Genomic DNA, 55652 nt, shown 5'->3' with positions numbered 1-55652 from the left:
TCGGCCGCGCGCATTTCGGCGGCGGACGCCACATCAGCGGCCATCGCGCCGTCGCGGCGCAAAATTTCAGATCCGGCGCGCCGGGCTCCCGTGCGTTTGCCCGCTCGATGCGCCACACGGCGGCGCTGCACAGCCCCGGCATGCGCACCCGGATCGCCGCCGGCGCGGCGCTGGCGGGATGGCACTACGGCCGCAGCGGCAGCGGATGGTGGCGGCACGGTAACGGCGGATACGGATGGGTCGGACCGCTGTTCTGGCCGTTCGCCTATTTCGACATCTATGACTATGCGATCTGGGGCAACGGCGTCGGCGCGCCGTTCTGGGGCTACGGTTACGGCGACATCTATGCCGGCTTGTTTGCGCCCTACGGCTACGACGACCTCGCATTCTATCTGCCGCCACGCGCTTCGCCCGGCGGCCCCGGCGCCGCCATGGACCGGCTGGCCCAGATGTGCGGCGACGACAGCCGCGATATTGCCGGCCTCCCGATCGATCTGATCCAGCAGGCGATCGAGCCGACCGAGACGCAACGCGCCGCGCTCGACGATCTCGCCAGCGTTTCGGTCACGGCCGCGCGGAACATCAAGGCAGCCTGCCCGGACAAGATTGCGTTGACCGCGCCAAGCCGGCTGGCATCGATGCAGCAGCGGATCGAGGCGATGATCGCGGCGGTGGCCATGGTGCGGCCGGCGCTGGATAAATTCTACGGCCTGCTCAACGACGAGCAGAAGGCGCGGCTCAACGCGCTCGGCGAGGACCAGCAGCGGCAAGCCACCGCGAGAAGGAGCAACCGGTCGCTGGTCTGGAGCTGCGACGCCGCGCAGCCTGCCGCGCCGCAATGGCCGGCCGAGGAGATCGATGCGAGGCTGCGCCCGACCGACGCGCAACGTGCGCGCCTCGTCGCGCTGCAGGACGCCGGCGCCAGGGCGGCGGAGACGCTCAAGACCTCGTGCCCGGCCGGGGACACGGTCACGCCGCCGGCGCGCCTTGCGGCTGCCGGCCAACGGCTCGATACCATGCTGCAGGCGATCAAGCAGGTGCGGTCGGCGCTTGACGATTTCTGGGGAACGCTGAGCGACGAGCAGAAGGCGCAATTCGAGGCGATCGGCCCGCGGCGCACGGCGGATCAGGCCGACACCAGGCGGCGGCATTCCCGCAAGTACGGATTTTGACCGGCCATAGCGTCTTCGAGCGAAGTGGGTACCGGTTCGCGTCAGGAAAACGCGTCAAAAAGTCTGTTGGCAGCTTCCGAACGTGACGCTCAGCCCCGATAAAGCCCCTTGTCGCGCGCCTGGCGGATCGCGAGCGCCGCCATCAGGTCGAGCATCGGCGTCGGCAGATCAGCGGCGCGGGCGAACGCCGCCGGCGCACGCACCAGCACGTCGATCTCCATGGCGCGGCCGAGTTCGTAATCCTGCAGGATCGACGGCTTGTGGTCGGGCGCCGGCCCGCTTCGCGTCAGCCGCTTGACGCCGGGAAAGCAGCTTTGCGCGACGGCGTTGGCTTCTTCGAGCAGGCGCGGAATGACCTCCTGCAGCGCCGGGTCGTCCCGCACGCCCCGCGCGGTCAGTCCGGTCAAGAGGCACAGCACCGACATCGACATGTTGGTCAGGAGCTTGGTCCAGATCGTCTCCCGGATCCGCACCACCGGCGCCGAGGTAATCGAAGCGCCTTCGAGCGCGGCGCGGAGGTGAGCGATGCGCTCGCTGCTGCGGTCGTCGCATTCGCCGATCAGGAGCATGTTGCGCTCGGGCGAGAGATTGGCCACCACGCCGGGCGTGATCACCTCGTTCGACGAGAAGATCACCCCGCCGATGATCCGCTCTCTTGCGACCGCCGACCGCAATTGGGCTCCGGGATCGAGAAAACCGAGATCGGGCGGCGGCGGATGATCGGCCGACAGTCCGATGTCGTACCACCAGGGAATGCCGTTCTGGGCGAACACCACGGCGGTGTCGTCGCGCAGCAGCGGCTTGAGGCCGGTCGCGAGCGCACCGATGCCGGTCGCCTTCAGCGTCGAGATCACGACATCCTGCGGCCCCAGCGCGGCGGGATCGTCGGAGGCGTTCACTCCTGCCTTGAATTCGGCGTCGCCGACCCGCAACGTCAGGCCGTTGGCCTTCACCGCCCCAAGATGCGACCCGCGCATCACGCAGGATACGTCGTGCCCTGCCAGCGCCAGCCGCACCGCAAAATGGCTGCCGACGGCGCCCGCGCCGAAAATGCAGATACGCATGGGGGAGGGTGTTCCTGCTGGAGGGGTCGAAGAGGTCGCAGGCAGTTTCCACAAGCTGGCTCCGCAGTGCAACCGGTGATGCGGGCCTTGACGAGATGGCTAAAATTCCGCACCCGGAGCATGATACTCACGGATCATCCGGAAACTCCGCCTTGCCCTCCAAATCCATCACCGAACCCGCCCGTCAAATTCCGCTATACGGCGAATATGAAGTCGCCGTGCTCGGCGGCGGGCCCGCGGGCATCGCGGCCGCCGTCGCTGCGGCGCGCGCGGGGCGGCGCACGCTGTTGATCGAGCGCTATGGCTTTCTCGGCGGCATGGGGACGGCGGCGGGCGTGACCAATTTCTGCGGGCTGCACGCCAATGTTTTCGGCGAGATGCACCGGGTGGTGCAGGGCGTCGCCTCCGAACTGCTGACGCGAATCGACCGGCTCGGCGGGCTCAATGCGCCGCATCTGATCCTCGGCAAGATCCTGGCGCAGGCCTACGACACCGCGGCCTACAAGATCGCGGCCGACGATCTGCTCGCCGCCCACAAGGTCGACATTCTCTTTCACGCACTCGGTGCCGGCGTTGTCATGCCGGACGACAAGCGCATCAATGCGTTGATGGTGGAAACGAAAGCCGGGCGTCAGGCGATCGTTGCGGACATCTTCATCGACTGTTCCGGCGACGGAGATCTCGCCGCCTGGGCCGGTGCCGCGTTCGAGGTCGGCGACAACGCCGGCAGCATGCTCTATCCCTCGATGATGTTCCGCCTCAACGGCATCGACCCCGAAAAAGCCGGCGACGCCTGGCGGACGATTCCGGCGCTGATGGAAGCGGCCGAAGCCGCCGGCACGCATCGTTTTCCGCGCAAGGCCGCGATCGTGCGGCCGCAGCGGTCACAAATCGAATGGCGGGTGAATTTCACCCAGCTTTCGCGCGACGACGGCAGCGCGATCAGCGGGCTCGAACCCGACGACCTCACCCGCGGCGAGATCGACGGCCGCCGCCAGGCGATCCAGGCATTCGAGTTCCTGCGCACGGTGCCGGGGTTCGAGAAATCCTACATCGTCGACCTGCCGCCACAGCTCGGCATCCGCGAAACCCGCCGCGTGGTCGGCGGCTACATGCTGTCGGGCGAGGATGTGCTCGGTTGCGCCTCGTTCGGCGACAGTATCGGCGTCAACGGCTGGCCGATGGAATCCCATGTCGCCGGCGACGTGGTGTTCAGGTTTCCGCCGATCCCGGAATCGCGCGGCTTCAACGAATTGCCCTATCGCATGCTGGTTCCCGCCGGCATCGACAATCTCCTGATCGCCGGGCGCTGCGCCTCGATGACCCATGACGGCCAGTCGGCGGCGCGGGTCTCCGGCGCCTGCTTTGCGATGGGCGAGGCCGCGGGGTCCGCCGCGGCGCTGGCGCTGTCAGGCAACACGATTCCGCGCGACATTGCGGTGGAAAAGCTGCAACAACAACTGAAGCAACAGGGCGCGTTTATCGGGCAGGACCAGCGCGTGCCCGAAGGGCTATAATAAAGACGGAGGAAACCGGATGATAAGGTTGGCGTGGCTCGCATTGGCGGGCCTAGTGGCTTTGGCGGCGGGCGGGATCGCGCGGGCGGACGAGCCCTTGAAGGCGAAGATCGGCGTGTTGCGGCTGTCGTCGTCGGCGCCGGTGTTCATCGCGCAGGACAAGGGCTACTTCAAAGAGGCCGGGCTAGATATCGAGCTGAAGTTCTTCGACGCCGCGCAGCCGATCGCGGTCGCGACTACCTCGGGCGATGTCGATTTCGGCATCACCGCGTTCACCGCTGGTCTCTACAACCTCGCCGGCAAGGGCACGCTGAAAGTGATCGGCGGCATGAGCCGCGAGAGGGCCGGCTATCCCCTGATCGGCTATTTCGCCAGCAACAACGCCTATGCGAGCGGCCTGAAGACGCCGAAGGATCTCGCCGGCAAACGCATCGCGGTGACCCAGACCGGGTCGAGCTTTCACTATTCGCTCGGCCTGCTCGCCGACAAATACGGCTTCAAGCTTGCGGATGTGAAGGTGCTGCCGCTGCAGTCGCTGTCGAATGCCGCCGCCGCCCTGAAAGGCGAGACCGTCGACGCCGCGCTGCTGCCGGTCTCGACCGCGCGCAAGCTGATCGACGACGGCGGCGCGAAACTGCTGGGCTGGGTCGGCGACGAGACGCCGTGGCAGCTCGGCGCCGTGTTTGCGTCGACCAAGACCGCGGCCAACAAGCCGCTGGTCACCAAACTCCTCGCTGCGCTGGCTCGCGCCGACCGCGAATATCACGACGTGATCCTGGCCTCGATCAAGGACGGCAAGGCTTCGATCAACGACAAGACCAGGCCGCTGCTGGAGATCATCGCCAAATACACCAATTTGCCGGTCGAGCAGGTGGTCGGCAACTGCGCCTATATCGATCCCGACGGCAAGCTCGACGTCAGGAATGTCGCCAACCAGATCGAATGGCTACAGGAACAGGGTTTCGTCGACAAGGGATTTGGCGTCGACGCGATTATTGCCAGGGAATATGTGAAGGCGGATTGATGGGAGAACCTTCAACAGTCGTCCGCTTCTTCTCCCTCATCCTGAGGAGGCCGCAGCGCGGCCGTCTCGAAGGATGATGGGCCCGGCTGGTGGCCGTCATCCTTCGAGACGCGCTTCGCGCTCCTCAGGATGAGGATTTGGGAGTGAGTATCCGAATGCACCTGATCGCCGACCATATCAGCCATCGCTTCGGCGCGCTCGAGGTGCTCGACGACGTGTCGTTCACGGTACGCTCGGGCGAGGTGGTGGCGATCGTCGGTCCGTCCGGCTGCGGCAAGAGCACGCTGCTGTCGATCCTCGGCGGGTTGCTGCAGCCGAGCGCGGGCGTAGCGGAATGGCGCGGCGCGCCGCCGCCGGACAGCCGCAATCCGCTGACCTTCGTGTTCCAGGATTTCGCGCTGCTGCCGTGGTGCACGGTGGCTGAGAATGTCGAATTCCCGTTGCTGCATACCGCCCTGACCCCGAGCGATCGCCGCGCTGTTGTCGACGACGCCCTGCACCGCACCGGCCTGTCGGACTTTCGCGGCACCTATCCGAAGCAATTGTCCGGCGGCATGCGCCAGCGCGTCGGCATCGCCCGGGCGCTGGCGGTGAGACCCGCGATCCTGTTGATGGACGAGCCGCTGTCGGCGCTGGATTCGCAGACCCGCGAATTGCTGATGGAGGATTTCGTCGGACTGCTCGCCGACGGCGCGATGGGCGCGGTCTATGTCACGCACAATCTCGAGGAGGCGGTGCGGATCGCCGACCGTATCGTGGTGCTGTCGCGGCGGCCCGGCCGCATCCGCGAGGTCGTCAGCATCCCGATGACGCGCGGCGAGCGCGGCGAGATCCATGCCCGCGAACGGCTGCTGGCGCTGCAGAGCGAGCTGTGGTCGAAGATTCGCGAACAGGCGATCGACGCCGAGCGCGAGGTGCAGCATGCTTGAGCGCGCGCCGCCGAAAGATCCGCCGCAAACCGGTCTCGATACCGAGTCGCGGCCGGTCGGGTTTCGCGGCGCCGGCTTTGCGCCGAAGGCAGGCCGCACCTCCGGCTGGATCGCGCTCGCGCTGGTACTGGCGCTTTGGCAGCTGGCCGGCAGCGCCGGATGGATCAATCCGCTGTTCCTGCCGCCGCCGTCGGCGATTGCGCTGGCGATCTGGAAGCTCGCGATCTCGGGCGCGCTTTGGCAGCATGTCTCGGTGTCGGTGATGCGGATCGGTTCCGGCTGGATCCTCGGCACCGCCGCCGGCGTCCTGGTCGGCTTCGCGATCGGGCTTTCCAGCGTCGCGCGCGGCGTCGGCATCACCTTTATCTCGGCGCTGTTCCCGATTCCGAAGATCGCGCTGCTGCCGCTGCTGATCCTGTGGCTCGGCATCGGTGAAGAGCCGAAGGTCGCGACCATCGCGCTCGGGGTATTCTTTTCCACCGCGATCTCGGTCTATAGCGGCGTCGATGCGGTGCCGCGCAACCTGATCCGGATGGCGCAGAGCTTCAACGTGCCGTTCGCTTCCATCGTGCGGCGGGTGATCTGGCCCGGCGCGCTGCCGTCGATCCTCGCCGGCTTCCGCATTTCGGCTTCGGTGGCGCTACTGCTGGTGGTCAGCGCCGAAATGATCGGCGCCCAGTTCGGCATCGGCGCCTTCGTGCTGCAGGCCGGCAACCTGATGCAGACCGATCAACTGCTGGCCGGCGTCGTCATCCTGTCGCTGTTCGGGCTCGCGGTGGGGAAGCTGATCAACCTCCTGGAGACGCGGCTGTTGCACTGGCGCTAGCTGGCGCACCAATTCCAGCCCCTTGAGCGGCCTCGCCGCGGACACGCCCATGCGGTTCGCTCCGGCTGCTCCGGACGAGCAGGACTGCGCAGACGACATAGAAGCAGGTGCCCAGCGCATATGTCATTCCGATGCCGAATTCTATCGACAAGGCCATGCCCAGCACCGACGCAAACATCGAGGTAATCCCGTTGGCACTCCAGAAGAACGGAAGAAGCTCCGCGTGACGACGCCAGATGCTTAGCCCGAGCGGGAACATCATCCCCATGCAGAACGCCGGCGGCGCGAGGAGCAGTACGGACAACAAGATGCGCATGTCGGTAGCTTCCGATCGCGCCCATGTGGTGAATAGCGGAGTCAATAGCCCCGCCAGCACGAGCGTTGTCACGAGGCCGACAACCCTGGTGACGACCGCGCTCGATCGAAGGGCATGGGCACCGACCGTGGCGCTGCCGATCCCGCTGAAGAGAAGGATCGTGAACAGTACCACGCCCAGTCCGTAGACGGGATGTCCAAGGAAGACCATCAGCCGCTGCATCTGCGATATCTCAATCAGCATGAAGCCCATGCCGATCGCGCAGAAATACGCCACGGGTGGCGTCAGCGTCGACAGCGGCATCCGCTTTGCGAGGCGGACAAACGGAATGGCGATGTAGTACCCGCAGGCGCAAAGCGCGATCAGGAGCAGCAGCAGGGTCATGCTGATCGCCGCGCTGTTATTGGTGCGAGCCGATGAGAGCACGTCGGCAAGATTTCCGAAGCTCGTCGTATAGAAGAAGAACGGATTGTCGTCCGTTGAAGGAATGATGTTTTCCGGCAGTGACGCGAAGAATGCCGCGTCGGCCTTGCCGGACAGCAGCGTCGATGTGACGGTGTCGAAATTGACATCCGGCCCCAGGAGTATCTTGAAGTCCTGGGCCAGAAGCCTTGTGCGCGCAGCTTGCCACTGGGCCTTGGTGAAGGCGTCAGGACGGGTAATCACCGTTACGATGTTGTCGACGTTCAGTGCGATAACATGGTTTGCCAGTGCGGCTGCGGGCACACCCTGACGCTGGAGCGCACTCGCCGCGATCGCCACGAGGCGATAAAACTCACCGCGGTGATGGTCCGGCTCGTACCAGCGCGATACTGACAATAGCCCGCCAGGCTTCAGCGCGCGGTAGAAGTCATCCCATGCCTCCACGGTATAGAGACGGTTTTCCGTGAGCGTCAGTCCGCCGGCAGCCGTTGCGGCCCAGGTGTCGATCAGCGAAATCTGGACAAGGTCGTATCGATCGGGCGAATGGTTGATGTAGCTGCGGGCTTCGGCATTGACCAACGATACGCCGGGCTGGCGATCGAGATGGCCGGAGAAATCGGCAAACTTGTCAGTGAGGACTTCGAAGATCGCGGGGTTGATCTCAATTCCACGTATGTGCTTGGCGCCGAAGAAGAGCCCGGAAAGAATGTCACGACCGCCGCCCACGCCCACCACAGCGACGTCGTCAGGCGACTGCACCAGGTAGGCGGCATTGACGACGTCATCCTTCAAGTAGGATAGCTTGCCGAGATCGCCGTCGTGCCGGGTGATGACCGTGGCCGCATCGGCGTCGATATCGAGGTGGTACTGGTCTATCTTCGTCTCCGGCGTGTGGGCGAGGCCCCAGCCGAACGGAGTGCTCTCGCCAAGCGCCGTCACCCTCACGCGTGAGTAGGTATTCCAGCGCTCGAACAGCGTTCCCATCTGCTGAGAGCCCTTCGCCCAGAAGACGCCCAGATGGTCTTTGCCGGAAACGGCCAGACTGGTGTGCACAGTGGCGGCGGCAGCCAGCGTAAGTGCGACGGCGCCGCTCAGGCGCAGGCTGCGGATGTCGCCGCTGTCCCGCACCACTATCCAGCCCGCGCCAGCGGCAAAGGCTCCGATCCATAGTGTGGCGCTCACAGGATCGACGATGAGCAATACGAAGATGACTCCGAGGCATCCGAGCGCCGCCCCTGAAAGGTCGGCCGCATAAAGCCATCCGCCGCCGTATGGCAGGCGAGTCAACAAAAGCGTTATGCAGACACCGCTTTCGGTAAAAGGCATCACGAAGGCGAACGTCGCGACCGCGAGGGCCGCAGGTACGTATCCCCCGGGGATCACGAGCGGCACGCACAGGAAGGCGATCATTGCGCCGACGCCGGAAATTGCAAACCATGAGGCGTGGCGGGCGAATTCCACTCCCACCCGTTCGGGAGCATAGCGGGCAGGTTTGTTGTAGACCTCCATCGCCCCGCGCGTAAGTCCAAGCATGGCGAGTGAAATGGCAGCAAATGCAAAATGGTAATACAGCATGACGCTGAAGAAACGAGTTACCAGTATCTGGTAGGACAGGGTGGCGGAGGCCAATATAAAAATTGCGAAATAGTGGCGGCTCGAGATTTTGGAGAATGCTTGCAAAACGCCGCCCTCAATCAGGTCTTGACGTCCCCCGCGGATGCCGAATGAACCTTCCTTACAACCCGTTGGTCACCGCAACGGGCATGAACGCGCGATCAAGCGAGATCCTCATGGTTTCCCCCAAATGAATTATTTCTTGTCATGCCCGGACAAAAAGCGCGAAGCGCGTCTTCGCGCTGGATGTCCTAAGCATCCACGTTCTTTATGACGGTTACAAGTAATAGTTGGATGGCCGGGTCATCTAGCGCGAAGACGCGCTTTGCGCTTTGATCCGGCCATGACGGTTACGCGTTGCCGCGGTCCTCGCGGAACAAATCCAGCTTCTGCTGCACTGGGCGATCCGAGAAACTGAACAGCACGGAATCGACGTCGGCCTCGTGGGTGACCCACTGCCAGCTCGGCACCACGAACAAATCGCGCGGGCCCCATTCGAAGGTCTGCTCGCCGATCCGGGAGCGGCCCTTGCCCTCGATCGCCGCGAACACGGTGGCGTCGGTCGAGCGATAGCGCGCCGTCTTGAATCCCTTCGGCAACAGCTGGATGAAGGTGCCGATGGTCGGCATCGCGAAATCGCCGGTCTCGGGATTGGAGAATTTCAGCTTCAGCCCGTGGCAGGCGTCCCACTCATTGCGCGCCTTGGCCTGTTCCAGCGCCTCGCGCGTATGGGCGTAGGGATAGTTGAAGATCGGCGAGGTCTTGGATTTGCGCTTCTCGTCGACCGGCAGCAGGTTATGGCCGTAGCGGCCGAAGCTGTCGTTCGGGGGACGGGTGATCTTCTGCTGGTCTTCCTTGGAGTCTTCCGCAAAGGACGCGTCGAAGAACTGCACCATCGGGATGTCGAGCCCGTCGAGCCAGAACATCGGATCGCTGGTCTCGTTGGAATGATCGTGCCAGGTCATCGCCGGGGTGATGACGAAATCGCCCGGCTCCATCGCAGTGCGCTCGCCGTCGACCGAAGTATAGGCGCCGTGGCCTTCGAGCACGAAACGCAGCGCTGACTGGCTGTGCCGGTGCGACGGCGCGATGTCGCCCGGGATCACCATCTGGACGCCGGCAAACAACGAGGTCGTGACTTTCGACTGCCCGCGCAGCCCCGGATTTTCCAGCACCAGCACCCGCCGCGTGGCTTCCTTGGCGGTGATCAACTTGCCGGCTTCGGTCATGTAGTCGCGGATGGCGTCGAATTTCCACAGATGCGGCCGGCAGGCGCTCTTCGGCTCCGGCGTGATCAGGTCGCCCATCACGTTCCACAACGCCGAGAGATTTTCGCCGTCGATCTTCTTGTAGAACGCCTCGCGTTCCGGCGTCTTCAGCACGGGCTCCATGACCAGCCTCCCTTGAGGGTTATCGTTGGCTTCAATGATTGACAGTATACTTACAATATGACTATCGTCAATCAGGTAACGACGACCAACAAGAGATTTGAGGGGGAGGCTGGTCATGAAGCTGCACGGCTATTTCCGCAGCAGCGCGTCCTACCGGGTCAGAATCGCGTTGAATCTGAAGGGTCTGCGTGCCGATCAGCTCTCCCATCACCTGCGCAAGGGCGAACAGCGCGATCCCGCTTTTCTCGCCCTCAACCCGCAAGGGCTGGTCCCGGCGCTGCAGGACGACAAGGGCGCGGTGCTGACCCAGTCGCTCGCCATCATCGAATGGCTGGACGAAACCCATCCCGAGCCGCCGCTGCTGCCTGATGATCCGCTGCGCCGCGCCAAGGTTCGCGCCTTCGCGCAGGCCGTGGCCTGCGATATCCACCCGGTGCAGAATCTGAAAGTGCTGGCGCGATTGCGCGAACTCGGCCTGCCCGAGGAGCAGGTGACGGGCTGGGCGGCCTGGGCCAACCGCGAGGGCCTTGCCGCTTGCGAGGCCCTGATCGCGAGCGAGCCCGGTCCATTCTGTTTTGGCGACACGCCGACCATCGCCGATCTCTGCCTGGTGCCGCAGCTGTTCAACGCGCGGCGCTTCGGTGTCGATGTTTCGGTCTATCCGCGGCTGCTCAGGGCCGAAGCGGCGGCACAGGCCATGAAGGCGTTTACCGACGCCGCACCGGACAGGCAGCCCGATGCCGAGTAAGCCAACGTCGGTGACGATGGACGCGGTCTACGATGCGCCCGGCTATCTGTTCCGCCGGATGCAGCAGATCGCGGTGTCGATCTTCGTCGAGGAGTGCCGGGCCTACGACCTGACGCCGGTGCAATTTGCCGCATTGGTCGCGATCCACACCCATCCCGGCATCGACGCCACGCGGCTGTCCGCCGTGATCGCATTCGACCGCTCCACGCTCGGCAATGTGATCGAGCGGCTGGAGAGCAAGGGCCATATCGAGCGCAAGCCCTCGCCCGGCGACAAGCGAATAAAGCTGCTCTATCTGACCAGGGAAGGCGCGGCCTTGCTGCGCGATATCATGCCGTCGGTCGATCGGGCGCAGGCGCGGATGCTGCAGCCGCTGAAGCCCGCCGACCGCAAGACCCTGCTGGCGCTGTTGACGCAACTGGTCGATCTCAGCAACGAGGCCTCGCGCGTGCCGCTGCGCGCCGAAGACGCGCTCGAACATCTCGGGAAGGCAGGCTGATGACGGTAAGCAAACGGCCCGTCCTGATCGCGGGCGGCGGCATCGGCGGCCTCGCCGCCGCACTCGGGCTGGCGCAGAAAGGCATTGCCTCGATCCTGCTGGAAAAGGCCTCGGCGCTCGGCGAGATCGGCGCCGGCATCCAGCTCGGGCCCAACGCGTTCCACGCCTTCGACTATCTCGGCGTCGGCGAGGCCGCGCGCGGCATGGCGGTTTATATCGACAAGCTGCGGCTGATGGATGCGCTGACCGCCGAGGAGATCACCCACATCGATCTCGGCGAAGCCTTCCGCACCCGGTTCGGCAACCCCTACGGCGTCGTGCATCGCGGCGACCTGCACGGCGTGTTCCTGAAGGCGTGCCGGGACCACCCGCTGATCGAGCTGCGCGTCTCCAGCGAAGTGATGGGTTACGATCAGGACGGCTCCTCGGTGACGGCGCATCTGGCTTCCGGCGAACGCATCACGGGATCGTTGCTGATCGGCGCCGACGGGCTGTGGTCCAACATCCGCAAGCAGGTCGCCGCCGACGGACCGCCGCGGGTTTCAGGCCATTCCACCTATCGCTCGGTGATTCCGACCGAAGAGATGCCGGAAGACCTGCGCTGGAACGCGGCGACGCTGTGGGCCGGGCCGAAGTGTCACATCGTGCATTACCCGCTGTCGGGCTGGAAGGTGTTCAATCTCGTCGTCACCTATCACAACGAAGCGCCGGCGCCGGTCGCAGGTCAGGCCGTATCCCATGACGAAGTGATGCGGGGCTTTGCGCATGTGCATCAGCGGGCGCAAAACATCATCCGTCACGGCCGGAACTGGAAGCTCTGGGTGCTGTGCGACCGCGACCCGATGGAACGCTGGATCGACGGCCGCGTCGTGCTGCTTGGCGACGCCGCGCATCCGACGCTGCAATATTTCGCGCAAGGCGCCTGCATGGCGCTGGAGGACGCGGTGTGCCTGTCGCACATGCTGGACGCCTATCCGGACGATCACTCTGCCGCGCTCAAGCACTATCTGTCGCAGCGCTTCGCGCGCACCGCGCGGATCCAGCTGCAATCCCGCGCCATCGGCGAACACATCTATCATCCCGCCGGCGAACACGCCCGCATCCGCAACGCCATCATGGGCGCCAAGACGTCGGAGGATTATTACGGGCACCTCCAGTGGCTGTATGGCGGGACGGGGCTGGGCGGATAGACAAAAACTATCCGTCGTCCCGGCCAAGCGAAGCGCGAGCCGGGACCCATAGCCACCGATGCGTATGTTGAAAGACGCTGGAGCGGCTATCAATCGTACCAGCAAACATCGGTGGTTATGGGTCCCCGCTTTCGCGGGGACGGCACCGGGTTCATTTGGGCTACATCCGCATCACGGCCTGCCGGTCGATCTTGCCGGTGCCGGTCTTCGGCAATTCCTCGATGAAGGAGATCTCGCGCGGATATTTGTAGGGCAGCAGTTTTGCCTTGACGAAATCCTGCAGCATCTTCGTCGCATGGCCTGCATCGAAGCCGCGGTCGTTCATCACCACCACCGCCTTCAGGGTCATGCGCCGGTCGGGCAGTTCGGCGGCGAACACCGCGCATTCGCGCACGGCGGGATGCTCGGCGAGGCAAAGCTCGACCTCGAGTGGATAGACCCACTGGCCGGAGATCTTGATGAGGTCGTCGGCGCGGCCGCGGAAGAAATGGAAGCCGTCGGCATCGCGCACGAAGCGGTCGCCGGTGTAGATCCAGCCGCCGTCGCGGATGGTCTCGGCCGATTTGTCCGGCCGGTTCCAGTACAGCGGCGTGTTGGAATCGCCGCGCACCCACAAGATGCCTTCCTCGCCGTCACCGACCTCGCGGCCCTCCTTGTCTTTCAAGGCAACTTCATAGCCGGGCACGCGCAGCCCGGCGGCGCCGAGTTTTTTCTTCTCCGGACGATTGCTGAGATAGATGTGCAGCACTTCCGTCGATCCCAGCCCCTCCACGATTTCGAGGCCGGTCAGCCGCTTCCAGCCGTTGAAGACCTCGGCCGAAAGCACTTCCGCGGCTGACAGCGCCATCCGCAGCGAGGAGAAATCCGTGTCGGCCGCGCCGTCGGCCTTGGTCAGCGAGGTATAGAGCGTCGGCAGGCCGAAGAAGACGGAAGGCTTGAACCGTTCGATCGCCGCGAAGATCGTGGCCGGCTTCGGCTGGCCCGGCAGCAGCAGCGTCGCCGCGCCGGCCGCGAACGGGAAGGTGATGGAGTTGCCGAAGCCGTAGGCGAAGAACATCTTCGGCACCGAGAAGCAGATGTCGCTGGCTTCAAGCTTCAGCACGTTGCGCGCGAAGGCGGCCTCGCTGTAGGCCATGTCGTGCTGCAGATGGACGATGCCCTTGGGCCGTCCGGTCGAGCCCGACGAGTACATCCAGAACGCCATTTCGTTGCGGCCGGTGCCGGCTTCCGCGAGCTCGGCGGAAAATCCCTGCAGCCATGGCTCGGTGATGATCGTGTCCGGCACCGCGTGATCGCCAGCCGCGCCATTGACCACGATCAGCGTGCGCAGCCGCGTATCCTTGCAGGCCTGCGCGTCGAAGCGCGCGACAAATTCGGCGTCGGTGACGGCAACCGCCGCGCCGGAATCGGCGAGATAGAATTGCAGCAGATCCGGCGGCGTCAGCGTGTTGATCAACAGCGGCACGAAGCCGGCGCGCACCGCGCCGAAGAATGCCGCCGGATAGGCCGGCGTATCGTCGAGAAACATCAGCACGCGGTCGCCGCGCTTCAGCCCGAGCGAGATCAAGCCGTGGCCCCAGCGGCAGGCCTCGGCGCAGAGTTCGGCATAGCTGCACGACCCGCCCGGGCCGACCAGCGCCGGCCGGTCGCCGCGGCCCTTGCCGAGGTTGTCGAACAGGATGCGGCTGGCGTTGTAGGTCTGCGGAATCGCAAAGCCGATTTCGCGCGCACCGGGGCTGTCCGGCGGCACGCCGTCGGCGATCTCCGGCATGCGATCCGGCCGCGTCATGTCCGGCTCCCGCCCTGCTGCAACGGCCGCTTCGACGCCTCGTAGCGCGCCATGAAAGCCGGCGACATCGCGCGCAGCCTGACATCGTCGATGCGGCCGGAGCGGGTGATGTAGCTGTAACCAAAATCCATCAGACCGAGTTTCATATGTTCGGGGAAGTTTTCGTACCAGTCGGCGCTGGTCCGCGCCGCCTTCACCAGCTTGTGCACGATCGGCTTGCGATCGGCCTGGTAGCGGTCGAGCGCCGTCGACACATCGCGCTCGGCCTCCAGCGCCTTGACCAGCGCAATCGCGTCCTCGATCGCGAGCCGGGTGCCCGATCCGATCGAGAAATGCGCCGTATGCAGGGCATCGCCGATCAGCACCATGTTCCTGAACGACCAGCGTTCGTTCCAGATCCAGGGGAAGTTGCGCCACACCGATTTGTTCGACACCAGCCTGTGTCCGCCGAGCGTGGCGGCGAAGACCTGCTCGCAGATCGCCTGCGATTGCTCGATGCTCTTGTCGGCGAAACCATAGCGCTGCCAGGTCGCGGCATCGCATTCGACCAGGAACGTGCTCATCGAGGGCGAGTAGCGGTAGTGATGGGCGTTGAAGGTGCCGAGGTCGGTCTTCACGAAGGTCTGCGACAGCGTCTCGAAGCGCTTGGTGGTGCCGTACCAGGCGAACTTGTTGGTGGAATAGGACAATGAAGTGCCGAAGTCGCCTTCGAAGCCGCGGCGCACCAGCGAGTTCAGGCCGTCAGCCGCGACGATCAGGTCGTAGCCGGTCAATTGATCCAGCGACTGCAGCAGCGTTTCATATTGCGGCGTGACGCTGACGGCATGGGCGCGCTGCTGCAGGATGGTCAAAAGCTCGAGCCGGCCGATCGACGAGAAGCCGACGCCGTCGATCTCGACGCTCTCGCCGCGCAAATTCAGGGTGATGTTCTTCCAGCTCTCCATCCGCGGCGCGATCGCCTCGACGGTGTCGGGATCGTCGGCGCGCAGGAATTCGAGCGCCTGTTCGGAGAACACCACGCCGAAGCCCCAGGTGGCGCCGGCCGGATTCTGTTCGAACAGGTCGATCTGGGCGTCCGGGTGGCGCTTCTTCCAGAGGTACGAGAAATAGAGACCTCCGGGGCCCCCGCCGATCACGGCGATACGCACATGCTCCTCCATCGCTTTTTTACATGGTACAATCGATTGCCAAATATGCAATAGTGGAAAACGGAGGAACCGATGTTCACGACCAGCTTCACGATCGAATGGGGCGACTGCGACGAGGCCGGAATCGTCTTTTATCCCAACTACTTCTATTGGTTCGACTGCGCCTTTCAGCGGCTCCTGCGCAGCTGCGGCCTGAGCCAGCGCGAGCTGCGAAAGCGCTTCGGGGCGGTCACGCCGATCGTGGAAGCCCATTCGGATTTCAAGGCGCCCGCCCGCTACGACGACGTCCTGGACATCGAGATCACCGTGCGAGGGGCCGGCGAGCGCCGTTTCAGGGTCGACTATCGGTTCAGCTCGAAGGCCAAGCTGATCGGAACCGGATATGAAATCCGCGCCTGGGCGCAGCTGAAGGATGATGGCACGATCAAGAGCGCGCCGCTCAGCGAAGAATTCATGTCGATGCTCGACGCCGCTGCACCTAACCCCGGCCCAAGGCCCTGATCGAGATCCGACATGCGCACCAGGAAGCCTCGCCCGGTAACGACCAGCAAAGCGGTAAAGGGCCTGCGCATCGGCGGAGAGTCTGATGCGACGCCGTCCCCCCGGCGCGGCATTCAGTCGGTCAATATCGGTTTCCGCGTGCTGGCCGCGCTGGCGGCCGAGCCGGAACCGGCCACGCTCGGCGTGGTGGCGAAGCGATCGGGCCTGTCCGCCTCCCAGGCCCATCGCTATCTCGCCAGCCTGATCGCTTCCGGCATGGCGCATCAGGACGCCTCATCGGGGCGTTACGACCTCGGCCCGCAGGCGATCCAGATCGGCCTTGCGGCGCTCGCGCGCACCGACGTCTTCGCGGACGCCGATCCGGCCATCGCTGCCTTCACGCGCGAGACCGGACGCACCACGCTGGTCGCGGCCCGCGGCCCGCTCGGCCCGACCATCGTGCGCTGGCACGCCGGCCGCCCGCCGGTGACGACGTCGTTGACGGTTGGATCGGTGCTGCCGCTGCTCGGCTCGGCCACCGGACACGTCTTCCTCAGCTTCATGGATGACGAAGAAGCGGCCGGCGCGATCGACATTGAAAAATCCAGCAACAAGCGCGCCGCCGATGTGGACGCCATCCGCAGCAAGGTGCGGGGCGCCATGTCGGCCTCCGTCGACGAGATGCTGATCCCGGGATTGCGGGCCACCGCGGTGCCGATTCTCGATATCCAGGCGCGCGCCGCCCTCGTCGTCACCGTGATCGCGACGTCCGCCTTCGACCGCCGGCATGACCAGGCCGTGGTCGAAAGGCTGATGCAGGTCTGCCGCACCTTGACGGAAAAGATCGGCGGCCGCTGGACGACCAGCCAGGGTCCCGCAGCGTCACGCTGAGCCCGGCTATCCTGCCGGAATGCGCCGCGTGCGGCGATGTGCGAAGGCAGCCTACTTCTTTTCCGCGGCGGCCAGCACTTTCTTGCAGGCCGGCGTGATCTTGTCGTTCTCCTTGGCCAGGCAGGCGATAATCCTTCCGCCGCCGGGCACGACGCCTTTGCAATACTTTTCATAGTCGCCCATGCAGGCGCTGCGTTGTTCGGCGGTCAGCTCCTGGGCGAACGCCGTTTGCGTGGCGCACAGCAGGGCGGCGGTCATCAGTATCGAGCGCAGCATTGGTGGTTTCCTTATCTTGTGTCGGTGATCTCTGGAATGACCGGCGGCCTTGCGGGGACGCCGGCGGAACGGCGCCTAATGCCGGTCTACGGCGCGGCGAACTGCACCAGCACCTGCTTGCAGGCGGACGAAATCGTGGCGGGCTGGTTCGCCAGGCATTGCATGATGCGGCCGCCGCCGGGCGCGACGCCGCCGCAGAGCCCGCGAACGTCGCCGCTGCAAGCCGACCTCAACACGAACAACTCCTCGCGCGGCAGCATCGGCCGCAGCCTCAAGGCCGGCGCGGGCGCAGCCGCGGCGGGCGCCGCTCCCGGACTGGCGGCTGCGGCGGTAGCGACGCCTGCGGCAGGCGCGGCCGTGCCGCCGCTAACGGCGTTGAGGGCCTGCTGGCAGCCGCCCGACGTCTTCGCCTTGTTCATATCCAGGCATTGCAGCGACGCAGAACCGCCGGTCGGGACCCCGGCGCAAACCTTCTGATAGTCGGAGCGGCACGCGGTGCGGATCGCGGAAACCTGCGCATCGGTTGGCTGTTTCGCCGCGGTGCTAGCTGCCGCCTTGGGGGCAGCGGCCGGCGCTGCCGCCGGCGCCGAGGTTGTTGCAGCGGGCTTCGCCGGTGCTGCAGCCGGAGCGGACTCGGCCTTGGGTGCCGCGGCCGGAGCGGATTCGGCCTTCGGCGCTGCGGCAGGTCCCACCGCGCGCACGGCCCCCGCGCAGCCCGACGAAAGGTTCGGCATGTTCTTCTGCAGGCATTGCAGCGACGCTTCGCCGCCCGGCGGCACGCTGGCGCAAAGCGCCTGATAGTCGGCGCGGCATTCGGACCGGATGGCGCTGCGTTGTGCATCGGTCGGCGCTTGTGAAAACGCCGGCGTCACCACCATGAACATGGCGGTTGCCATCATTGCCCGATGTTTTAACGTGTTGATCATTTGAAGAAATCCTTATCGTGTCGCTTGAGCCGCCGCTGCAATCGAAGCAAAATTCAGTAGAGGGATGACAAAAGGGTGACAGGGAAAATTTCGAAAGCAGCATCATCATTTTCGGTTTCAGGTTCCTCTGCAAGAAGATTGTTGCTATCCATGGATGGCCTGCTTCCGAACCAAAAGCTTTTCGGAACGAGAACAAATTGGGGCCCGCGAATGATGCCTGCGCGTTCGCCAACATGCAGCGGTCCGAACGGCGGTGTGCGGCAAGGAGTCGCCGGGGCCTGCCGTGCTGCTTTCGCGCTGTTCGCGCTCGTTACATTGAGTGCCTGCGAACAAAACAGCTTCGTGCCGCCGCCGCCGCCGAAGGTGGATGTCGGCGTGCCGGCGCAGCAAGGCATCACGCGTTTTCTCGAAGCCACCGGCAACACCGCTCCGATCAAGAGCGTCGATCTGGTCGCGCGGGTGCAGGGCTTTCTGCAATCGATCGATTACCAGGACGGCAATTTCGTCAAGCAGGGCACCACGCTGTTCACGATCGAGCCCGAGACCTACAAGCTCAAGCTCGAACAGGCGCAGGCGGCCGAGGCCGGCGCGCAGGCGTCGCTGAAACAGGCGGAGGCCGATTTCAAGCGCCAGTCCGAACTGGTCTCGCGGCAAGTCGTCTCGCAGGCCACGCTCGACACCTCGACGTCCGCCCGCGACAACGCGCAGGCCAACCTCGCGCAGGCCCAGGTCAATACCAGGATCGCGCAGGTCAATTACGGCTACACCACCGTCACGGCGCCGTTCGACGGCGTCGTCAGCGCGCATCTCATCTCGGTCGGCGAACTGGTCGGCGCGTCGTCGCCGACGCAATTGGCGACCATCGTCGCGCTCGATCCGATCTACGTGAATTTCAGCGTCAACGAACAGGACGTGCTGCGGATTCGCGAGGAAGCGCGCCGGCGGGGCATGACGGTGAACGATCTCCGGCAGTTGCCGATCGAGGTCGGGCTGCAAACCGAAGACGGCTATCCGCACAACGGCAAGCTCGACTACGCCGCCCCGACCATCAACCAGTCGACCGGTACGCTGGCGGTGCGCGGCGTGCTGCCGAATTCCGACCGGGCCTTGCTGCCCGGCTCTTTCGTCCGGATCCGCGTGCCCCTCGATCAGCAGCAGAACGCATTGCTGGTGCCCGACGCGGCGCTCGGCAGCGACCAGGCCGGACGCTACGTACTGGTGGTGAACAAGGACAATGTCGTCGAGCAGCGCAAGGTGCAGACCGGGCCGCTGGAAGGCGGTCTGCGCGTGATCGAAAGCGGCCTGAAGTCGGACGATCGCGTCGTCATCGCCGGGCTGCTGCGGGCGATCCCCGGCCAGAAGGTCGATCCGCAGCTGCGGAAGATCGAATCGTCGCCGGCGTCGGCCAAATAGGACCGGGCCCATGATTTCGAAATTCTTCATCGAGCGGCCGGTTCTTTCCAACGTCATCGCGATCCTGATGATCTTGATCGGCGGCGTGGCGCTGTTCAGCCTCGCGGTCGCGCAATATCCCGACGTGGTGCCGCCGACGGTGCAGGTCACCACCCGCTATCCCGGCGCCAGCGCCAAGACCGTGATCGACACCGTGGCGCTGCCGATCGAGCAGCAGGTCAACGGCGTCGAGGACATGCTTTACATGCAGTCCTACAGCGGCGCCGACGGCACCTATTCGCTGACGGTGACGTTCAAGATCGGCACCGATCTCAATTTCGCGCAGGTGCTGGTGCAGAACCGGGTGTCGAGCGCGCTGTCGCAGCTGCCGCAGTCGGTCCAGAACCAGGGCGTCACCGTGCAGAAGAGGTCGACGGCGATCCTGCTGTTCGTGACGCTGACTTCGCCGAACGCGACCTATGACAGCCTTTTCCTCTCCAACTACGCCACCATCAATATCCGGGACGAACTGTCGCGGCTGCCGGGGGTGGGCAATGTCACGGTGTTCGGCGCCGGCCAGTATTCGATGCGGGTCTGGCTCGACCCGAACAAGCTGCAGGTCCGCGGGCTGATGCCGCAGGACGTCATTTCCTCGATCCAGCAGCAGAGCCAGCAGGTCACCGCGGGCCAGGTCGGCGCGCCGCCGACGCCGGCCGGGCAGGCGTTCCAGTACACGCTCAACGTCAACGGACGGCTCGACGACAAGAGCCAGTTCGAGAACATCATCGTCAAGACCGGCAGCAGCGGCGACGTCACCCGGGTGCGCGACGTCGGCTGGGTCGAACTGGGCGCGCAGACCTACAGCCAGATATTCTCGCTCAACAACAGGCCTTCCACCGGCATCGCCGTATTCCAGTCGCCGGGCGCCAACGCGCTCGAGGTCGAGAAGGCGGTCGAGGCCAAGATGGCGGCGCTGGCGAAGGGATTTCCGCAGGACATCAAGTACGACACGCCGTTCGACACCACCAAATTCGTCTCGGAATCGATCAAGGAAGTCTACAAGACCCTGATCGAGGCCGGCTTTCTGGTTCTGATCGTGATCCTGATCTTTCTGCAGGACTGGCGGGCGATGCTGGTCCCTGCCACCACCGTGCCGGTGACGATTATCGGCGCCTTTGCTGCGATGGCGGCGCTCGGCTTCACCGTCAACATCTCGACCCTGTTTGCGATCGTGCTCGCGATCGGCATCGTGGTGGACGACGCCATCGTCGTGGTCGAGGGCGCCGCGCACAATATCGAGCAGGGCATGTCGGGCCATGACGCGGCGATCAAGGCGATGGATGCGCTGTTCGCGCCGATCGTCGGCATCACGCTGGTGCTGATCTCGGTGTTCCTGCCGGCGGCGTTCCTGCCGGGGCTGACGGGACGGATGTACGCGCAATTCGCGCTGGTGATAGCCGCGACCGCGCTGCTCAGCGCCGTCAACGCCGCAACGCTGAAGCCGACGCAATGCGCGCTGTGGCTGCGACGGCCGGTGCCGCCTGAACAGCGCAACTTCTTCTATCGCGGCTTCAACGCCGTCTATGACCGCCTCGAGCGGGGGTATGCCGGGCTGATCGGCCGCCTGGTCGCGCACAGCAATCTGTCGGTGATATCGGCGCTGATCCTGATCGGCATCGCCGGTTACGGCCTGTCGCGGGTGCCGACCGGTTTCATTCCGATCGAGGATCAGGGCTATCTGCTCGTCGCGGTGCAGTTGCCCGATGGCGCCGCCCTCGACCGTACCCAGCGCGTGCTCCATCAGGTCAGCGAACTGGCCGGCAAGTCGCCGGGCGTCGAACAGGTGATCGGCATCGCCGGCATATCGGCGCTCGACAATTCCTCGAGCCTGTCCAGTGCCGGCGTCGCCTACCTGGTCCTGAAGGAGTGGAGCGCGCGCGGCCCGGGCGAGGATCTGCGGTCGTTGTTCGTCGGCCTGAACGAGAAGCTGTCCGTGATCCAGGAGGCCCGGATTCTGGTGATCCCGCCGCCGCCGATCCAGGGCATCGGCAACGCCGCGGGCTTCGCCATGCAGATCCAGTTGCGAGACGGCAATGCCGATTTCGGCAAACTGCAGGCGATCGCCGGCGCGATCGTCTCCAACGCGCAGACCCAAAGCGCGCTGCAGCGCGTCAGTTCGTCATTCCGCTCGATGGTGCCGCAGTTCGACGTCGAGGTGGACCGCATCAAGACCCAGACCCTGCATGTCACCACCGACCAGATCTTCTCGACCCTGTCCTCTTATATGGGCTCGACCTACGTCAACCAGTTCAACAAGTTCGGGCGCACCTTCCAGGTCTACGCCCAGGCGGATGCGCAATTCCGCCTGACGCCGCGGGATATCGAAAAGCTGATGGTGCGCAACAGCCAGGGCGACATGATTCCGCTCGGCACGGTGGCGAAGATCACGCCGGCGGTCGGCCCTTCGCTGATCAGCCTGTACAATCTCTATCCGTCCGCGACCGTGATCGGCCTGCCGGCCACCGGCTACAGCTCCGGCCAGTCGATGGCGCTGATGGAGGAGATCGCCGCCAGGACCCTGCCGGCGGGGACCGGCTATGAATGGACGGCGATGTCGTACCAGGAGAAAGTCGTCGGCGGCCAGATCTACTTCGCGTTCGGCCTTGCCTTGCTGCTCGTGTACCTGGTGCTGGCCGGGCAATATGAAAGCTGGTACGCGCCGATCTCGGTGATCCTCGCCGTGCCGTTGTCGCTACTCGGCCCGATGTCGGTGCTGACGGCGTTGCGGATCGAGAACAACCTCTACACCCAGATCGGGATTATCCTGCTGATCGCGCTGTCGGCGAAAAACGCCATCCTGATCGTGGAGGTGGCGCTGGAGCTGCACGTACGCGGCCGCAAGCCGCTGATGGAATCCGCGATCGAGGCGGCGCGGGCCCGGTTCCGCCCGATCCTGATGACCTCGTTCGCCTTCATCCTCGGCGTGGTGCCGCTGGTGCTGGCGACCGGCGCCGGCGCCAGCGCCCGGAAGTCGATCGGCATCACCGTGTTCTCGGGCATGATCGCCTCGACCTGCCTCGCCGTGCTGTTCGTCCCGACCTTCTTCGTCGTGGTGCAGCGGTTCGAGAACTGGCTGGCGGGACGGACGAGCGAATCCCCCGCGCCGCAGCCGGTTGCGCCGACGCCGGGCGTGACGCATTAGGCTTGCTCGTCATGCCCGGGCATTCAAGATCTCCGTCGCCCCGGACAAGCGAGCATGGCGAGCGCCGATCCGGGACCCACACGCCGTGTCCTCTCGTTTGCGCAGAATGTCAGCCGGCTTTCCACATCACACCCGCCGCGGAGTATGGGTCCCGGCGTTCGCCGGGACGACAACTGATAGAGTCCGGGCCTATACCTTCACCATGCGCTTGCCGCGGTTCTCGCCGGCCAATAGTCCGATCAGCGCCTTCGGCGTATTCTCGAGACCGTTGATGACGTCCTCCTGGACCTTCAACTTGCCTGACGCGACCCAGGACTGCAGGTCCTTCAGCGCCTGATCGCGCTGATCCATATAGTCCATCACGATGAAGCCCTGCATGGTGAGCCGCTTCACCACGATCAGGCCGGGTACGCCGCGCGGGCCGTGCGCCGACGGCACGCCGTCATATTGCGAGATCGCGCCGCAGCAGGCAATGCGGCCGCGATTGTTCATCAGCGCGATGCAGGCTTCGAGAATGTCGCCGCCGACATTGTCGAAATAGACGTCGATGCCCTTTGGTGCCGCCGCCCGCAGCGCCTTGAACACCGCGCCGTCCTTGTAGTCGACCGCGGCATCGAAACCGAGCTCGTTGACCAGCCAGTCGCATTTGTCCTTGCCGCCGGCGATGCCGACGACGCGGCAGCCCTTGATCTTCGCAATCTGGCCGACGATCGAGCCGACCGAGCCCGCGGCCGCCGAAACCACCACGGTCTCACCGGCCTTCGGCTTGCCGACATCGAGCAGCCCGAAATAGGCGGTCAGCCCAGCGATGCCGTAGACGCTGAGCAGATGCGTCATCGGCTCCATCTTCGGCATCTTGGACAGATGCTTGGCCGGCACCGCGGCGTAGTCCTGCCAGCCGGTGTCGCCGAACACGATATCGCCGGCCGCAAGTCCCGGCGCTTTCGACGACACCACTTCGGCGATGCCGCCGCCGGCCATCACCGTGTTGGCCTCGACCGCCGCGCGATAGGTCGCGCCATGCATCCAGGCCCGGTTGGCAGCGTCGAGCGAAATGTAGCGCACCTTCAGCAGCGCCTCGCCGTCCTTCGGCTCGGGAATGGCGGCCTTCGACAGTTTGAAATGCTCGGGGCCGAGTTTTCCGGTGGGTTTTTCGACCAGCAGGATCTGGCGGTTGACGGTGCCGTTCATGGTGTTTCTCCCTAACCCTCGGTTCTCGATGTAGTCGGCGCGCTGAAAGCGCCCGACTACCCATAAGCATTGCGCGTGACGCTAATCGGCGGGCGTTCATTCCACAACGGGAACATTCTGGCAAACGCGGCGGTGGTTGCGACCCTCATGGTGAGGAGCGCATCTTTGCGCGTCTCGAACCATGTGGCCCGGGCCTGCATCCTTCGAGACGCGCGCAAGGGCGCGCTCCTCAGGATGAGGGGTTGCACTTGAGCCTCGTCAAAAGAACGTCAGTTCCTCCGCACGGCCACCTCGCGCGACGACCGCGTATTCGATCGCTAGGAACAGTCCGCCGGCGACGTAGATCTTTCGATTTTGGGCGGCGGCGAGTACTTCGCTGATACCGACCGCGTCCTCGATGGTGGCAGCTTTGTGAACGGCGGCCTGCGGATTGGCCGCCCGCACCGCCCGGGCGATGAGCTCGGCGTCGGCGCCCTTGTGGTGCGCGCGCGTACAGATGATGGTGTCGAAGGACGGCGCCAGCGCGCCCGCGATCTCCTCGGCCTTCTTGTCGCGGGAAACGCCGGTCACCAGAACCCAGCCGTCCGCGCCATGGATCGCCTTGAGGCCGGCGAGCGCTTGCCGGACGCCGTCGGGCGTATGGCCGACGTCGATCACCGTGAGCGGATCTTGCCTGATCGTTTCGAGGCGACCGGGCCAACGCGTATCGCTCAGACCGGCTCGCACGGCGGCTTCAATCCGGTCGAGAGCCTTGCGGGGGTGCGTGCGTTGCAGCCAGAGCAGGAACAGGGTGATCGCAATGGCTGCGTTATTGATCTGAAACGCGCCGGGCAAGCCGATTTCGACGTGACGAAAATCGTAATATCCGAACTGATAATCGAACCGCAGCCCCGACGCCGATGCGACTTCGCTGTCGATGCCGATCTGCTCGCGAACGAACAGCGAGGCAATGTCGCGATTGCGGTTGTATTCGATCAGGTGCGGCCGCAGCGTCCGGCAATTCTCGCCATAGATGACAGTGCCGCCGGCGGCGCAGGCGTCGCTCTTGTCGGAGGCGATCAATTCAAGGGAATGGCCGAGCAGTTCGACGTGCTCGTAATCGACCGAGGTGACGCAGGCGACGGGCGCGCCGATCAGACGTACCGGATCGTAGCGCCCGCCGATGCCGGCCTCGAAGGCGGCAAACTCGCATTCGCACTCCTGAAAATGCAGGCAGGCCAGCGCAAACAGCGCTTCGAAAGCGCCGAACTGCTCGCCACGCCGCTGTGAGACCTCGGCGATCGCGGCCTCGATCCGCCGTTTCAGCCGCGCCAGATCGTCATCGCCGATCGGAGCGCCATCGAGCTGAACCCGCTCGTTGAAACGATAGAGATGCGGCGAGGTGAACATGCCCGTGCGCAGGCCATAGGCGCGGCCGATGCCGGCGCAGAGCGCCGCGGTGGACCCCTTGCCGTTGGACCCGGTGACGGCGACGGAGACGCGTGCGAGGCGCTCGCGATCGATCGCCAGCGCCTCGAGCAGCTCGGCCATCCGGGCCAGGCAGACGCCGTCGCCATATTTCGGGAGGTCAAACACCGAGCAGTCCCGTCGCGGCAAAGGTATGGTGCCAGATTTTCAGGATCAGGTCGCCGCGCTGCGATTGCTCCAGGAGCCGGATCGACGGGTTGGAGTTGACCTCGATCACGCGTACCGCGCCGGGGTCGCCGCCGATATCGGTGAACAGGTCGACGGCGGCGACGCGCAGTCCGAGCGCGCTCACGGCCTGCTTCGCCAGCGCCAGCGCGGGTTCGGAAGGCAGCGGTTCGAGCCGCATCGTGCCGCCGGCGCTCAGGTTCATGCGTCCGGGAATGTCCCAGCGCTCGCCCTTCGCTAGCACGGCATCGAGCGCCGTGCCGCGATCGTTGCTCACGGCAACCGGCGAAAGGCCGCGAGATCGCAAGCCGTCATTGTGCGCGGTCAGGAGATCGCGGATGCGGCGGACGCCGTCGCCCAGCAGCGAGGGCGGATATTTGCGCGCCGTAAACAGCACCTCGTCGTCGAGCAGGAACACCCTGTATTCAGTTCCCGCGACGATGGGCTGCATCAGGATCGCGTCGTAGTAGGGCGCGACCTCGCCGAGATATCGCACCAGCGAGGCCTCGTCATGCACCGCCTGCGCGAAATCGCCGCGCGAACCGGTCAGGGGTTTGACGAAAGCCGATCCACCCAGTTTCCGGAAATGCGCCAGCGCATCCTCGCGCTCATGCCCCGCGGGGCGATGGGCGCGGTGGCGGTCCCAAAGGAAGAAATATTCGCCGCCCAACGTCGCGACGCCGGCCTGTTCGAGAATCCGGCTGGTGAAGTATTTGTCCGACGCCAGCGTCGATGCGGTGGCGTTGTTCTGCGGATAGCATGAGCAGCGCCCGGCGCCGAAATGAACGCAGCCGGCCGTCGAACTGACGCTGAACACCAGCCCCGTTCCGCCGTCGCGATCCGCGAATGCGAGGCCGAATTCGGCGCAGGCATAGGCGGCATAGACCGCCTGGTCCGGATAGAAGCCCGGTTTTCCCGCTCGAAAATCTTTCAAGTCGCGCATGCAATATCCGGCGATCTGGCATTCCATTCTTGATGCTTTATCTTTAACGAAATTTCGGAGGTCGCGGGGGCAATTTCCTGCCGCAACGGCACGTATTTCAGCAAGTTAATTGCGTATGCGCCGCTCAGGCGATGAAGATTTTCTGAACCGGTCTTCGAGATGAATCGACTGCCATTCCGAGCGCGCAATTGCGCTTCAAGGCTGGTTGACTATCTCTCGTTTTGGCGTAGGTGAAGCGCCAAATCATCAGACATTGCAGGGGTTTTTTGCCTCTCTCGAGGCCGAACAACCGTTCGTTCCACGTCAGGCCGACAGGAAAAACGAAAACACATGAGCGCATTCCATCGAGAGAAAGTTCTTTCCGTCCGGCACTGGACCGATACGCTTTTCAGCTTTACCGCCACCCGCAATTCCGGCTTCCGATTCCAGAACGGGCAGTTCGCCATGATCGGCCTCGAGGTCGATGGCCGTCCGCTGCTGCGCGCCTACAGCATGGCGAGCGCCAATCACGAGGAATCGCTGGAGTTCTTCTCGATCAAGGTCGCCGACGGACCGCTGACTTCCAAGCTCCAGAAGATCAGGGAAGGCGACACCATCCTGGTCGGACGTAAGGCGACCGGCACGCTGGTCGCCGACAACCTGATCCCGGGCCAGCGGCTGCTGCTGCTGTCGACCGGAACGGGTCTGGCGCCGTTCGCGAGCCTGATCAAGGATCCCGACGTCTACGACCGGTTCGAGAGCATCGTGCTGGTGCACGGCTGCCGGCAGGTCTCCGAACTCGCTTATGGCGAAGAGCTGGTGGCGAAGCTGCGCGACGACGAATTGTTCGGACCGCTCTTGACCGGGAAGCTGCAGTATTATCCGACCGTGACGCGCGAGCCGTTCCGCAACCGCGGCCGCATCACCGACCTGATCACCTCGGAGCAGCTGTTCAACGACATCGGCCAGCCGCCGCTCGACATCGAGACCGACCGCATCATGATGTGCGGCAGCCCGGCGATGCTGGAAGAATTGCGGACGATGTTCGAGACCCGCGGCTTTCTCGAAGGCAGCCACGGCGAGCCCGGCCATTTCGTCATTGAGAAGGCGTTCGTCGAGCGCTGATGCCGTAGCCGTTGCGATGTCGCAGCATCGGCGGTCGCCGGGAACATAGGCAAGAAATCCGACCTCTCCCGATGGGAGAGGTAAGAGCTCATTCGCGATCCCGCTTTCCAACAACCAATGTTGACGTGCGGCCCGCTTGCCCCTGCTATAAATTCTCCCGAAGCGCCGCGTGGCTCCGGCCAATGCGCGGGTAGCGGGAGCGAACAGAACCTTGTCCGTGTCCGACCATACCGGCCCCACCAAGACCGCCTTCGTATTCGCGGGCGGCGGCAGCTTCGGCGCCATTCAGGTCGGCATGATGCATTCGCCCGCCGCGCACGGAATTTGCGCCGACATGGTGGTCGGCTCCAGCGTCGGCGCCCTCAACGGCGCCTACTACGCTGGTGACCCGTCATTGAAGGGCGTGCTGCAGCTCGAGAGCATCTGGCGCGGGCTGCGGCGGCGCGACGTGTTCCCGGTGACGTGGCGGACGCTGCTGGGATTTCTCTGGCGCCGGGATTTCCTGATCCCGCAGGGCGGGATTTTGAAATTGATCGACGATCATCTGCCCTATCGCAACCTGCAGGACGCCAGGCTTCCGCTTCATATCGTCACCACCGACATCGTCTCGGGCGACAGCGTGGGGCTGTCGGAAGGCCCGGCCGCCGAGGCGATCATGGCTTCCACCGCGATTCCCGGCGCCTTCGCGCCGGTTCGCCACAACGATATTTACCTCGCCGACGGCGCGATCTCCTCGAACACCCCGGTCAGGGTCGCGGTCGCCAAGGGCGCGCGGCGCCTGATCATCCTGCCGACCGGATATGCCTGCGCCACCACGAAGCCCCCGTCAGGCGCGGTCGCCAATGCGCTGCATGCGCTGACGCTGCTGATCGCGCGGCAATTGGTGAGCGAGCTCGAAGGCCTCGGTCCCGACATTGAATATGTCGTGGTGCCGCCATTATGTCCGCTGGTAGGATCGCCCTACGATTTCTCGCGCACCGCAGATCATCTCGAGCGCGCCATCCACAGCACCGATGCGTGGCTGGCGAAGAACGGCCTGGAGCAGGGCGGGATTCCCCACGAGATGCGCCCGCACCGCCACTGACCCGCTCGAGGCGGCGGAGGTTACGCTGCAGTGCGAAAGGGCGCGCGGCGGCCGGCATCGCATTGCTTCTCCGCCGGATGATTCGATAGCCTTCCGCGAAACGGTCCGCCATCATATCCGTAACCTCTAATGCCGGATATCGTGTACAGGATTATTTCGAGAGTTGGATTAGGCTCAAGGCCGGCAAGAATGATATCGGCACAATCTGCCCGAGGGATCCCATGGAAACGCTGATGCTTCCGTTCTCTCCGCGCTTCATCGTCCTGACGATCTGCGCCGTCGTCACGGCCTTGCTGCTCGCGATCGGGATCGTGGATGACAACACCAAGGTGTGGGAATTGATCCTGGTGCCGATCCTGATTTTCGGCGCCCTCACATTGCTCGGCCTTCGCGATCTCACGCAGAAGAGCCACGCGGTTTTGCGCAACTATCCGATCTCGGCGCATATCCGCTTCCTGCTGGAAGAGATCAGGCCGGAGATGCGGCAGTATTTCTTCGAGAGCGAGAAGGACGGCATGCCGTTCAGCCGCGACACCCGCGCGGTGATCTATCAGCGCGCCAAGATGGAGCTCGACAAGCGGCCGTTCGGTACCCAGGAGGATGTCTATCGCGAGGGCTACGAATGGATGCACCATTCGATGTCGCCCAAGACCCATGCCAGCGAGAAATTCCGCGTCACCATCGGCGGCCCGGATTGCGCCAAGCCCTATTCGGCTTCCGTCTTCAACATTTCCGCGATGAGCTTCGGCGCGCTCAGCCCGAACGCAGTGCGCGCGCTGAATGCGGGGGCGAAGAAGGGCGGCTTCGCCCACGACACCGGCGAGGGCGGTGTCAGTCCCTATCACCGCGAAAACGGCGGCGACATCATCTGGGAAATCGGCTCGGGCTATTTCGGTTGCCGTAACCGCGACGGCAGCTTCAATCCCGAATTATTCGCCAGCGTTGCCTCCGATGACCAGATCAAGATGGTCGAACTCAAGATCAGCCAGGGCGCCAAGCCCGGGCATGGCGGCGTGCTGCCGGCGGCCAAGGTTTCCGAGGAGATTTCCAAGATCCGGGGCGTGGCGATGGACGAGGATTGCATCTCGCCGGCGTCGCACCGGGCGTTCTCGACTCCACTGGAGATGATGGCGTTCATCGCCGAGATGCGCCGGCTGTCCGGCGGCAAGCCGGCCGGGTTCAAGCTGTGCATCGGCCATCCCTGGGAGTTCCTCGCGATCTGCAAGGCGATGCTGCAGTCTGGAATCTATCCCGATTTCATCGTGGTCGACGGCAATGAAGGCGGCACCGGCGCGGCACCGCTGGAGTTCATGGATCATCTGGGTACGCCGATGCGCGAGGGCGTCAACTTCGTCCATAACGCGTTGATCGGCATCAACGCGCGCGACCGCATCAGGCTCGGCGCCTCCGGCAAGATCGCGACCGCCTTCGACATGGCGCGCGCCATGGCGATCGGCGCCGACTGGTGCAATTCGGCGCGCGGTTTCATGTTCTCGCTGGGCTGTATCCAGTCGCTGAGCTGTCATACCGACCGCTGTCCGACCGGCGTTACCACCCAGGATCCCACGCGCAACCGCGCGCTGGTGGTGCCGCACAAGATCGAGCGGGTGTACAATTATCACCATGCGACGCTGCATGCGCTGGCGGAGCTGCTTGCCGCCGCCGGTCTTGACCATCCGCGCGAATTGCGGCCGATCCATTTCTCGCAGCGAAGCTCGACCACCGAGGTGCAGACATTCGCGCAACTTTATCCGTCGCTTCGCCCGGGCGAGTTGATCGACGGCACCAGCGATCCGCGCTTCCGCGACGCCTGGGCACTGGCGCGGGCGGAGACCTTCGCGCCGGCGGGGTGAGGCGGATCTCCATTCTTGCGTCGCCCGAGCGTTCGTCGGGCGACAGATATCAGAACTCGCCGTGGAAGCGGCCCGAGAAGATGTGGACCGGCCCGCGGTCGGCGTTGTAGGCCGGGTTGGTGATGAGCTGGTAGTCGGCGGTCAGCGTGAGCTGCTTGTTGAGCGCATAGGCGTAGTAGGTTTCGAGGATGCGCTCGCGCCGGTAGTTCAGCGCGCCGTCGCCGATCAGCACGCCGAGCCCGCCGGCGGCGACGAAGTCGCGATGGTCTTGCGAGAGCGCGTTGATGGCGCCGCCGATCCCGATCACGTCGTCGGGCCGGCCCCATTTGGCGCCCTTGATCGACAGGCCGAGCGATAGCGAGGCATCGATATCGGTGAACGCCATGATCTCGGTCTTGCCGTTGTTCCAGCTCCAGCGCCCGAACAATCCGACCTGGTCGTTCAATGCCTGTTCCATGCTGACGACGTAGCCGTATTTGATGCGGCCCCTGCGGGTCTGCGCGATGTCGAGATCGAACGCCGGATTGTTCAGGGTCTCGCGGTAGCTGCCGGAATTGGCGCTGTTGAACCAGGCGATGGTGCGCAGTTTCCCCGGCTGCGAGAACAGCGAATAGCGCGTCTCCAGTTCGATCGCATAGGTTCCGCGCTCGAACACTTTGGTGTCGAAGCTGTTGGCGTTGGATACCGACTGCATCAGGAAATAACCTGCGCGCAGCGCCCATTGCTTCTGATTCAACTCCGCGGTGGCACCGTAGGTCAGCCCGAGCTTGTCGGCCGAATAATCGAACGCGCCGGGCGCCCACATCGACCAGTTCATGAAGTCCTTGCGGGTATCCTTGGCGTAGGAGTTGCCGTCGAAGACATCCAGGACCGCGAACTTGCCGGCCTGCAGCGTCAGCCGCGAAACGTCGACCTTGCCGGAGAGCTGGCCGGGTGCGCTCGCCAGTTCCTCCTGCTCGCCGCCAAAGCCAAACGTCTGGCGCAGGAACAGCCGCGAGGTGTTGTAATGCGGGTAGGGGAAATTCGATTTTTGCGCTTCGCCATTGGGAAAGCCCGCGGCGCCGACGGTGTTGTTCAAGCCGAAGCCCTGCAGCAGTTCGGGGTTGTAGTAGACCTCGCCGCCCTCCCACAGCCGGGCGTTCAAATACAGGCCGTTGCCCCAGGTCGCCTGCACCTGCGGCGCCGGCGTAAAACTGTTGGTTCCGGTATAGGGCGCGCGAAAACGCGGATAGCCTTGCGGCAGATAAGTCGTCTGACCGTGGATTTCCCAGGAAGCGGATTCCGGATCGCTCAGCGACGTCTTCGGCGAGAAATTGGGCGATCCCGGCCAGTCGACCTTGCGATTGAGGCCGACGCGGATCGACTGGAAATCCAGGGTCGAGGAATATTGCGTGCCTGACGGAAACCGGATGTTGGCATCCTCGAACCGGTTGTAGAGATATTCGAGCTTCAGGCTCCAGTGCGGCGCGAAGGCATATTCGACGCCGGCGCCGGCAGCCCAGCCGAGCCGGATGTTCAGGTGCTTTTCCTCGGTGCCGTTGGCAGGCGTGTTGCTGAAGCGCTCGCCGGCATAGGCCAGGCCGCCGGTGGCATAGAGCAGCCAGTGGCCGGAAGCGTAACCGAGGCGGCCGCGCACTGTTCCGACATAGTCCAGATGCTCGACGATTTCGGACTGCGGCGTCGCCAGCACGGCGACGATCGAATCCGAGATCAGATAATTCGGAGAGGTGAGATCGGCTTCGACGCCGAACAAGAGCCCGGACGGCAGCCGCACATTGTAGCCGGCCTGAACGCCGCCGATCATGCCGGCGCTGGCGCTGTTGGTTGCGGTGGCGTTGAGCAAGGGATCGGTGAGGACGGCGCTGGCCGGGGCGCGGCCGTAGCCGGCATGCGCGCCGATATAGAGCCCGGTCCAGTCGAACGCCGACGGAACGGGCGGCGCCTTGCGCGGCATGTTGGCTTCGGCGGCGAAGGCCGCGCCATCGAACGCAAGCAGGCTCAGCGTGATGCCGGCGAATGCGCCTTTCGGGGACCGGGCGATGCGGATCATCGCCTGGTTGCCGGCGCGCATTTCTGCGGAACTCTTCGTCACCAATGTCATACGCCGCGCTGCCCCCAGCAAATCCAGTTTCGTTGCAGCCGTCCGGATTTGCCGCCCTTTGCGGTCAAAAAACCAGATCGTCCCAGCCGCCATCCACTCCCGAGAGCTTTATTGCAAGTAATTCGCAATTGCAAGAAGCGGCGAGAATCCGGCAGCAAATATCACATCGCATCGTGACCAGCGTGCAACACAATGAAACCGTTCCAGTTTCAAGGAATTCCAGCTGCAAAAAGTTGACCCGCCCGGGGGGACAACCGGGCGGGTCGGAGTGCGGCACGGGGTGGATGAGGCGCCCGTGCCGGACGCGAAATCCACAGTCAGAGCGTTTTCGGGCGAAGCGATTCGGGAAAACGCGCTGATACCCTCAAGCCGATCATCAGAAATTGCAGGTGCGAACGCGGCCCATGTAGTTGCCGTAGACGTCGAACTGGCGCACCCAGCCGCAGCGGCGATAGCCGTCGTAATAGTAGCCGTTGCTGGAAGCGGCGATGGCGCTGCCGACGACCGCGGCGCCGAGCAGGCCGGCTCCGATGCCCCAGCCGAGCGGCTTGGCCTGGGCCTGAGAGGTGGTGGACGCAACGGTGCCGGTAACGGCAAGGGTGGCGAGGGCGAGGGCGGCGATTTTGGTCTTGATCGACATGAGAAACTCCATCCGGTTGAACGCGGCACCGTTTTGGTCCGCATGGCCAGTTGGACGGAGGCTCCCCGAATCCGGTTCGAACCGGCTCGATTAACTCCAGGCAATGTTTAATCGATCGTGATTACAACAGGTTAGTCCAAAGATCAGGGCTTCGGGCCGGTCCCGAGCGTTGCCGGATCGAATTTGTCGACGTCGCCGAGCAGCTCGCAGAAGGCGCGCGCGCCGTGATCGAGCAGGCGTTCGCCCTTCGCCGCGGTAGCCAAGGTCGCATCGCCGGCGGCGCCGCTCTCGTGCAGGTCCTGCGCCTGCCACGCGAACGGCACCGGCCGGTGTGCCGAAAGCCAGCGGTATTGTCGTTCCATCGCGATGCTGTTGGGCCGGAAATCGGCAATCGCGTCTTTGCGCACATGCTGCGGATAGCGCGCCAGCATGATCGAGGTCTCGACCGCGCCGCCATGGATGCCGTGGCGCAACTCTTCCGCCGGGAACAATCCCTCCGGCGTGCCGAAGCGCGACCAGCTGGTGGTGACAGCGAGAAGCCCGTGATGCGCGCGCAGATCCTGCGCGACCAGGCTCATCGCGGCGCTGTTGCCGCCATGGCTCGTGACCATCACCAGCTTTCGCAAGCCCGCGCGCGCCACGCTCTCGCCGAGCGCCATCCAACTCCTGAGCGCAACCTCGGTCGGCAGCGTCAGCGTGCCCGGATAGTGGATATGCTCGGTGGAAATCCCGACCGGCTGAACGGGCAAGAACGTCGCCGGAATAGTGTCCGGCAGCAGTTCGCGCACCCGCGCCAGATAGGCCTCGCCGATCATGACGTCGGTCTCGACGGGCAGATGCGGGCCATGCTGCTCGGTCGCCGCCAGCGGCAGCACCGCGATCCACCGCGCCGCCTCGGCCGGGGCAATCTCGGGCCAGCGGATCTCGGCCCAGTCGCGGGGAGGAAGCAGGGAAGTCATCGAGCCAGGCGTTTCTTCGAACCGATTTGCAGGGTAGTTTGCAAGGGAGTTTGGTATCCATTCCCGGGACGCGATCGCGTCCATCCATCCCATCATGGGCCAGAACGATCGACGGAGTCCAACCATGAAGCCGGCCTTTTTGCCGCGAGCGTTAACCGCAGCTCTCACGGCCCTGTTTGCGGCGATCGCGCCGGCGTCTGCCCAGACCAGCCTGGACAAGGTCTCGTTCGGAACCAACTGGGTGGCCGAGGCCGAGCACGGCGGGTTCTTCCAGGCGCTCGCCGACGGCACCTACAGGAAATACGGCCTCGACGTCACCATCGTGCCGGGTGGCCCCAACGACAACAACCGCATGCTGCTGATCTCGGGCAAGCTCGATTTCTTCATGGCCGCCAACACGCTGATGTCGTTCGACGCGGTCGCCAACAATGTGCCTGTCGTGACCGTCGCCGCCATCTTCCAGAAGGACCCGCAGGTATTCCTCACCCATCCCGATTCGAAGGTGACGAAACTCGAAGACCTCAAGCCGCTGACGCTGTTCGTCTCCAAGGAGGGGATCTCGAGCTATTTCCAGTGGCTGAAGACCGAATACGGGTTCAGCGAGGACAAGGTCAGGCCCTACACCTTCAACTCGCAGCCGTTCATCGCCAACCGGCTGAGCGCGATGCAGGGCTACGTCACCTCCGAGCCCTTCGCGGTGGAAAAGGCCGCCAAGTTCAAGCCGGGCGTGATCCTGCTGGCGGATTATGGCTTCAACACCTACTCGACCCTGATCGAGACGCGGGCCGATCTCGTCGACAGGAAACCGGATATGGTGCAGCGCTTCGTCGACGCCTCCATTGTCGGCTGGTACAATTATCTGTACGGCGACAACGCGCCCGGCAACGCGATGATCAGGAAGCTCAATCCGGAAATGACCGACGAGCTGCTGGCCTATTCCGTCGCCAGGATGAAGGAACACGGCATCGTCGATTCCGGCGACGCGCTGAAGGACGGCATCGGCGCCATGAGCGACGCGCGCATCGGCAGCTTCTTCGACAAGATGGTGCGGGCCGGCGTGGTGCGCCGCGACATCGACTTCCGCAAGGCCTATACGCTGCGCTTCACCAACAAGGGCGTCGGCCTCAATCTGCGGCCGAAGAACTAGCGCGCGATGGCCGAGCCCGCCGCCTTGCCTGGATTCGAAACCCTGCGCGCCGGCCTCGCGGTGAGTTTGCGCCGCGTCACCAAGGTCTATGACAGCGGCGTCGCCGCGCTCGGGCCGCTCGACCTCGATGTGCGCAAGGGCGAGTTCGTTTCACTGCTCGGCCCGTCCGGCTGCGGAAAATCGACGGCGCTGCGGCTGATCGCGGGCCTCGGCGTGCCGACCTCCGGCACTGTCGGCGTCGCGCCATCCGCAAGCGGGACCGGCGCCGGGCATTCCATCGGCTTCGTGTTCCAGGAGCCGACGCTGATGCCGTGGGCCACGGTGTGGGATAATGTGCGGCTGCCGCTGAAATTGTCCCGCGCCCGATCGGCGGAAGCGAATACGCGAATCGGCGCGGCGCTGGCCCAGGTAGGATTGACCGAGTTCGCCGGTGCCTACCCGCGCGAATTGTCCGGCGGCATGAAGATGCGGGTTTCGTTGGCGCGCGCTTTGGTCACCGATCCGGATATCCTGCTGATGGATGAGCCGTTCGCCGCGCTCGACGAGATCACCCGGTTCCGGCTCAACAACGACCTGCTGGCGCTGTGGCGCAATCTGCGCAAGACCGTCATCTTCGTCACCCATTCGGTGTTCGAGTCGGTCTACCTGTCGCAGCGGGTGATCGTGATGACGGCGCGCCCCGGACGGATCGGCGCGGAGTTTCGCATCGACGCGCCGGAGCCGCGGGATGAGGATTTTCGCACCTCGGCCGGTTATGCCGGCTATTGCCGCAAGGTTTCCAACGCGCTGGCGCCCTCCTATTCGGGGCAGTCCGGCTGATGAGCACCCCGCAAACACCATTGCTGGCCGCGGGGCAGGGCACGGAGGAGCGCCGCGTCCTCTATCTCGCGCGCATCCTGCTTCCCGCGGTTGTGCTGGCGGCCGGCATCGCGATCTGGGAGTTCGTGGTGTGGCTCAACGGTATTCCACCCTATGTGCTGCCGGCGCCGACGGCGGTGTTCGAGACCCTGGTCAAGGACTGGGCGGTGCTGTCGCAATCGCTTCTGACCACGCTTCTGACCACGCTCGAAGGCTTCATTGCCGCAGCCGTCGGCGGCATCGCGCTGGCGCTGCTGTTCAATCAGTCGAAGTGGCTGGAATATTCGCTGTTTCCCTATGCGGTGATCCTGCAGGTGACGCCGGTGATCGCGATCGCGCCGCTGCTTTTGATCTATCTGCCGCAGCAGACCGCGGTGGTCGCCTGCGCCTGGATCGTCGGATTCTTTCCGGTGCTGTCCAACACCACGCTCGGGCTGAACTCGGTGGATCGCAATCTGGCCGGCCTGTTTCAACTCTACGGCGCGTCGCGGTTGCAGACGCTGCGCTATCTCAAATTGCCGGCTGCATTGCCGTTCATCCTCGGCGGATTGCGGATCGCGGGCGGGCTGTCGCTGATCGGCGCGGTGGTCGCCGAAATCGCGGCGGGCTCCGCCGGCGCCGGCTCCGGCCTCGCCTACCGGATAGCTGAATCCGGCTATCGTCTCAACATTCCCCGGATGTTTGCCGCACTTCTGTTGCTCTCTGCCGCCGGAATTGTCATTTATGGGCTGCTGGCGCTAACCTCGCATCTGGTGCTGCGGCGCTGGCACGAGAGTGCGCTTGGAAAGGAAAATTGATGGCTGCGGGTAATATTTCGTCGGAGAAGATCGATCTGCTGGTCTATGGGCCGGGCAGGCCCATCATCCAGAACGGCTTTTCCGATCAGTTTGTCCTCCATTCGGCCGAGACCAAGCACGACCTCGAGCGGCTGGCGGGCACGGCGGAGAAAATCCGCGGCATCGCCGTGACCTACCACACCGTGCACGCCGACCGAAGCGCGCTGGCGCTGTTTCCCAAGCTCGAGATCGTAGCTTCCTTCGGCGTCGGCTACGATCACGTCGATTCGGCTTACGCCCGCGAACACAACATCGTCGTCACCAACACGCCTGATGTGCTGACCGAGGAGGTCGCCGACGTCGCGATGGGACTTCTGATCGCGACGCTACGTGAGTTCGTCAAGGCCGACCGTTATCTTCGCTCCGGCCTCTGGACCACCCAGAACTATCCCTTGAGCGTGGGCTCGCTGCGCGACCGCAAGGTCGGTATCGTCGGCATGGGCCGGATCGGCCAGGCGATCGGACGCCGTCTCGACGCCTCGCGCGTTCCCGTCGTCTATCATTCGCGCAAGCCGGCCGAGGGCGTGTCGTACAAGCACTATCCCGACCTGATCGAGATGGCGAAGGCGGTGGATACGCTTGTCGTGATCGTACCCGGGGGGGCTGCGACCGCCAACCTGATCAATGCCGACGTGCTGAAGGCGCTGGGGCCGCGCGGCGTCGTCATCAACGTGGCGCGGGGCTCCGTCGTCGACGAGCAGGCTTTGATAGCGGCGTTGAAGTCGGGGACCATCCTGGCCGCGGGGCTGGATGTGTTCGCCAAGGAACCGGCGGTGCCGGACGAACTTCGCGCCATGCAAAATGTCGTGTTGTTGCCACATATCGGCTCGGCTTCGGTGGTAACGCGAAACGCGATGGATCAACTGGTTGTCGATAATCTGAAGGCATGGTTCGCCGGCAAGCCGCCGCTGACGCCGGTCGCGGAAACGCCGGTGAAGGGCCGCTGATGTCCGCAGGTCGCCCTGGCATCGGGTTGCCGGCGCTTGTGGCGTTGCTTGTGTTGCCGGTTTCTTTGGCGTCGCCCGCGTGGTCGCAGGATTCCGCCGCCCTGAAAAAGGAAATGGTCGGCCAGTGGGAGCTCTCGACCACCGAACGCAGCAAGACCTGCGTTGTCACGCTGAAGGGCGATGCCACGCCGCAAGGCTTGAAGCTCGAGCTGGAGTCCGGCTGCGCGGCGGCGCTGCCCTTCACCAGGGACATCACCGCCTGGAACGTCAGGGGACTGGATATCGTGCGGCTGCAGGACGCCGCCGGACAGCCGGTGATCGATTTCACCGAAGTCGAGAGCGGGATTTTCGAGGGGCTGCGGCAGGGTGAGGGCATCTACATCCTGCAAAATCTCGCCGCCGCGCGCTCGCTGGCCAAATCGATGGACCAGATGATCGGCGACTGGTCGATGGTCCGCGGCAACGGTGTGGCGATCTGCGGCCTGACGCTGACCAACACCGAGGCGAGCCCTGACAATTTCCAGGTATTTCTCAAGCCGAAATGCGATCCCGCGATCGCGGCCTTCGCGCCCACGCAATGGCGGCTCGATCGCGGCCAGATGATATTGATGTCGGCCAAGGGCGACACCTGGCAGTTCGAGGCCGACGACAATGCGCAATGGCGGCGGGTGCCCGACAGCGCCGACCCCCTTATCATGCTGCGGCAGTAATTAGCGCGGTCGAATGCCTGGCTTTCCAAGTTCGGGGAATATGAACTCTATGCCTGCCTGGGCCAAAGTGCGTTCGATGACCTCCAAAGCCGCCTCGGCTGAATTTATTGGTCCATCGCCTTGCTCGTAGCGACGAATCGTCGTTGGAGAAATGGCAGTTTTCTCGGCGAGGTCCTTCACGGATAATGCAAGCATCCCTCGTGCGGCTCGTATTTGAGCGCCGGTCAATTGCTTCGGTCTCGCCGAGTTCGGGGAATACCGCTTCTCGATTTCAATGTCGGTAGACAGGCCGATCAATTCCAGCGGCTCCCCGCGGCGGCTGAATACCTGAACGATAGTCGTGCGCGCCCATCGATATGAGTTGTCGCGCTGACGAATCCGATGCTCGAATCGGTACGGATTTCGCGAGAGGGCCGCCTGACGCCACAGCCCCTCGACCAAGGTGTTCTCATCCGGATGAACAAAGTCCGTCCAATGCTCGGATTGGCGGCCCATGGGCCGTTCCGCAATCGTGTCATCGGGTCTCAATACCTTCGTAATGTTGCCGCTCTTGTCTCCGAACCATACGATCCCCTGGGCGGCCCGGATCAGTGCATCATAGCGGCCGCTTGCGATATCCAGCGACTGAAGCAATTCGTGCCGCTTGGTCACGTCGAAAGAGACGCCGATCGACCGAACGGGATGGCCATCGGAATCGAGCAGCAATTCGGAACGTGTCGCTATCCAGCGAATGCGCCCGTTCGGGCGAATGATACGGAACTCCCACTCGGCCGGCAGGCCTTCGTTGAGGGTCCGGCTGACGGCCTCGGAGGGAGGGCGGTCATCCGGATGGACCATTTGCGAAAGAACCGAGGATGAAGGCTTGATCGAATCCGGTTCGATGCCGAGCAGCGAAAAGAAGCCGTGAGACCACTGCATATCGCCGCTCGCCAGGTCCCAGCTCCAGGTGCCCGCTCCAAGCTTTTCTTCGATGAAACGAAGAGTTTCCCGCGCGCCTAGGTTGCCGTCGAACAATATGAGCATTGCGTATCCGGATTCAGCCTCCGGCTGAGCGTTCCCAAAGGTTCTCGGTTTAGTTGCGATTGATTCGCAACACCGACTTCAACATAAGTTAAAGCTTCGTCACCGGACAGCAGAAAATAAATCTGGCAACCGTGGTCCCCGACATAGCCTGATTTCTCGCGGCTGATCTGCCTCGGAAGCCCCCTATCGCAAAAATTGCCAACTGCGGCCCGATATCTGCCGGGAGCACTAAAATTTTTTCTGCTTCCGGCCCGTAGTTGCCCGGAACGGCGCCCAGATTTTCATCAAATGCCGAATTCCTCGGTTAATTCTTTGTTAACGCGCGTGAAACTAGTTCTGCGCACAATTTATGACAGCCGTTTTTCTCGGCCTTTTGGGGGAGCCAGAACATGAGCGATGAAAGCACGATCCAGGAACGGCTCCGGTTCAACATGATCGATCAGGGCACCGTCGCAATCCTGCGCGAGGCAAAGCCCTTCATCCTTTCCGAGATGCCTCTGATCCTGGATGCGTTTTACGATCACATCGGCAAGTTCGCCGAGACCGCCAAATTCTTCAGGAACCGCGACCATATGATGCACGCCAAGAAAATGCAGATGCAGCATTGGGCGATCATCATGGATGGCCGCTTTGACGAAGAGTATGAATCCTCGGTCACCAAGATAGGCGAAGTCCACAACAGGCTCGGCCTCGAGCCGCGCTGGTATATCGGCGGCTACAACGCGCTGGTGTCTGGGCTGGTCAACGCGATCGCGGACCGCATGCCCGTCCAGAGGTTCGATCGCAGCGGGGCCAGGAAGAAAGCGAACCTGCAGACGGCTGTTATCAAGGCAGCCATGCTGGACATGGATTTTGCGATTGCTGTCTACATCGAGGCGGGCCGCCGCGACCGGCGTTCGATCCTGGAGCGTCTGGCCTCCGACTTCGAAAAGACGATCGGCGGCGTCGTCAACATCGTGGCATCGGCGGCCACCGAATTGCAGACGGCGGCGCAGACCTTGACCTCTTCGGCGAATGAGGCCGCCACGCAGTCCGTGGCGGTAGACGCGGCGTCAAAAGATGCCTCGTCCAACGTTCAGTCGGTTGCCGCTGCAACAGAGCAATTGACCGGGTCAATTCGGGAGATATCCCGGCAGGTCAATGAATCCGCGCGCACCTCGGGCGAAGCAGCGCGCGATGCGGATCAGACCGCCGGGAAAATGCGTCGCCTCTCGGAAGGCGCTCAGAGAATTGGCACGGTGATCGACCTGATCAACAACATTGCAGGACAGACAAACCTGCTGGCGCTCAATGCAACGATCGAAGCGGCGCGCGCCGGTGAAGCCGGGCGCGGCTTTGCCGTGGTGGCCGCGGAAGTGAAGTCGCTCGCCGAGCAAACCGCAAAGGCAACCGCGGAAATCGCGGGACAGGTGGGGGACATACAGAGTGCGACGACGGAATCGGTGGAAGCCATCGGAACGATTACGGGCGTCATCAAGACCATGAACGACATTTCGACTGCGATTGCTGCTGCCGTCGAGCAGCAGGGGTCTGCGACCAACGAGATTTCCCGCAGCGTTCAACTTGCCGCAAGGAGCACCGGCGAGGTTTCCGTCAACATCTCCAGAATCACCCAGTCGTCGGGAGAAACCGGTGCTGCTGCCTCCCAGGTCCTGTCGGCTGCATCGGAACTTTCCCAACAATCCGAACAGCTTCGCGCGGAAGTGGACAAGTTCCTCGGGACGGTGAGGGCAGCGTAGAAAAGGCGATGGAAGTGACGGGACATTCCGTGGCGGAACGGATCGATCGGCCTTTGCTGCAAGACTCTCGTTGGCAAGGCTCAAATTGAGAGCGATAGCTGGCGCGTCGCGGCCGCCCTACTTGCCGTGGGTCTTCTTCGATTCGCGCCAGGTGTCGCGCGTCTGGCTGAAGAAGCACAGATCGAGCATCCGGTCGTCGGAACGGAATACCGCGGCACCGGCCAGGCCGGGCCCTGTTACCGTCAAATTTTTCCGCAAGCCATGTCGATCTGGCCCGGGCTGGATCGTCCACTCCATAGCGAGACAGTTTTGCGGGCTTGGGGCCCGCGGCTCGCCTCAGAGGGAGTTTTTGCATGCGCTTCATGTCTATCGTTACCTCCGCCCACACTGGAATGCCGACGCCGGAACTGATGGAGGCGATGGGCAAGCTTGCCGATCGCGAGATCAAGGCCGGCCGCATGATCGACATGGGCGGGCTGATGCCGCTCGCGTCAGGCGCGCAGGTGCGGATCAGGGACGGCGAGCTCAGCGTGGTCGACGGACCTTTCGTCGAGGCCAAGGAAGTGATCGGCGGCTACGCCATCTTCGAATTCCGCAACAAGGAGGAGGCGCTGGCCTCGGCGGTGGAGTTCATGCAGCTGCACAAGCAGCACATGCCGGGCTGGGAAGGGACCTGCGAGGTCCGCGCGATGGCCGGACCGGACGAGACAGGGTGTCAGGCCCAGGTCGACGTAGCCGCCCACGCGTGATGCGACGGGCCGACAAATCCAGCCGGCGGCCATGACGGCCGCCGGCATCGACGACACGACGCATCGCACGATCCTCGCGGTCTGGCGGATCGAGCAGCCGCGGCTGATCACCAGCCTGGCGCGGATGCTGCGCGACGTGCCGCTGGCCGAAGACCTGACGCAGGAAGCGCTGCTGGCGGCGCTCGAACATTGGCCCGCTACGGGCGTTCCGGAAAGCCCCGGCGCCTGGCTGATGGCCACTGCGAAACGCCGGGCGCTGGATCATCTGCGCCGCGGCCGGATGCTGGCGCGCAAGCACGGCATGGTCGCGCTCGACTTCGAGCAGGAGCAGCAGGCGATGCCCGATTTCGACGCCGCACTCGACGACGACATCGGTGACGAAATGCTGCGGCTGATCTTCACCGCCTGTCATCCGCGCCTGTCGCGCGAGGCCCGCGCCGCGCTGGCGCTGCGGATGATCTGCGGCCTGACCACCGGCGAGATCGCGCGCGCTTTCCTGCTGCCGGAGCCGACCATCGCCCAGCGCATCGTGCGCGCCAAGCGGACGCTGTCGGAATCGGGCTTGGCCTACGAGACCCCGCGCGGCGAGGAACTGTCAGAGCGGCTCGCCTCGGTGCTGGAGGTGGTCTATCTCATCTTCAACGAAGGCTATACCGCCGCGCGCGGCAACGATTGGCTGCGTCCCCAGCTCTGCCAGGAGGCGTTGCGGATGGCCCGCGTGCTCACCTCGATCGCGCCGCAGGAGCCTGAGGCGCACGGCATGCTGGCGCTGATGGAACTGAACGCCTCGCGGATGGCGGCGCGCACCGACGCCAAGGGTGAGCCGATCCTGCTGCTCGAGCAGAACCGCTCGCTGTGGGACCGGCTGCAGATCCGGCGCGGATTGCAGGCGCTGGCGCGGGCGCGCGAACTCGGCGGCGGCGGCTTCTACGTCTTGCAGGCCGCAATCATCGCCTGCCACGCCGAAGCGGCGACCGCCGATGCCACCGACTGGCGGCGTATTTCGGTGCTGTATGCGGAGCTGTCGGCGCTCGCGCGCTCGCCGATCGTCGAACTCAACCGCGCGGTGGCCGTCGGCATGGCCGAGGGCCCCGGGGCGGGGCTCGCGATCGTCGATGGCCTCGCGCATGAGCCGGTGCTCAGGAATTACCACCTGCTGGGCAGCGTTCGCGGCGACCTCTTGCACAAGCTCGGCCGATACGAGGAAGCGCGCGTCGCGCTCGAAGCGGCGGCGCAGCTCGCGGGCAACAGGCGTGAGCAGGAATTGCTGAAGCGGCGCGCCGCGGAGGCGGCCTGTCGAATCCCACGGCTATCGTGACGGGCCCGCCGTTACACCATCGCGCCAGCGGCCCGGCGTGACGCCGGTGACTCGCTTGAAGGCGCGGTTGAACGCAGCTTCGGATTCGTAGCCGACATCCGTCGCGATAGCGGCGAGGCTGTCGCTTCCGCTCCGAATTCGTTCGGCAGCCAGCTGCATCCGCCAGCCGGTGACATATTCGATCGGCGCCTGACCCATTACCGCGTTGAATCGCTCGGCGAGCACGGTGCGAGAGGCGCCGGCCTCGCGGGCCAATTCGTCCACCGTCCAGCGGCGGGCGGGTTCGCCGTGCACGCATTGCAGCGCGCGGCCGACGATCGGATCGTTCAATGCCGCGAACCAGCCGGTCGCACTCGCCGGCAGGCGAGCGGCGTAGCGGCGCAATACCTCGACGAACAACAACTCCATCAGCCGGCCGAGCATCAGTTCGGTCCCGGGCGCGGCGGCGTCCGCGAGCCCTAATATTTCCCTCACCGTGGACGTCAGGAGTGCGCTGACTTTGTCGTCACCGGTGCGATCGACCCACAATGGCGGCAGCGAACGAAACACCGGCGTGAACAGGAACTCCGAGGATTCGAGGAATCCGCACACCATGCGCGTTGCTTCCCCGCCGCCGCCGTGATTGACGGTCCACAACCCCTTGACGGGGCCAGGGCGCATGAGGTCCGGGCCGAAGGCCATCTCCGGCAATTCGCCGTTCCAGAACTTGTGCGAGTCCGCGAACGGCAACAGCAGGATGTCGCCGGCCGCCACGGTCCTTTGCTCGCCGGTCACGATCTCGATGGTGCAACCGCCGGCCGCGATCAGATGAAACACGCTGACATGGCGCAGATGCGCCATCGGCGTGCCGGCGTCGTATCGCCTTGGGCTGACGACGGCGAACGGCGTCGAAAAACGGGCATTGAGGAAAACCGATCCACTCAGCCGCACCGAACGCAGCATTTCGGCCAGCACGTCATAGCCGCCGCCGCTTTCCGGTGTAGCTGCAAACGAAGGCGGCGTTCCGATCATTGAGGGAACAGGCTCCCGATCTTACCCATCGGACATGGAAGCGCCGGTGCATTCCGACGCAACGCAAGACTAGCCGATCCGGACCGCGGTCATCAAGGAAATGACCCGCCCGGCAGAGGCTACAGCAGGAGAAATTCATGAGTGAGCGCATCTGGATCACGTCGCCGCGCGGCGCCGCCGTTTCAGCGCTCGCGGTAGCGGGCTTGGCGTCGATGCTGCTTGTTGCAGCATCGGCGCCCTCCGAAGCGGCGATGGGCAGCGCAAAGGGGTGCTGGAAAAAGCATGCTGCCTGCATCGCCCGCTGCGGCAGGGTATTCGATACTCCGGCCCGCAAGGATGCTTGCTACCGTCGATGCGACGCTCAAGTGGTGTCGTGTGTTCCTGCGGAGGGAAGCAGCAACGTTGAGACGCCGCCCGACCCGATCCATCCGAAGGGTGGCAATCCAGGCATGCCTCCGACCGGCGGCACCAGGGACGAGCCGAAAGCGCCACCGAGAGTGAACGACACGCGCCCGCCGATCGGCGGCGGCATCTTCCAGCGATCGGATGCCGGAACGAACGGACCGATCCTCCGTTCGGGCGGCGCCGGACAGCCGGTTCCTCATTCCGGCGGCACCAGCGGCCCGATCATGAAGTCAAACGGCGGAAACGGTCCGAACTTCAGGTCCAACGGACAGCGCTAGCACCGCGCTCGCACTGTCTCCCCGTCGGTGAACGCAAAGGAACGTTCAGCGGCAGAACACTCCCACCAAGTCCACGCAACCCCGACGCCCAGGAAAGAAAGCAAAGCCATGAACTCCGTCATTCAATTGAATGTCGCCACCGCCCGCCGCTTCACGATCGCCACCACGTTCGGCGCGCTGATGGCGCTCGGCGTCGCCGGTGCCGCGCTGCTCGGATCGCTCACGCCAGCTGCCGCCGAAAAGGCCGCCGCCGCGGGCTACATCCCCAAGCCGGACATTCGCGATCATCGCACCAAGCCCGTCGTTCGCGATCACCGGGCCGGCACCGCGACCGAGACCCGCGATCATCGCGAGGGCAGCGCGAGCGGCGGCGTGACCGTGACGGAGGGCAAGAGGCGCCCGCGCAAGGTGCCGTGTTACGGCAACCTCTGCGGCGTCTTCTGAGCGATCAGCCAGGGGCTGGGCCCGACGACTTCCGTTGTGTGCCGAGCGGCACGCAGCGGTCGCCCGGGGAAACGCCGGTGAGCGGTTCGACAGGCCGTGCCGCGGTTCGCATGAACACAACATCAGACGGAGACTGCAATGCGCAAATTCCTGGTTTCGACCGTTCTGTTGGCCGCACTCGCGCCCGCGTCCGCGGCCAGTCCCGAGGTGCCCGAGACGATCGCAGCGCCGGGCGAAGTCCTGGTCATGACGCTGCATGCGCAGGGCGCGCAGATCTACGAATGCAAGGCCGATACGTCCGGTAAGCTCGGCTGGCGATTTCGCGAACCGGTCGCCGCGCTGCTTGACCAAAGCGGCAGGTCCGTCGGCCGGCACTATGCCGGCCCGAACTGGGAGCTCAACGACGGCAGCGCCATCGTGGGAAGGATCGCCGGGCGTGCGGCGGGCGCGACAGCCAACGATATTACGCTGCTGAAACTCGACGTCACATCGCGGCGCGGGACCGGCGGGCTCGCAACCGTCACCACGATCCAGCGTCTCAACACCAGGGGTGGCGCGGCCGAAGGTCCTTGCGGGACAGAAGGCGCATTCCTGAGCGTGCCGTATGCGGCGGACTACGCCTTCCACGAAAGGCCCCGCTGAGGCCGCGCCGCTGCAGCGCTCCGCGAGCATTCGAGCGTCGCCGGCGGACGCCCGCGCCGCCATCCCGTTCAACAACGGAGAACGACAGTGAAAGCCCTTACGCAGAGTTCGGCTCGCCGCAACACGATCACGACCATTCACCCCAGCACTGACCGACGGTCGCGCTGAACAGAAGCACTCTTGCGCCTCCATCAACCCCAGCAATCAGGAGATACAGAAATGAACATTCAAGCAGCCATTCCCGGTGCCACGGATCTCTCTGCCGTCAAGGCTCGCCAGCAGGGCGCATGGTCCTCGGGCGACTATTCGGTCGTCGGCACGACGCTGCAGATCGTCGGCGAAACGCTCTGCGAAGCCGTCGACGTGCGTAGCGGACAGCGCGTCCTCGACGTCGCCGCCGGCAACGGCAATGCGACCCTTGCCGCGGCTCGCCGCTTCGCCGACGTCGTGTCGACGGATTATGTCGGCGCGCTGCTCGAGCGCGGCCGCGAGCGTGCCGAGGCCGACCGCCTGCAGGTCACGTTCCGCGAAGCCGACGCGGAAAATCTCCCCTTCTCGAACGACAGCTTCGACGTCGTCCTTTCGACCTTTGGCGTCATGTTCACTCCGGACCAGGAACGGGCCGCGGGCGAACTGATGCGGGTTTGCTGCCCCGGCGGCAAGATCGGCCTTGCCAACTGGACGCCGGAGAGTTTTGTCGGTCAGCTGTTCAAGACGATCGGCAAATACGTTCCGCCGGCGCCGGGCCTGCAGTCGCCGGCGCTGTGGGGCAAGAAGGCCCATCTCGACAGCCTGTTCGGCGCGAATGCGATCGTTGCGGCGGAGAGCCAGTATTTCACGTTCCGCTACAAGTCGCCCGAGCACATGCTCGAGGTCTTCCGCAGCTATTACGGCCCGGTTCACAAAGCGTTCGCGGCAATCGATCCGCAGGCGCGCGAATGGCTCAAGACCGATCTGTACGCGCTGATCGACGAGTTCAACGTCGCGTCGGACGGTACGCTGGTCGTCCCCAGCGAGTACCTGGAAGTCGTCATCACACGGCGCTGACGCCGGGCGCGCTCTTCAAGGCTTGCAACAGGAAAGAATTTGCCATGAAACTTGCTCAACATTCGTCGGCCGTCCGTTTGATCGCCCTCGCGCTCGGCTCCGCCGCGATCGTCGGCGGCACCGCGTCGCTGCCCGCCGCAGAACCGCATCATACGGTTGTTTCCGGCGATGCCGTCAATTGGGGTGCGGCTCCGCCATCCTTGCCGTCTGGCGCGCGGGCGGCGGCCCTGCTCGGCAGCCCCGCCAAGGAGGGACCGTTCGTGCTTCGCCTCAAATTTCCCGCGGGCTTCACGATCCCGCCGCATCGGCATTCGAAGGACGAACTCGTCACCGTCATTTCAGGAGGCTTCGCGATCGGGTCTGGCGAGAAGCTGGACCGCGCGTCGTCGAAGCCGCTGCCCCCGGCGAGCTTCGTTCACCTTCCCGCGGGGATGCCGCACTACGCCTGGACCGAAATCGAAACCGTCGTCCAGGTCAACGGAGTGGGTCCCTTCGATGTCCTCTACATCGATCCGGCGGACGATCCGCGCAACAAATGATCAGTCGGGATCGCAGCCGTCGCTGACGGCGATGAGCTGCGATCTTCCGAACTTGCTGCGCCCGGCAAGGCGAAGCGATTGACGCTGTTTCGCGGTACTGCGCCTATTCCCGGATGTCGATCACGATCTTGCCGGCGGCGTCGCTCTCGACCGCATCGTAGGCGTCGTCCACATTTGCCAGGGTAAAATGCCTCGGGTCGACGCGGGGCACGAGCTTGCCGGCTTCGATCAGTCTTGTGGCTTCGCGCAGGATGTCGCCGTGATGCGCGCGACCCTCGCGCGTCAGCAACGGCAGCAGCGTGAAGACGCCCGAATAGCTGGCGGCGCGAAACGACAGCGGCGCCAGTGCGTGGGAGCCCCAGCCGAGCGCGCTGACGACATGGCCGAAGCGGGCGACCGCATTGAACGATGCGTCGAGCGTCGCGCCGCCGACGGTGTCGTAGACGATGTCGAAGCCGCGTCCGCCGGTGTGCCGGGCGACATGGTCTTCGCCCGGATGTGCCCGGTAATCGATCGCCGTGGCGCCGAGCCGTTCGATCAACGCGCGGTTTGCCGCCGAGCCGGTCGCAAACACCTCGGCGCCGAAGGCGCGGGCGAGCTGAACGGCGATGTGACCGACGCCGCCGGCGCCGCCATGGACCAGCACCTTCTGCCCGGAATGCACCGCCGCGCGATCGACCAATCCTTCCCAGGCGGTGATGAAGTTCAGCGGCAGGCTGGCCGCCTCGCGCATGCTGAGGTTGGCGGGCTTTGGCGCCAGCAGGCTGGCGTCGACCGCCGCATATTCCGCCTGCGCGCCCTGCAGCCCGCCGACGCCTCCGGTCATCCCGAAGACTTCGTCGCCCGGCCGGAACGCCGTCACGCCGGCACCGACCGCTTCGATGACGCCGGCGAGATCGAGGCCGAGGATCGCGGGCAATGGCTGGCGCGCATGGGCGGCCTTGCCGGCCCGGATCTTGGCGTCGAGCGGGCTCGCGGTGGCGGCCTCGATGCGGACCAGAACCTCGCCCGGGCCGGGCTGCGGTCTGGCGACGCGCGCGATCCGGAACGGCGCATGGTGGCTATCGAGAACGGCGGCTTGCATGGTGTTTTCCGATGACATGGCGAGGCCTCTTTGTTGCCTCCGGTATCTGGGACATCTAGAATTGTTTGGAAATCGATAGAATTGAACTTTCATCATTCATAAATGAATGGATACGGATTCTGATGGAATGGAGCGACCTGCGGATCTTTCTCGCTGTCGCACGCGAGGGCACGCTCGGCGCGGCGGCGCGGAAGCTTGGCCAGAGTCAGCCGACGATGGGCCGGCGCCTGCGCGCATTGGAGCGCTCGGTCGGCCACACCCTGTTCCAGCGCACCGGTGACGGTTTCGTGCTCACCGACGAAGGCTCGATCGTTCTTTCGCATGCCGAACGGATGGAGGAAGAGGCGCTGGCGTTTCAGCGCCAGCTGGCGGGGCACGAACGGCAACTCGAGGGCATGCTGCGCGTCTCGTCGTCGGACTGGTTCGGCGCCCACATCCTGACGCCGGTGCTGGCCGAGTTCGCGAAGGCGCAGCCGCGCGTGGTCGTGGAATTGCTGACCGATGCACGCCTCTACAGCCTGCCGCGGCGCGAGGCCGACATGGTGTTCCGGATCCGGCCGTTCGACGAGGCCGAGGTGATTTCACGGCGGCTGATGCACATCGACTACGGCGTCTATGTCAGGTCCGGCAGCGCCTTTCGCCCGCGCCTGGGCGACGGCAAGGGAACGCCGCTGATCACGATGGACACTGCATTCGGCGGCATGGCGGACGCGGTCTGGCTGAAACGGATCCTGCCGAACGCGCATGTCGTATCGCGCAGCAATAATCGCGACGTGCAGGCAAGGCTATGCGCCGCAGGTACAGGCCTCGCGGTGCTGCCGCGGCCGCTTGGCGACGCGCTCGCCGGCGTGGAGCGGATCGATCTCGGCGAAGAGCCGCCGGGCCGCGACACCTATGTCGGCTATCACCGCGATCTCAAGCGGCTGACGCGGCTGCGCGCGCTGCTCGACCTCGTGATCGAACGGCTGGCGGATTGAACGGGATGCGCTGCGGGCGTAGCGCGCAAGATGGTCCCGTTTTGATACTCGTCATCGCAAACTTCCGTTTGCTTCCATGGGCCCCCGGCCGCATGATGGCCTCCGTGTCGATCCGGTCATCGGAAAGCGTGATGACAAGCCGTCGAACTGGAGTCCGCTTGCTGTTTCCGACCGATCTCGCCTCGTTCCTCGAACTCATCCGCCAACACGGCGATGCGGCCTACAGCCTGATGTTCGCGTGGGCAACTTCGCACAGCCTGCTGCTCACGCTGTTCGCGGGCTATGCGGCGCATTCAGGCGCGCTGAGCCTCGGCACTCTCATCATGGTCTGCTGGTTCGGCAGCTTCGCCGGCGACGTCATCCGGTTCTGGATCGGGCGGCGTTTCGGCACCCGCTGGCTCGGGTCCTTCCCCAGGGTAGAGCGCGCCGTCCAGATCGCGGCCCGGCTGGCTGACCGTCACTACGTCTGGATGATCCTGTTCCATCGCTACCCGCACGGCATTCGCGGCGTCGCGGGCATTGCCTATGGGATATCGCAGCTGCCCTGGTCGACCTTCCTGGCGCTCAATTTCGCCGCGGCGGGCCTGTGGTCGTGCGCGATCGTCTCGGTTGGCTATGCCTTCGGCCAGGTCTCGGAGAAGGTCATGAACGATGCCTCTTCGGGCCTCGGCTTCGCGATGCTTTTCGCGTTCCTCGGCGTCTCCTGGATAGTGAGCAGGAAGCTCGAGCGTGCCGTCGAACAGACCTGATGCGGGGACGTAAGTCCTTCCCGCCATTGAAGCGATCGCCACGGATCGGCACCATCAAATCAATTTCATCCCCTTCAAGCTCGCATGCCCGTTCTTGCCGACGATGATGTGGTCGTGCACGGAAATGCCGAGCGGGGTGTCGATGTCGACGATCGCGCGTGTCATCTGGATGTCGGCCTGCGACGGCGTCGGATCGCCGGAGGGGTGGTTGTGCATCAGTCCAGCATATTTCATAAAATGATGAAATTGCAGGGTTGTGATTTTTTCGATGGTTCTGGCATGCAAATTGGATTGGGAAACGCGCTCGTCTCCGGGCCGGTGCTGCAGCTGCTGTATGGTGTGATACATCCGTCAGGGGATATGGGGAGCGCGGCGAGCAGCAACCAGCGGCGGCTGATCATGAGGCCTGCTGATCCCCAACTCAGCGCGTCGATAGATCTCTAGCTGGAGGCTTTTATCGTCTTCTTGAGAGGATGAATGGTCTCTCCCCGAGCCAACATCTCGACGAACTGTTCGATGCGCTTAGCCCGTGTCGCTGGTTGCTTGGTGTTGTTCACACGGTAGATGATCGCATAGCGGTTCGCGCGATCCAGCGTTTCGAAGAAACGACTTGCGGCCGCGTTCAGTGCCAAAGCCTTCGCCAGATCGCTCGGTGTTTCAGCATTTCCCTGCGAGGCATAAGCGGCGACCCATCTTCCATCGCTCTTCGCCGCCTCGACCTCGGCGAGCCCAGCCGGTTTCATGCGCCCCTCCTGTGCCAAGCGCTCAGCGGTCGCCCGGTTTTTGGCGGACCATAGTCCGCCGGGACGGCGGGGTGTCATCCGCACGAGGAAGTAATGGTCATCGAACTTGTCGAGTTGGCCGTCGATCCACCCGCAGCAGAGTGCGGCCTCGATCGCTTCGTCCTTACTGATCGTGGCGACGGGCGCTCCCAGTTTGGAAAGCTTAAGCCAGAAGCCTTTGGAGCCTTTCGATTCCCCGGTCATATGGGCTTCAATGTCCCGGCTGCTCGAAAAGGCCAGAATCGGTTCGTTTCGATCTTTCACCTGTTTCTCCCGAGATACCTTCTACCTTCTACCTTCTACCTTCTACCGCTCGGCGCGACTTGTATAAACACGCAGAGCGCATCAGTATCGGCCCGGGCTTACTCCAGTGATTATTTTGAAGTCCCTCGTAAAGTGGGCTTGATCGAAATAACCGAGGTCCTGCGCCAGCGCGGACAGATTCATATTCGCGCCGGTATCCAGCCGCGCCAAAGCATCCTGAAGCCGGAAACAACGAATGAGCCACTTTGGGGAGATACCGAGGGTGCGGCGGCAAATATCCTGGATCGATCGCGCCGAGAGGGAAACGGCCTCGGCAAGGTCCGAAACGGCAAGGATGGATCGGTGGGTTTCGGCCACTTGAACAATCTCTTCCGCCTTTAGCGAGAACGCATCATGCTTCGGATTCTGGCGGCGGAGGTAAGCCTCGATTTCCTTCACGGCGATTTCCGGATCATCCAGCTCCCAGTTGGAAGGCTTCACTGAAAGGAGGCTTTCGGCCGGGATCGACTTGTCGCGAAGAACGAATGGTCGTTCGATGCCGAGAGCACGCATCGCCCCCGGCGTCAGCTTCGCTCCGAACGCACAGCCCGAGCCTTCAAGTCGTTGGACGGCCGCTTGGGTGGCCACTCCGAAGATTGTGGCGCATCCCCCGCTGACGACCAGGTTGGCGCAGGGATAGGGAAGAATGGGTTGTATCCGAATCTCTCCAGCGGGGACGTTCCATTGAGCCGACCATATCCGCTGAACATAGGGGGCGAGAGCCTCTGAGGGCTCGAACCAGCGCAGGATACGCTCGTCTGTGCGGACATCGGACTTGAGCAGCCCTCTAATCGGAAGAGTGACGCCGCTCTCCTCTGACATTTCATCAACCTTTCTCAATCCCGATCGCTGCGGGTTTCTACAAGAAGGAGCCCCTGTGGTTCGATATGTTCTGAGAATCAGAATTGGAGAAACACATGATCCTATATTACAGCCCTCAGACTCGCGCATTCCCTGTACTGTGGGCTCTCGAAGAAATCGGCTCGGAATACGAACTGAAGATTATCAATTTACGGCAAGGAGCACAGAAGGCCGACGATTATCGACGGCTCAATCCGATGATGAAAGTGCCTACGCTGGCGGACGGTGAAACCGTCGTGACCGAAACCGGCGCTATCCTTCTCCATCTTGTCGACAATCCGGCCACTTCGAACCTTATACCGCAACGCGGCGATCCGCGCCGTGCGGCCTGCATCAAATGGCTCTTCTTCGTCGGCTCCAATCTTGAGCCCGCGATGGGCGAACGCTTCCAAGGCTGGACACCCAACCCTTACTACAATGGTTGGGGTGATTTTGACAGGGTGCAGGACGTCATGTCCGCCGCCCTGACACAGGGGCCGTGGCTTCTCGGCGAGCAGTTCACGGTGGCCGACATATATCTCGCTGCGGACCTCAGGATCGCTCGGATGGGAGATCTTATCGCTGCCGATCTTGCTCCCTTTGCTGACTACCTCCATCGCATTGAAAGTCGGCCCGCGTTCATTCGGACACAGGAGCTCGATGCGAGGGTTGCCGCTCGTTCCGATGGTGCCTGAAGGACGTTCTGCTCTGTGTCGCAGGGCATCAGCCGGGCTATTCAAATCAGCCGCATCCCCTTCAAACTCGCATGCCCGTTCTTGCCGACGATGATGTGGTCGTGCACGGAAATCCCGAGCGGGGCGGCGATATCGACGATCGCTTTCGTCATAGTGATATCCGCCTGCGACGGCGTCGGATCGCCGGAGGGATGGTTGTGCACCAGGATGATGGCGGTGGCGGACAGTTCCAGCGCGCGCTTGATCACCTCGCGCGGATAGACCGGGGTGTGGTCGACGGTGCCGGTCTGCTGCACCTCGTCCGCGATCAGCTGGTTGCGCTTGTCGAGGAACAGGATGCGGAACTGCTCCTTGTCGGCGAACGCCATGGCGGTGCGGCAATAGTCGATCACGTCATTCCATGACGACAGCGCGGTGCGCTGCTTCAACTCGCCCTTGGCGACGCGGTGTGCCGCCGCCGCGATCAGCTTGAGCTGATGGATCGAGGCATCGCCGATGCCGTCGACTTCCCGCAACCGTGTCTCCGGCGCGTGGATGACCTCGGCGAATGAGCCGAATGTCTTGAGCAGCAATTTGGCGAGCGGCTTGGTGTCGCGCCGGGGCAGGGCGGCGAACAGCGCCAGTTCGAGCAATTCATAGTCGCTCAGCGCATCGGGCCCGGCGCGCTGAAAGCGCTCGCGCAGCCGCGTCCGGTGGCCGTGGTAATGCGGCGTCTCGGCGGGTCCGGGCTGATCTTGCTCGTCGCTGGGTTTTGCGGCCATCGGCGCAAACATGCCGTGCCGGCCAGGTTTTGCAACCAAGAAGTGTCACGGGGCCGGTCCGGCCCGCCGGAAATCTACGCCGCGGCCGGCGGCTTTTCGGCGTGGCGTTCCGACAGCGTGAAGATCTCGACGCCGGTGGCCGTCACGCCGACCGAATGCTCGAACTGCGCCGACAGCGAGCGGTCGCGGGTGACCGCTGTCCAGCCGTCGGACAGGATCTTCACATGCGGCTTGCCGAGATTGATCATCGGCTCGATGGTGAAGAACATGCCGGGCTTCAGCGGCACGCCTTCGCCGGGCCGGCCGACATGGATGATGTTCGGCTCGTCGTGGAACATGCGCCCGAGGCCGTGGCCGCAGAAGTCGCGCACCACGCTCATGCCCTGCGGCTCGACGAAACTCTGGATGGCATGGCCGATGTCGCCGGTGGTGGCGCCCGGCTTCACCGCGGCGATGCCGCGCATCATCGCCTCATAGGTCACCTCGATCAGCCGCTCGGCCTTGCGGGCGATCGGGCCGATCGCATACATCCGGCTGGAATCGCCGTACCAGCCCTCGACGATGAAGGTGACGTCGATGTTGATGATGTCGCCTTCCTTCAGCACCCGGTCGCCGGGCATGCCGTGGCAGACCACATGGTTGATCGAGGTGCAGGTCGAATAGCGGTAGCCGCGATACATCAAAGTGGCGGGAAAGGCGCCATGGCGGAAGGCGAAGTCGCGGACGAATTCGTCGATGACGGAGGTCGGAATGCCCGGCTTGACGATATCGGTCAGCTCATCGAGGCATTTGGCGACCAGCGCGCCTGCCTTGCGCATGCCCGCGAACCCGCTCGGCCCATGCAGCTTGATCTGTCCGGTCTTGCGCAAGGAGGTATCTGTCGCTTCGATGTAGCTCATGGGGCGGATCGTCTTGGCGGGAGGTGAATTGAGGCCCCAATCTAGTGATCGGAGCGACCGGTCGCAAGCGCGGGTTGGGCCTCAACGGGTCGGAACCTCGACCATGGTTTCGACCGGCAGCGCCCCGCCGCGGACGCGGATTTCGCGCACCGGGTAGGGCACGCGGATGCCTTCGCGCTTGAAGGCGTCCCACAGCGCCAGCATCACCTCGCTCTTCACGCTATCCATGCCGTCGGGGTCGGCGATCCAGAAAGTCAGGGAAAACTTCATCCCGTGCTCGGCGAATTCGGTCAGAAGGCAGTTCGGCGGCTTGCTCTTGATGGCGCGCGGTGCGGCCGCGGCGATATCGATCGCGAGTTTGCAGACCAGCCGTGGATCGGCGTCGTAATTGGTGCCGAAACTGACCTTCACCAGCGTGTTCTTGTCGGTATAGGTCCAGTTGACGACTTTCTGCGTCACCAGGTCCTCGTTCGGAATCAGGAATTCGCGGCCGTCGCCGGCGGCGACCGAGATATAACGTGTCTTCATCGCGCTGATGCGGCCCG

Annotated in this window: 53 protein-coding genes and 1 pseudogene (2 of these 54 running past the window's edge); 31 read left to right on the top strand and 23 right to left on the bottom strand. The window is 64.1% G+C overall.

Going from position 1 to position 55652, the window contains the following annotated elements:
- Positions 1–1172, top strand: the 3' portion of a protein-coding gene (locus KMZ68_RS24885; protein ID WP_215613739.1) for a Spy/CpxP family protein refolding chaperone. Its footprint begins 178 nt before the window's first position; only the last 1172 of its 1350 coding nucleotides appear in the window; its start codon lies off the left edge, out of view; the stop codon is at positions 1170–1172.
- 89 nt (positions 1173–1261) lie between these two features.
- Here the strand turns inward: KMZ68_RS24885 and KMZ68_RS24880 are convergent, their stop codons facing one another.
- A complete protein-coding gene (locus tag KMZ68_RS24880; RefSeq protein ID WP_215613738.1) occupies positions 1262–2236 on the bottom strand; it encodes a 2-dehydropantoate 2-reductase in 975 nt (324 codons plus the stop codon).
- 152 nt (positions 2237–2388) lie between these two features.
- Between KMZ68_RS24880 and KMZ68_RS24875 the strand changes: the two genes are divergently transcribed.
- The 4 genes from KMZ68_RS24875 to KMZ68_RS24860 all read left to right on the top strand — a co-directional run bounded on the left by KMZ68_RS24875 (position 2389) and on the right by KMZ68_RS24860 (position 6532).
- Positions 2389–3753 (top strand): FAD-dependent oxidoreductase, encoded by a 1365-nt coding sequence (locus tag KMZ68_RS24875; protein ID WP_215613737.1) that lies wholly within the window; start codon positions 2389–2391, stop codon positions 3751–3753.
- Between the two features lie 19 nt (positions 3754–3772).
- Positions 3773–4777, top strand: coding sequence for an ABC transporter substrate-binding protein (locus tag KMZ68_RS24870; RefSeq protein WP_215613736.1), 1005 nt, complete (start codon positions 3773–3775; stop codon positions 4775–4777).
- 155 nt (positions 4778–4932) lie between these two features.
- Positions 4933–5706 carry an ABC transporter ATP-binding protein gene (locus KMZ68_RS24865; RefSeq protein ID WP_215616464.1) on the top strand — a complete coding sequence of 258 codons (774 nt, stop codon included), beginning with the start codon at positions 4933–4935 and terminating at the stop codon, positions 5704–5706.
- Positions 5699–6532: an ABC transporter permease gene (locus KMZ68_RS24860; RefSeq protein WP_215613735.1), complete on the top strand. Its 834-nt coding sequence runs from the start codon at positions 5699–5701 to the stop codon at positions 6530–6532. The genes KMZ68_RS24865 and KMZ68_RS24860 overlap by 8 nt, the downstream gene beginning before the upstream one ends.
- Here the strand turns inward: KMZ68_RS24860 and KMZ68_RS24855 are convergent.
- Together KMZ68_RS24855 and gtdA are read right to left on the bottom strand one after the other, a co-directional pair.
- On the bottom strand, positions 6495–8900 hold the full coding sequence (locus KMZ68_RS24855) for a hypothetical protein (RefSeq protein ID WP_215613734.1): 2406 nt from the start codon (positions 8898–8900) through the stop codon (positions 6495–6497). The two genes, KMZ68_RS24860 and KMZ68_RS24855, sit on opposite strands and share 38 nt — an antisense overlap.
- Positions 8901–9235: 335 nt before the next feature.
- Entirely contained in the window at positions 9236–10276 is a 1041-nt protein-coding gene (gene gtdA / locus KMZ68_RS24850) for a gentisate 1,2-dioxygenase (protein ID WP_215613733.1), read from the bottom strand.
- Between the two features lie 115 nt (positions 10277–10391).
- Between gtdA and maiA the strand changes: the two genes are divergently transcribed.
- Genes maiA through KMZ68_RS24835 form a run of 3 tightly spaced genes read left to right on the top strand, consistent with a single transcriptional unit; the run spans position 10392 to position 12713 of the window.
- Positions 10392–11024, top strand: a complete 633-nt coding sequence (gene maiA / locus KMZ68_RS24845) for a maleylacetoacetate isomerase (RefSeq protein WP_215613732.1) — start codon at positions 10392–10394, stop codon at positions 11022–11024.
- The gene (locus KMZ68_RS24840; protein ID WP_215613731.1) at positions 11014–11523 is read left to right on the top strand and encodes a MarR family winged helix-turn-helix transcriptional regulator; all 510 of its coding nucleotides are present in this window, start codon (positions 11014–11016) and stop codon (positions 11521–11523) included. Before maiA ends, KMZ68_RS24840 begins: the two co-directional genes overlap by 11 nt.
- On the top strand, positions 11523–12713 hold the full coding sequence (locus tag KMZ68_RS24835) for a 3-hydroxybenzoate 6-monooxygenase (protein WP_215613730.1): 1191 nt from the start codon (positions 11523–11525) through the stop codon (positions 12711–12713). The genes KMZ68_RS24840 and KMZ68_RS24835 overlap by 1 nt, the downstream gene beginning before the upstream one ends.
- 160 nt (positions 12714–12873) lie before the next feature.
- Here the strand turns inward: KMZ68_RS24835 and KMZ68_RS24830 are convergent, their stop codons facing one another.
- Positions 12874–14484 (bottom strand): benzoate-CoA ligase family protein, encoded by a 1611-nt coding sequence (locus tag KMZ68_RS24830; protein ID WP_371741486.1) that lies wholly within the window; start codon positions 14482–14484, stop codon positions 12874–12876.
- Positions 14485–14498: 14 nt separating this feature from the next.
- A complete protein-coding gene (locus KMZ68_RS24825; RefSeq protein WP_215613728.1) occupies positions 14499–15650 on the bottom strand; it encodes an FAD-dependent monooxygenase in 1152 nt (383 codons plus the stop codon).
- Positions 15651–15722: 72 nt separating this feature from the next.
- On the opposite strand from KMZ68_RS24825, the gene KMZ68_RS24820 reads away from it, so the two are divergent.
- On the top strand, positions 15723–16151 hold the full coding sequence (locus tag KMZ68_RS24820) for an acyl-CoA thioesterase (RefSeq protein WP_215613727.1): 429 nt from the start codon (positions 15723–15725) through the stop codon (positions 16149–16151).
- 12 nt (positions 16152–16163) lie between these two features.
- Positions 16164–17021: an IclR family transcriptional regulator gene (locus KMZ68_RS24815; RefSeq protein ID WP_215613726.1), complete on the top strand. Its 858-nt coding sequence runs from the start codon at positions 16164–16166 to the stop codon at positions 17019–17021.
- 51 nt (positions 17022–17072) lie between these two features.
- Here KMZ68_RS24815 and KMZ68_RS24810 read toward each other — a convergent pair whose 3' ends face one another.
- Positions 17073–17297, bottom strand: a complete 225-nt coding sequence (locus KMZ68_RS24810) for a cysteine rich repeat-containing protein (protein WP_215613725.1) — start codon at positions 17295–17297, stop codon at positions 17073–17075.
- 86 nt (positions 17298–17383) lie between these two features.
- Positions 17384–18223 carry a hypothetical protein gene (locus tag KMZ68_RS24805; protein WP_215613724.1) on the bottom strand — a complete coding sequence of 280 codons (840 nt, stop codon included), beginning with the start codon at positions 18221–18223 and terminating at the stop codon, positions 17384–17386.
- A 213-nt stretch (positions 18224–18436) separates the two neighbouring features.
- On the opposite strand from KMZ68_RS24805, the gene KMZ68_RS24800 reads away from it, so the two are divergent.
- Both KMZ68_RS24800 and KMZ68_RS24795 read left to right on the top strand, forming a co-directional pair.
- Positions 18437–19636: an efflux RND transporter periplasmic adaptor subunit gene (locus KMZ68_RS24800; protein WP_215616463.1), complete on the top strand. Its 1200-nt coding sequence runs from the start codon at positions 18437–18439 to the stop codon at positions 19634–19636.
- A 10-nt stretch (positions 19637–19646) separates the two neighbouring features.
- Positions 19647–22817 (top strand): efflux RND transporter permease subunit, encoded by a 3171-nt coding sequence (locus KMZ68_RS24795; RefSeq protein ID WP_215613723.1) that lies wholly within the window; start codon positions 19647–19649, stop codon positions 22815–22817.
- 189 nt (positions 22818–23006) lie between these two features.
- Here KMZ68_RS24795 and KMZ68_RS24790 read toward each other — a convergent pair whose 3' ends face one another.
- From KMZ68_RS24790 to KMZ68_RS24780, 3 genes are all read right to left on the bottom strand, one after another.
- The gene (locus KMZ68_RS24790; RefSeq protein WP_215613722.1) at positions 23007–24008 is read right to left on the bottom strand and encodes an NADP-dependent oxidoreductase; all 1002 of its coding nucleotides are present in this window, start codon (positions 24006–24008) and stop codon (positions 23007–23009) included.
- 258 nt (positions 24009–24266) lie between these two features.
- Positions 24267–25583 carry a bifunctional folylpolyglutamate synthase/dihydrofolate synthase gene (locus KMZ68_RS24785; RefSeq protein WP_215613721.1) on the bottom strand — a complete coding sequence of 439 codons (1317 nt, stop codon included), beginning with the start codon at positions 25581–25583 and terminating at the stop codon, positions 24267–24269.
- On the bottom strand, positions 25576–26583 hold the full coding sequence (locus KMZ68_RS24780; protein ID WP_215613720.1) for an ATP-grasp domain-containing protein: 1008 nt from the start codon (positions 26581–26583) through the stop codon (positions 25576–25578). Before KMZ68_RS24780 ends, KMZ68_RS24785 begins: the two co-directional genes overlap by 8 nt.
- Before the next feature lie 330 nt (positions 26584–26913).
- Between KMZ68_RS24780 and KMZ68_RS24775 the strand changes: the two genes are divergently transcribed.
- The 3 genes from KMZ68_RS24775 to KMZ68_RS24765 all read left to right on the top strand — a co-directional run bounded on the left by KMZ68_RS24775 (position 26914) and on the right by KMZ68_RS24765 (position 30624).
- The gene (locus tag KMZ68_RS24775; protein WP_215613719.1) at positions 26914–27687 is read left to right on the top strand and encodes a ferredoxin--NADP reductase; all 774 of its coding nucleotides are present in this window, start codon (positions 26914–26916) and stop codon (positions 27685–27687) included.
- Positions 27688–27904: 217 nt separating this feature from the next.
- The gene (locus KMZ68_RS24770) at positions 27905–28771 is read left to right on the top strand and encodes a patatin-like phospholipase family protein (protein ID WP_249779467.1); all 867 of its coding nucleotides are present in this window, start codon (positions 27905–27907) and stop codon (positions 28769–28771) included.
- Between the two features lie 221 nt (positions 28772–28992).
- Positions 28993–30624: an FMN-binding glutamate synthase family protein gene (locus KMZ68_RS24765; protein ID WP_215613717.1), complete on the top strand. Its 1632-nt coding sequence runs from the start codon at positions 28993–28995 to the stop codon at positions 30622–30624.
- A gap of 49 nt (positions 30625–30673) precedes the next feature.
- Here KMZ68_RS24765 and KMZ68_RS24760 read toward each other — a convergent pair whose 3' ends face one another.
- The 3 genes from KMZ68_RS24760 to KMZ68_RS24750 all read right to left on the bottom strand — a co-directional run bounded on the left by KMZ68_RS24760 (position 30674) and on the right by KMZ68_RS24750 (position 34315).
- A complete protein-coding gene (locus KMZ68_RS24760) occupies positions 30674–32695 on the bottom strand; it encodes a carbohydrate porin (RefSeq protein WP_371741390.1) in 2022 nt (673 codons plus the stop codon).
- A 406-nt stretch (positions 32696–33101) separates the two neighbouring features.
- Positions 33102–33365, bottom strand: coding sequence for a hypothetical protein (locus KMZ68_RS24755; RefSeq protein ID WP_215613716.1), 264 nt, complete (start codon positions 33363–33365; stop codon positions 33102–33104).
- Positions 33366–33508: 143 nt separating this feature from the next.
- Positions 33509–34315, bottom strand: a complete 807-nt coding sequence (locus KMZ68_RS24750; RefSeq protein ID WP_215616461.1) for a creatininase family protein — start codon at positions 34313–34315, stop codon at positions 33509–33511.
- Positions 34316–34448: 133 nt separating this feature from the next.
- On the opposite strand from KMZ68_RS24750, the gene KMZ68_RS24745 reads away from it, so the two are divergent.
- From KMZ68_RS24745 to KMZ68_RS24725, 5 genes are read left to right on the top strand one after another with little or no spacing between them, the layout of a single operon-like run.
- Positions 34449–35471 (top strand): ABC transporter substrate-binding protein, encoded by a 1023-nt coding sequence (locus KMZ68_RS24745; RefSeq protein WP_215613715.1) that lies wholly within the window; start codon positions 34449–34451, stop codon positions 35469–35471.
- A gap of 6 nt (positions 35472–35477) precedes the next feature.
- Positions 35478–36290, top strand: coding sequence for an ABC transporter ATP-binding protein (locus tag KMZ68_RS24740; protein WP_215613714.1), 813 nt, complete (start codon positions 35478–35480; stop codon positions 36288–36290).
- Complete coding sequence (locus tag KMZ68_RS24735) at positions 36287–37126, top strand: ABC transporter permease (RefSeq protein WP_371741485.1); 840 nt, start codon at positions 36287–36289, stop codon at positions 37124–37126. The genes KMZ68_RS24740 and KMZ68_RS24735 overlap by 4 nt, the downstream gene beginning before the upstream one ends.
- Positions 37126–38112, top strand: a complete 987-nt coding sequence (locus tag KMZ68_RS24730; protein ID WP_215613712.1) for a 2-hydroxyacid dehydrogenase — start codon at positions 37126–37128, stop codon at positions 38110–38112. Before KMZ68_RS24735 ends, KMZ68_RS24730 begins: the two co-directional genes overlap by 1 nt.
- A complete protein-coding gene (locus tag KMZ68_RS24725) occupies positions 38112–38822 on the top strand; it encodes an AprI/Inh family metalloprotease inhibitor (RefSeq protein ID WP_215613711.1) in 711 nt (236 codons plus the stop codon). Before KMZ68_RS24730 ends, KMZ68_RS24725 begins: the two co-directional genes overlap by 1 nt.
- Here the strand turns inward: KMZ68_RS24725 and KMZ68_RS24720 are convergent, their stop codons facing one another.
- Positions 38823–39845 (bottom strand): PAS domain-containing protein, encoded by a 1023-nt coding sequence (locus KMZ68_RS24720; RefSeq protein ID WP_215613710.1) that lies wholly within the window; start codon positions 39843–39845, stop codon positions 38823–38825.
- A gap of 389 nt (positions 39846–40234) precedes the next feature.
- Here KMZ68_RS24720 and KMZ68_RS24715 point away from each other — a divergent pair, with 389 nt between their 5' ends.
- Entirely contained in the window at positions 40235–41584 is a 1350-nt protein-coding gene (locus KMZ68_RS24715; protein ID WP_215613709.1) for a globin-coupled sensor protein, read from the top strand.
- A gap of 117 nt (positions 41585–41701) precedes the next feature.
- Here KMZ68_RS24715 and KMZ68_RS26180 read toward each other — a convergent pair whose 3' ends face one another.
- Positions 41702–41830: a hypothetical protein gene (locus KMZ68_RS26180; protein WP_256443691.1), complete on the bottom strand. Its 129-nt coding sequence runs from the start codon at positions 41828–41830 to the stop codon at positions 41702–41704.
- A 107-nt stretch (positions 41831–41937) separates the two neighbouring features.
- Here KMZ68_RS26180 and KMZ68_RS24710 point away from each other — a divergent pair, with 107 nt between their 5' ends.
- Both KMZ68_RS24710 and KMZ68_RS24705 read left to right on the top strand, forming a co-directional pair.
- Positions 41938–42333 (top strand): YciI family protein, encoded by a 396-nt coding sequence (locus KMZ68_RS24710; RefSeq protein ID WP_215603920.1) that lies wholly within the window; start codon positions 41938–41940, stop codon positions 42331–42333.
- 31 nt (positions 42334–42364) lie between these two features.
- Positions 42365–43651 (top strand): RNA polymerase sigma factor, encoded by a 1287-nt coding sequence (locus tag KMZ68_RS24705; RefSeq protein ID WP_215613708.1) that lies wholly within the window; start codon positions 42365–42367, stop codon positions 43649–43651.
- On the opposite strand, the gene KMZ68_RS24700 is transcribed toward KMZ68_RS24705, so the two are convergent.
- Positions 43643–44662 carry an AraC family transcriptional regulator gene (locus tag KMZ68_RS24700; RefSeq protein ID WP_215613707.1) on the bottom strand — a complete coding sequence of 340 codons (1020 nt, stop codon included), beginning with the start codon at positions 44660–44662 and terminating at the stop codon, positions 43643–43645. The two genes, KMZ68_RS24705 and KMZ68_RS24700, sit on opposite strands and share 9 nt — an antisense overlap.
- 137 nt (positions 44663–44799) lie before the next feature.
- Between KMZ68_RS24700 and KMZ68_RS24695 the strand changes: the two genes are divergently transcribed.
- The 5 genes from KMZ68_RS24695 (at position 44800) to KMZ68_RS24675 (ending at position 48017) form a co-directional block, all read left to right on the top strand.
- Positions 44800–45345 carry a hypothetical protein gene (locus KMZ68_RS24695; protein ID WP_215613706.1) on the top strand — a complete coding sequence of 182 codons (546 nt, stop codon included), beginning with the start codon at positions 44800–44802 and terminating at the stop codon, positions 45343–45345.
- Between the two features lie 108 nt (positions 45346–45453).
- Complete coding sequence (locus KMZ68_RS24690) at positions 45454–45789, top strand: hypothetical protein (RefSeq protein ID WP_215613705.1); 336 nt, start codon at positions 45454–45456, stop codon at positions 45787–45789.
- A 138-nt stretch (positions 45790–45927) separates the two neighbouring features.
- The gene (locus KMZ68_RS24685; RefSeq protein ID WP_215613704.1) at positions 45928–46431 is read left to right on the top strand and encodes a DUF3455 domain-containing protein; all 504 of its coding nucleotides are present in this window, start codon (positions 45928–45930) and stop codon (positions 46429–46431) included.
- Positions 46432–46650: 219 nt separating this feature from the next.
- The gene (locus tag KMZ68_RS24680) at positions 46651–47478 is read left to right on the top strand and encodes a class I SAM-dependent methyltransferase (RefSeq protein WP_215613703.1); all 828 of its coding nucleotides are present in this window, start codon (positions 46651–46653) and stop codon (positions 47476–47478) included.
- Positions 47479–47522: 44 nt separating this feature from the next.
- Positions 47523–48017, top strand: a complete 495-nt coding sequence (locus tag KMZ68_RS24675) for a cupin domain-containing protein (RefSeq protein ID WP_215613702.1) — start codon at positions 47523–47525, stop codon at positions 48015–48017.
- 103 nt (positions 48018–48120) lie between these two features.
- On the opposite strand, the gene KMZ68_RS24670 is transcribed toward KMZ68_RS24675, so the two are convergent.
- Positions 48121–49101, bottom strand: coding sequence for a zinc-dependent alcohol dehydrogenase family protein (locus KMZ68_RS24670; RefSeq protein ID WP_215613701.1), 981 nt, complete (start codon positions 49099–49101; stop codon positions 48121–48123).
- Between the two features lie 122 nt (positions 49102–49223).
- On the opposite strand from KMZ68_RS24670, the gene KMZ68_RS24665 reads away from it, so the two are divergent.
- Positions 49224–50078: a LysR family transcriptional regulator gene (locus tag KMZ68_RS24665; protein WP_215613700.1), complete on the top strand. Its 855-nt coding sequence runs from the start codon at positions 49224–49226 to the stop codon at positions 50076–50078.
- A 131-nt stretch (positions 50079–50209) separates the two neighbouring features.
- Positions 50210–50827: a DedA family protein gene (locus KMZ68_RS24660; protein ID WP_215613699.1), complete on the top strand. Its 618-nt coding sequence runs from the start codon at positions 50210–50212 to the stop codon at positions 50825–50827.
- 54 nt (positions 50828–50881) lie between these two features.
- Here KMZ68_RS24660 and KMZ68_RS24655 read toward each other — a convergent pair.
- The 3 genes and pseudogenes from KMZ68_RS24655 to KMZ68_RS24645 all read right to left on the bottom strand — a co-directional run.
- A pseudogene (locus tag KMZ68_RS24655) lies at positions 50882–51046 on the bottom strand (JAB domain-containing protein); the annotation flags it as partial.
- A gap of 221 nt (positions 51047–51267) precedes the next feature.
- Positions 51268–51873 carry a YdeI/OmpD-associated family protein gene (locus KMZ68_RS24650; protein WP_249779466.1) on the bottom strand — a complete coding sequence of 202 codons (606 nt, stop codon included), beginning with the start codon at positions 51871–51873 and terminating at the stop codon, positions 51268–51270.
- 81 nt (positions 51874–51954) lie between these two features.
- The gene (locus KMZ68_RS24645; RefSeq protein WP_215613698.1) at positions 51955–52734 is read right to left on the bottom strand and encodes an AraC family transcriptional regulator; all 780 of its coding nucleotides are present in this window, start codon (positions 52732–52734) and stop codon (positions 51955–51957) included.
- Between the two features lie 95 nt (positions 52735–52829).
- Between KMZ68_RS24645 and KMZ68_RS24640 the strand changes: the two genes are divergently transcribed.
- Positions 52830–53447, top strand: a complete 618-nt coding sequence (locus tag KMZ68_RS24640; protein WP_215613697.1) for a glutathione S-transferase family protein — start codon at positions 52830–52832, stop codon at positions 53445–53447.
- Between the two features lie 41 nt (positions 53448–53488).
- Here the strand turns inward: KMZ68_RS24640 and radC are convergent, their stop codons facing one another.
- From radC to KMZ68_RS24625, 3 genes are all read right to left on the bottom strand, one after another.
- Entirely contained in the window at positions 53489–54208 is a 720-nt protein-coding gene (gene radC, locus KMZ68_RS24635) for a RadC family protein (RefSeq protein ID WP_215613696.1), read from the bottom strand.
- A gap of 74 nt (positions 54209–54282) precedes the next feature.
- Positions 54283–55107 carry a type I methionyl aminopeptidase gene (gene map, locus KMZ68_RS24630; RefSeq protein WP_215613695.1) on the bottom strand — a complete coding sequence of 275 codons (825 nt, stop codon included), beginning with the start codon at positions 55105–55107 and terminating at the stop codon, positions 54283–54285.
- Between the two features lie 81 nt (positions 55108–55188).
- Positions 55189–55652: the 3' portion of a mechanosensitive ion channel family protein gene (locus KMZ68_RS24625; protein WP_371741389.1), read on the bottom strand. Its footprint extends 850 nt past the window's final position; the window shows 464 of its 1314 coding nt (coding positions 851–1314); the start codon falls outside the window, past its right edge; it ends in the stop codon at positions 55189–55191.

Origin of the sequence: Bradyrhizobium sediminis, from assembly GCF_018736105.1 — a bacterium.
GTDB lineage: Bacteria > Pseudomonadota > Alphaproteobacteria > Rhizobiales > Xanthobacteraceae > Bradyrhizobium.
The sequence above is the reverse complement of the archived record's forward strand: the minus strand, read 5'-3'. Positions and strand labels throughout refer to the sequence as shown.

What these genes read in the sequence shown, in the direction of transcription:
- KMZ68_RS24880 (WP_215613738.1), bottom strand. Translation starts at nt 2,236, where the DNA reads ATGCGTATCTGCATTTTCGGCGCGGGCGCCGTCGGCAGCCATTTTGCG.
- KMZ68_RS24870 (WP_215613736.1), top strand. Translation starts at nt 3,773, where the DNA reads ATGATAAGGTTGGCGTGGCTCGCATTGGCGGGCCTAGTGGCTTTGGCG.
- KMZ68_RS24865 (WP_215616464.1), top strand. Translation starts at nt 4,933, where the DNA reads ATGCACCTGATCGCCGACCATATCAGCCATCGCTTCGGCGCGCTCGAG.
- KMZ68_RS24860 (WP_215613735.1), top strand. Translation starts at nt 5,699, where the DNA reads ATGCTTGAGCGCGCGCCGCCGAAAGATCCGCCGCAAACCGGTCTCGAT.
- gtdA (WP_215613733.1), bottom strand. Translation starts at nt 10,276, where the DNA reads ATGGAGCCCGTGCTGAAGACGCCGGAACGCGAGGCGTTCTACAAGAAG.
- maiA (WP_215613732.1), top strand. Translation starts at nt 10,392, where the DNA reads ATGAAGCTGCACGGCTATTTCCGCAGCAGCGCGTCCTACCGGGTCAGA.
- KMZ68_RS24840 (WP_215613731.1), top strand. Translation starts at nt 11,014, where the DNA reads ATGCCGAGTAAGCCAACGTCGGTGACGATGGACGCGGTCTACGATGCG.
- KMZ68_RS24835 (WP_215613730.1), top strand. Translation starts at nt 11,523, where the DNA reads ATGACGGTAAGCAAACGGCCCGTCCTGATCGCGGGCGGCGGCATCGGC.
- KMZ68_RS24830 (WP_371741486.1), bottom strand. Translation starts at nt 14,484, where the DNA reads ATGCCGGAGATCGCCGACGGCGTGCCGCCGGACAGCCCCGGTGCGCGC.
- KMZ68_RS24820 (WP_215613727.1), top strand. Translation starts at nt 15,723, where the DNA reads ATGTTCACGACCAGCTTCACGATCGAATGGGGCGACTGCGACGAGGCC.
- KMZ68_RS24815 (WP_215613726.1), top strand. Translation starts at nt 16,164, where the DNA reads ATGCGCACCAGGAAGCCTCGCCCGGTAACGACCAGCAAAGCGGTAAAG.
- KMZ68_RS24810 (WP_215613725.1), bottom strand. Translation starts at nt 17,297, where the DNA reads ATGCTGCGCTCGATACTGATGACCGCCGCCCTGCTGTGCGCCACGCAA.
- KMZ68_RS24805 (WP_215613724.1), bottom strand. Translation starts at nt 18,223, where the DNA reads ATGATCAACACGTTAAAACATCGGGCAATGATGGCAACCGCCATGTTC.
- KMZ68_RS24800 (WP_215616463.1), top strand. Translation starts at nt 18,437, where the DNA reads ATGCCTGCGCGTTCGCCAACATGCAGCGGTCCGAACGGCGGTGTGCGG.
- KMZ68_RS24795 (WP_215613723.1), top strand. Translation starts at nt 19,647, where the DNA reads ATGATTTCGAAATTCTTCATCGAGCGGCCGGTTCTTTCCAACGTCATC.
- KMZ68_RS24790 (WP_215613722.1), bottom strand. Translation starts at nt 24,008, where the DNA reads ATGAACGGCACCGTCAACCGCCAGATCCTGCTGGTCGAAAAACCCACC.
- KMZ68_RS24780 (WP_215613720.1), bottom strand. Translation starts at nt 26,583, where the DNA reads ATGCGCGACTTGAAAGATTTTCGAGCGGGAAAACCGGGCTTCTATCCG.
- KMZ68_RS24775 (WP_215613719.1), top strand. Translation starts at nt 26,914, where the DNA reads ATGAGCGCATTCCATCGAGAGAAAGTTCTTTCCGTCCGGCACTGGACC.
- KMZ68_RS24765 (WP_215613717.1), top strand. Translation starts at nt 28,993, where the DNA reads ATGGAAACGCTGATGCTTCCGTTCTCTCCGCGCTTCATCGTCCTGACG.
- KMZ68_RS24760 (WP_371741390.1), bottom strand. Translation starts at nt 32,695, where the DNA reads ATGCGCGCCGGCAACCAGGCGATGATCCGCATCGCCCGGTCCCCGAAA.
- KMZ68_RS24755 (WP_215613716.1), bottom strand. Translation starts at nt 33,365, where the DNA reads ATGTCGATCAAGACCAAAATCGCCGCCCTCGCCCTCGCCACCCTTGCC.
- KMZ68_RS24745 (WP_215613715.1), top strand. Translation starts at nt 34,449, where the DNA reads ATGAAGCCGGCCTTTTTGCCGCGAGCGTTAACCGCAGCTCTCACGGCC.
- KMZ68_RS24740 (WP_215613714.1), top strand. Translation starts at nt 35,478, where the DNA reads ATGGCCGAGCCCGCCGCCTTGCCTGGATTCGAAACCCTGCGCGCCGGC.
- KMZ68_RS24730 (WP_215613712.1), top strand. Translation starts at nt 37,126, where the DNA reads ATGGCTGCGGGTAATATTTCGTCGGAGAAGATCGATCTGCTGGTCTAT.
- KMZ68_RS24725 (WP_215613711.1), top strand. Translation starts at nt 38,112, where the DNA reads ATGTCCGCAGGTCGCCCTGGCATCGGGTTGCCGGCGCTTGTGGCGTTG.
- KMZ68_RS24720 (WP_215613710.1), bottom strand. Translation starts at nt 39,845, where the DNA reads ATGCTCATATTGTTCGACGGCAACCTAGGCGCGCGGGAAACTCTTCGT.
- KMZ68_RS24715 (WP_215613709.1), top strand. Translation starts at nt 40,235, where the DNA reads ATGAGCGATGAAAGCACGATCCAGGAACGGCTCCGGTTCAACATGATC.
- KMZ68_RS24710 (WP_215603920.1), top strand. Translation starts at nt 41,938, where the DNA reads ATGCGCTTCATGTCTATCGTTACCTCCGCCCACACTGGAATGCCGACG.
- KMZ68_RS24705 (WP_215613708.1), top strand. Translation starts at nt 42,365, where the DNA reads ATGACGGCCGCCGGCATCGACGACACGACGCATCGCACGATCCTCGCG.
- KMZ68_RS24700 (WP_215613707.1), bottom strand. Translation starts at nt 44,662, where the DNA reads ATGATCGGAACGCCGCCTTCGTTTGCAGCTACACCGGAAAGCGGCGGC.
- KMZ68_RS24695 (WP_215613706.1), top strand. Translation starts at nt 44,800, where the DNA reads ATGAGTGAGCGCATCTGGATCACGTCGCCGCGCGGCGCCGCCGTTTCA.
- KMZ68_RS24690 (WP_215613705.1), top strand. Translation starts at nt 45,454, where the DNA reads ATGAACTCCGTCATTCAATTGAATGTCGCCACCGCCCGCCGCTTCACG.
- KMZ68_RS24685 (WP_215613704.1), top strand. Translation starts at nt 45,928, where the DNA reads ATGCGCAAATTCCTGGTTTCGACCGTTCTGTTGGCCGCACTCGCGCCC.
- KMZ68_RS24680 (WP_215613703.1), top strand. Translation starts at nt 46,651, where the DNA reads ATGAACATTCAAGCAGCCATTCCCGGTGCCACGGATCTCTCTGCCGTC.
- KMZ68_RS24675 (WP_215613702.1), top strand. Translation starts at nt 47,523, where the DNA reads ATGAAACTTGCTCAACATTCGTCGGCCGTCCGTTTGATCGCCCTCGCG.
- KMZ68_RS24670 (WP_215613701.1), bottom strand. Translation starts at nt 49,101, where the DNA reads ATGCAAGCCGCCGTTCTCGATAGCCACCATGCGCCGTTCCGGATCGCG.
- KMZ68_RS24665 (WP_215613700.1), top strand. Translation starts at nt 49,224, where the DNA reads ATGGAATGGAGCGACCTGCGGATCTTTCTCGCTGTCGCACGCGAGGGC.
- KMZ68_RS24660 (WP_215613699.1), top strand. Translation starts at nt 50,210, where the DNA reads ATGACAAGCCGTCGAACTGGAGTCCGCTTGCTGTTTCCGACCGATCTC.
- KMZ68_RS24645 (WP_215613698.1), bottom strand. Translation starts at nt 52,734, where the DNA reads ATGTCAGAGGAGAGCGGCGTCACTCTTCCGATTAGAGGGCTGCTCAAG.
- KMZ68_RS24640 (WP_215613697.1), top strand. Translation starts at nt 52,830, where the DNA reads ATGATCCTATATTACAGCCCTCAGACTCGCGCATTCCCTGTACTGTGG.
- radC (WP_215613696.1), bottom strand. Translation starts at nt 54,208, where the DNA reads ATGGCCGCAAAACCCAGCGACGAGCAAGATCAGCCCGGACCCGCCGAG.
- map (WP_215613695.1), bottom strand. Translation starts at nt 55,107, where the DNA reads ATGAGCTACATCGAAGCGACAGATACCTCCTTGCGCAAGACCGGACAG.